Here is a 56,518-nt window from a genome sequence, read left to right as displayed (position 1 = left end):
TCCCGGTGGAATGCATCGCCCGCGGCTACCTGACGGGTTCGGGCCTGGCCGAGTACAAGGAACACGGCACCGTCTGCGAGATCCCGCTGCCTGAGGGCCTGGTTGATGGCTCCCGCCTGGAGAAGGCACTGTTCACGCCGTCTGCGAAGGCCGAGGTTGGCGAGCACGACGTCAATATCACCTACGACGACGTCGTGGCGATGGTGGGCGATGACATTGCTGCCCGCCTGAGCGAGCTCACGCTGAAGATCTACACCCGCGCCGAGGAGATCGCCCGTGAACGCGGCATCATCCTGGCCGACACCAAAGTGGAATTCGGTATCGACGCCGCCACGGGTGTGATCACCCTTGGTGATGAGGTCCTTACGCCGGATTCCTCGCGGTTCTGGGATGCGTCCACGTACGCGCCCGGCAAGTCGCAGCCCTCGTATGACAAGCAGTACGTCCGTGACTGGCTGACCTCCGCGGAATCCGGCTGGGACAAGTCCTCGGACACCCCGCCGCCGGCACTTCCCGCCGACGTCGTGGAGCGCACCCGTGCCCGTTACGTGGAGGCTTACGAGAAGCTCACGGGCCGCACGTTCGCGTAAAGCATCCAACTGAGTCGCAGTTTATGCCGTTTTGAGCTCATAACGGCATGAACTGCGACTCACTTGTCTAATCAGGCTTGGGAGTGTTCCTTCGCGGCCCGGCGCTCGGCCAAACGGATCTCCAGGACGGCGTCCATGGCTTGCTGGACCCTGTCCGAGGCTCCCGCGGCGCTGAAATCGTGCTGGGCTTCCTCCAGGAACTTCAGAGCTTCCGACGCTTCTCCTGCAGCCTTCAACGACTTACCCAACAGCAGTGAAACTTCGCCGGCCGTGTGGCGGGCCAAGACCTTGCGGTCGGTATGGATTTCGCGGAGCTTTTCGACGGCGGCCGGAATGTCGCCGGTGAGATAGAGCCACCGGGCGCGGATGAAAGCGACCTCCAACTGGTCCGTCTTGTTGCCTCCCACGATCGACAGCGCGAGTTCTGCGCGTTCAATGGCGGACAGGGTTTCCGGTTCCACGATGCCGGAGGACAGGCGTACCGCTGCCGAGGCCTTGTTGAAGCGGGCCCACAGCTCGATGTCATTGGCGGGGGAGAGCAGTTTGGCGGCGCGTTCGTGGTGTTTGATGCCCTCCACGTAGTCGTGGCGCATGAAAGCCACGTTGCCCACCACCCACGCGACCTCACCGGCCAACTGGGACATGGAATGTTCGTCCATGTGCTCGATCATCGCCAGGCAATACTCCCAGGCCTCATCCAGCTTGCCGCTCTCAGCCAATGCACCGATCAGCGCGCGATGCGCGCCAATGATGAGGGTGGAGCCCTTGGGCAGTTGCTCGCTGAGCTTCACTGCCTGCTTGGCATGCTCGACGGCGGTGGCCAGCTGCCCTTGTCCGTGGCACACGGCGGCAAGCATCTGCCAGGCGCGTACTCCGAGGCCGGCGGACTCGGTGGCCATGGGGTGCTCCAGCAGGTGCTCAACGATCTGCTGGCATTCCTTGAGCTGGCCTTGCTTCATCACGCACTCGGCCTGCATATAGGTCATGTTCCACCAAGCGCTGTTGTTCTTGGCCTCGAGGGCTATTTGCGCTGCGGTGGCGGCGTGGCTCGCGGCGAGTTGGTAGTCCCGCAGGTCCCACGCCTGGCGGGCGTACAGGCCGGCCAGGACGTACTCGGCATCGCTGACGGAGACGGGTTGGCTCCACGCTTCCAACGCTTTGGGAGCCAGTTCCAGCCGGCGGGCCAGCTCTTCGATGACCTCTGCCGTAGGTTCGCGCCTGCCGGTTTCCAGCAGTGAAATGTAGCTGGGCGAGTACAGGTTCTTGCCGAGCTCTGCCTGCGTTAACCCGCGTTCGAGCCGTTCGGCACGTAGTTTCTCGCCGAATCCGTTTCCCACGGGTCCCTCCTACAGGTGTCTTTTGACCAAAACCTTGACAGTCTCTGTGGAAAACATTTTACAATGTATGTCAACAGGGACCGCGCAATTTCCGTAACGAATCCGACTCGCATTGGGGTACATCATGTTCAAGAAAATCTTCGCGTCAGTGGCCTTGGCAAGCGCACTGACCGCCACGGTTGCAGTTCCCGCAGTCGTCTCTGCCGCTTCGGCAGCAGACTCCTCCACCGTAAGCGCCATCGGCAACTGGCCTGATCCCATGCGCATTGCTGCGCCGACCAAGTCAGCGGACACCACCTATACGCCGATGTCCATCGGTAACTGGCCGGATCCAATGTAAATCAATTGTAGTTAGTAAAACCCCGGGGCGTGACGAGCGATGCCCCGGGGTTTTACTTTTGCCCATTTTGGCGTGCAATGGCGCCGGGGATATTCATTCGCTCAACGATTCACGTTTGGCAGCACCCGAAGCCACAAAGGCCGCAACGACGATGAACAGCACCACCCCGGCTGCGGTGATCGAAGCCAGGGTTGGCGGTTCCAGCGTGGGAAACAGAGGTATGGCCGCCGCACCTGCAGCAGAGCAGATGCCTCCCATGATCACGTAGGGACCTGCTGCCTTGTGGCCCGCACCCCACGCTTCCTCGGAAACCGTGGTGGCCGGCAAACGGATCCCGACCAGGGAGTTCATGGGGAGCTTGCCCTTGATGCAGATCGACCCCATGACGATGAGCAGGGCTCCCATGGCGCCCAGGATGACGATGAGCTGGATAAATTCTGTCTGCATTCTCTGGCCCTGCCCGTTCTGCGATTTCCTAGAACCCGATGTCGATGGCGCCAGGATGCTGCGCTGACCCTTGACAGCGTAGTGACAGCGTTCTCCCGTGCAAACAGAAAAAGCGCAGCCTGTGGATAACCGCGACGAAAGCGGCTGGACTTGGACAGAAATGGCAACAAAAAATGGCGCCGATTTCTCGACGCCATTTTCGTGTTTGGTCGGGATGACAGGATTTGAACCTGCGACCTCTTCGTCCCGAACGAAGCGCGCTACCAAGCTGCGCTACATCCCGATCCGCTGCGAAAGCAACTGTTCAAGAATAGCCGAAACGTCCCGTGATGCGAAATCGGGGAGAGGGTGTCCCTCGCCACACCCGCACCCGGCACCACGACTACACCAGTGAGTCCCGCCAAGCCCCGTGCAACTGCGCAAAGCGTCCGCCGCCGCTGATCAGCTCGGCGGGCGTCCCGTCCTCGACGATGCGCCCGTCGTGGACCACCAGCACCCGGTCGGCCGTCTCCACGGTTGAGAGGCGGTGGGCAATGATGATGGCCGTTCGGGCAGCGTTCCCGCCTGCGACTCCCTCCAGGAGATGAGCCAGTCCTTGCTGGACCATCCGCTCGGAAGGAATATCCAGGGAGGATGTAGCTTCGTCCAGAATCAACACGGCCGGCGCGGCAAGGAAGGCCCGGGCAAAACCGATGAGCTGCCGTTGGCCCGACGACACCCGGCCGCCCCGTTTGTTGACGTCCGTGTCGTAGCCCTCGGGCAGGCTCGTGATGAACTCGTGCGCACCAACTGCTGCGGCGGCGGCCTCGATTTCGGCGCGGGAAGCCTCGGGGCGACCCAAAGCAATGTTGTCGGCAACCGAACCGCTGAAGAGGAAGGCCTCTTGGGTCACCATCACCACGGCGCGGCGGAGGTCCGTCGTCGCCAGGTCCCGCAGGTCCACCCCATCCAAGGTGATGGCGCCGGACGTGACATCGTAGAAGCGGGCCACCAGCTTGGCCAGTGTGGACTTACCGGCACCTGTCTGTCCCACCAAGGCAACCGTCTGCCCGGCCGGAATGTGCAGGTCCAAGGTAGGAACAACCAACTGGCCGTCGCTGTAGCCGAACTCCACGCCCTTGAAGTCGATCTCCCCGCGTGAGCTTTTCAAAGGCACCGGGTTTTTCGGCGGACGGACGGTGGGTACTTCTTCCAAGAGTCCGGACACCTTTTCCAGCGCCGCCTGGGCACTCTGGAAGGAGTTGTAGAACATGGCCATCTGGTCCACCGGCTGGAAAAAGCGTTTTGTGGAGAGGATCAGGGCCAGCAGGACGCCTACTGCGAGGTCGCCGCTGAGCACCCGGAAGCCGCCAAACAGCAGGACCACAGCCACGCACACGTTACCGATCAGCACCAGTCCGGGTTGGAAAATGCCGTTCAGGTTGATGGAGCGGACAGTGTTCTTGCGGTAGTCCTCAGCCAGTTGGCCATAGCGGTCCGCATTCTCGCGCTCCTTGCGGAACGCCTTCACAGCGCGGATACCCGTCATGGTCTCCACAAAGTGCACGATCAACCGGGCGGAGACCACCCGGGATTCCCGGAACGCGATCTGCGAGTGTTTCTGGTACCAACGCGCCAGGAAGAACATGGGGACACCGGCCGCGAGCATGATCAGGCCACTCCGCCAATCCAAGGCAAACACCGTGAATGCCGTGAACAGCATGAACAGCATGCCGGAGGCGAGAGAACTAACCCCGGAATCCAACAGCTCTCGCAGCGCTTCCAGGTCCGAAGTTTGCCGGGCGATGATGCGTCCCGAGGTGTACTTCTCATGGAATTCCAGGCTCAGGCGCTGCGTGTGCCGGAAAACGCGGAGCCGCAGGTCCAGGAGCATCGCCTGGCTCAACCGGGCCGTGGAGGTCACGTAGAGCGCGGTCATTCCGGCCGTGGCGATCGCAGCGGCCAGATAGAGGGACCCAGCCAGCACCAAGGGCCCGTTGTCGCCTGCCTGAAGTGCCGGCAAGGCGTTGTCGATCCCAAAGGCGATCAGTGCCGGCCCCGCTACGCGGGTGAGCTGCGAAACAACCACCATCACGATCGTCAGCCAAAACCGCAACCGCACCGGGCGGATCAGCGAGGCAAGCAAGGCGAGCGACCGGCGTCGTACGGCTTTGCTGTCTGCTTTGCTGAGGTGGGTGTTGTCCTCGTTGGCGGTGCCAAAGGTTGTGGCGCTCACCGGCGGGCCTCCTCAGCTTCTTCGAGTTCGTCCAGTTCTGTATCAAGGTCCTTCGGACCGGCATCCAGGCTGGCGATGACGTAACGGTAGTGGTCGTTTTCGGCCAGCAGTTCCGTGTGGGTTCCGACGGCGGTGATGGTCCCGTTTTCGAGCAAGGCCACCCGGTCGGCCAACGCCACAGTGGAGGGACGGTGCGCCACGATCAGCGTGGTGGTCTCGCGGAGAACCTCACGCAAGCGGGCTTCCACGCGCTCCTCGGTGTTGACGTCCAAAGCGGACAGGGGATCGTCCAGCACCAGGACTTTCGGCTTGGCGGCGATGGCGCGGGCCAGGGCGATGCGCTGCCGCTGGCCACCGGACAGGCTCAGGCCTTCCTCTCCGATGAGGGTGTCCACGCCGTCCGGCAGGGAGTAGGCAAAGTGTGCCTGCGCCACATCCAATGCCTCGTCCAAGGCTGCGTCGCTGGGATCGGGTGCACCAAGCAGCACGTTGTCACGCACCGAACTGGAGAAGAGCGTGGTGTCCTCGAACGCCACTGCAACCACCTTGCGGAGCTCGTCGATGTCGAAGTCGCGGACATCCACGCCGTCGATGGTTACTGCACCGGCTGTGACGTCGTACAGGCGGGGGACCAGTTGAAGCAGCGCGCTCTTGCCGCTTCCCGTGATGCCCACCAGGGCCATGGTTTCGCCGGGGCGGATGTCCAGGGTGATGTCGTGCAGGAGGGTGCCGCCGTCGTCGAACCCGAAACCTGCGTGGTCAAAGCGCAAGGCACCCTTGACGGTTTCCGGCACCACGGCCGTCTCCGGGGAGGTGATGGTGTTCTCGGTGTCCATGACCTCGAAATGCCGGTCCAGCGCGGTCTTGGCCGTGAGCGCCATGGCCAAGAGCATGCCGGAGAATTCAACCGGGGTAGCCACCACGGCTGCGGTCGCGAAAAAGGCGACCAAGGCACCAATGCTGAGCTGACCGCTCGCGGCGAGCATGACGCCAACCACCAGCCCGACACCCAAGGCGAGTTCCGGCAGCAGTGTCACCACCAAGGTGAAACCGGCCTGCTGCTTGGCTTTCGCGATCTCCGTCTGGCGCAGTTCCTCAGCCTGGCCATTGAAGTTCTCCAGTGCCTCGCGGCTCCGTCCGAACGCCTTCAGGACACGGATTCCGTGGACGGATTCCTCAACGGTGGTGGCGAGGTCGCCGGCCTGGTCCTGGCTGAGCCGGGCCACCAGGCTGAAGCGCCGCCGGAACCGGAAAGAATTGATCATGATCGGCACCGCGGCGGCGAGGAAGATGAGCGCCAGCTGCCAGCTCATGGAGAACATCACGCCGACGCCGATGATCACCGTCAGTGTCGTGACCACCAGCATGATCGCGCCGAACGCCATCCAACGGCGCAGGAAGCTGAGGTCCGTCATGGCGCGGGAGAGCAGCTGCCCGGAACCCCAGCGGTCATGGAACGCCACGGTGAGCTCCTGCAGGTGCCCGTAAAGGGTCACGCGCATCCGGGTCTCCACGGTGGTGGCCGGGTTGATCACGAACTGGCGGCGCAAGGCCACCAGTCCTGCTTCGGCGATGCCCAGAGCAAGGATCACGACGGCGGCAATCCAGACGGCGTCCGTGGAACCGCCGGGCTGCAAGGAGTTGTTGACCAAGACCCGCAGGACTTGCGGGATGGTGAGCGCGACAATGCTGGCCAGCAAGGCGCAGATCAGGCCCATGAATAGGCGCGGGAGGATGGGCCGTACGTGAGGGTACAGGCGGCCGACGGAGGTGAAAAATGAGGTTTGCTTGGACATGCCCGCTTCTCAACAGCTGGATCTTCAGATGGTGCGGAGGTAGTTTCCCGTAGCAACTACCCTATGCCATGGCGTGATTCGTTTCACAGGACCACGCACCCCAGGTGAAATGTTTGACCCAGTTATTGGGATTCGTAATGCTGCGCGAGGTTCAGTTGCGTGGCGTGAGCGTCAGCAGCACAGCCTCCGGGCGGCAGGCTATACGGACGGGGGCGAACCGCGAGGTGCCGATGCCGCCCGAGACGTTCACCGGCGTCGTGAATCCATCGCTTTCCCAATCGTGGAGGCCTTTGGCCCGCCAGGTGGGGAGGTCGCAGTTGGAGACCAAGGCGCCGTAGCCGGGGATGCAGATCTGGCCGCCGTGAGTGTGACCGGCGATGATCAGGTCTGCTCCCGCCTCGGTGAAGTGGTCCAGCACGCGTTGGTAGGGAGCGTGGATCACGGCGACTTTGAGGTGCGGCCGGGCATCCTGGTTCACGGTGCCGCGGGGCCAGCCGGCGTAGCGTTCGCGCCCCAAATGGGGATCGTCGACGCCCGAAAAATCGAACCGCAGGCCGTTGAGGACCACAGACTGGGCACGGTTGGTGAGGTCGATCCAGCCACTCATGCCGAAGGCGGAGCGGAGCTTGGGCCAGTCGAGCTGGAGGGGCTCGGTTTTAGGTTTCGAAGGACCACGGAAGTAGCCCGCCGGGTTCTTGATCCGCGGCGCGTAGTAGTCGTTGGAACCTGGAACGAAGACCCCGGGGAACTCCATCAGGGGCCTCAAGGCCTGGATGAGGGGGTCAACGGCCTTGGTGTGGCTCAAGTTGTCGCCCGTGTTGACTACAAGATCGGGTTTGAGGTCCGCCAGGGAATGCAGCCATTGCGTCTTCTTGACTTGGCCGGGGACAAAGTGGATGTCGCTCAGGTGCAGGACACGAAGGGGTGCCGAGCCCTCAGGGAGAATTGGCAACGTTTCGTGGCGGACCTCGAACTGGTCCTTTTCCCACCACCCGTAGGCGGCAGCCGCTGTACCTGCGGCTGCCCCGACGGCTGCAGTGACGGCAAAACCGCGCCCGAAAAAACGGGCGCGGTTTGCCAGTGAATCAGCGAACGTCACTCGTTAGTCCTTGCCGGGGGCGTCGTTGTTTCCATTGCCGTTACCGTTGTTGCCGGTTCCGGTGGACGGCGCGGGGTTTGGCGCCTGCTTTGGCGCGGACGGAGTGTTGTTCGACGGTGCGTTGTTGTTGCGTTGCGGCGTCGGCGCACCAGTCAGGTTGGACGGTGGTTGCGGGAACGGGTTGGTGCCGTAGGCCGGGGCGACAGACAACATGTAGTTGGTGAACTGCGGGCCGGCGATCATATAGCCGTCGATGGACGGGTAGAACTTGCCGTTCACGGTGAGGTTGCGTCCGTAGCGAGACTGATTACCCAAAGGATCACCGAACCAGGAAGCAGTTGCAAGACCGCTGGTGTAGCCAACAACCCAAGTGGAGCCGTTTGAGTCGTTCGTGCCTGTTTTGGCAGCCACCGGGAAGTTGTTTTTTGTTGAAAGGGATGGCCTGATCAGCGAACCGGAACCTGAATTCAGCACTTCCTGCATCGCATAGGCCACACCACGAGCCACCTCGGGCTTCACGGCGTCCTTGCAGCTGGAGGACTGCGCGGGGAGGTCAGCTCCCGACTGGTCCTTCACTGAGGTGATGGCGATGGGTGCACAGTACTTACCATCGGCTGCGAACGTCGCGAAGGCGGTAGCCATGGTCAAAGGAGCTGTCTGGGTTGAACCGATCAGGTTGGCCAGAGTTGTCATGGGGACCTTGGGATTTGGGTCCGTGATTTTGCCTGTGTTGTCGCGGGCGGGGAGGCCGCCATGAATGCCTGTGGCGTCAACGATGCCTTGGATCCCGCACAGATCAACTTGGGCCGCTGAGGCAAACGTGGCTGTGTTAATCGAATTTTTGAGGCCGTACAGGACGGTCATGTTCCTGTAGTAGCCCTCGTCTGAGTTCTGTAGGTCGAAGGTCCCATTTGTTGAGTCGTACCAGCCGACGGTAGGCGCGGGGCATGTGTTCTTCCAAGGGAAGTTCTGCGGATACCTGCGAACGGCCGCATTGACATTGGTTTCCATCGACTTCCCCTCATTCAGCCACTGGGCGAACGTGAAGGGTTTCATCGTGGAACCGGGCTGGAACCCACCGATGCCGTTGAGGTCGTTGCCGTTGGCGTCGACCACATCAACGTTGAAGTTCTGGGTCTGATCGAACTTGCCCTCTTGAGGGAGCCACACGGTGTTCTGAGCCATGCTGACGATCTGTCCCGTGCCCGGCTGGACAGAGACGATTGAGGCGCCCCACTTGTCCGGGTTGGCACCCGCCGTGGCGTCAACCTGCTGCTGAGCCACGTTCTGGGCAGTCGGATCGAGGGTGGTCTGGATGGTCAGGCCGCCGCGCATAACGCGCTTTTCGCGTTCCTCCGTGGTGTCACCGTAAGCCGGGTTGTTCAGCAGGAGGTGCAGAACATAATCGCAGAAGTACGGAGCCATGGTGGCGTAGGCGCAACCCTGGCGGGCCGGGGTTACCTTGGTGGTCACGGGCGTGGCGACAGCTTCGTCGTACTGGGCCTGGGTGATCTTCTTCTGGGCCAGCATGGCGTTCAGGACAAGGTCGCGCCGCATCTTCGAGTTGTCCGGGTTGGTGATCGGATCGAAGGCAGACGGGCTGTTGACCAGGCCGGCAAGCAGCGCAGCTTGGGGAAGCGTCAGGTCTTTGGCGGTGGTGCTGAAGAAGAACTTGGACGCAGCTTCGATGCCGTAGGCATCGCGGTTGAAGAACACGATGTTGAGGTAGCCCTCAAGGATCTGCTCCTTGGAGAACTTCTTCTCCAGGGCGATCGCGAGCTTCATTTCGCGGAGCTTGTCGCCCACGCCCTTGTTAACACCGTTGAGGAGGACGTCGTCACCCTTGCCCGACGCCACCAGTGACTCGTTGATGACGTTGTTCACGTACTGCTGGGTGATGGTGGACGCACCCTGCTTGTTGCCGCGGGCGGTGCTCACCAGTGCTCGCATGATGCCGGTGGTGTCGATTCCGCCGTGCTCATAAAAACGGCTGTCCTCGATGGCGATGACAGCGTCCTTGATGAAAGGGCTCATGGAATCCAGCGGAACCTTGGTGCGGTTCTCTGCGTAGATCGAGGCGATCGGCGTACCGTCTTTCGCCAGGATCGTGGTGTTCTGGCTGGGCGGATCCACTTGCAGTTCCGCCGGCAGAGTGTCAAAGAACTGGATTGAACCACTTGCGGCACTGCCCGAGACGGCAGCGGCGGGGACCAAAAGTCCCGCCACCAGGACGCCACAGATCGCACTCACGCCAAGGAAACCTAAAATCTTTCCGAGGGTGGTGGCAGTATCGAATATGGGGTTCTTGCGAGTCACCATGTTTTCCAGTTTACCGGCAAGGGCTAGGCTTTCTGTCATGACCAAATGGGAGTACGCCACGATTCCGCTCATTATTCACGCCACCAAGCAGATCCTGGACCAGTGGGGCGAGGACGGCTGGGAGCTTGTCCAGGTTGTCGGCGGCCCCGATGGCAAGGGCCTTGTCGCATACCTTAAGAGGGAGAAGCAGTAACCATGACCACCCCCGCAGAAACCACCTCTCCCGCGGAATCCGGCGCCCCGACGTCGGCCGTTGAGCAGCGTCTCGCCGAGCTCGGACTGACCCTTCCCGAGGTCGCCGCCCCCGTAGCCGCCTACGTCCCTGCCGTCGTGTCCGGCAACTACGTTTACACGTCCGGACAGTTGCCCTTTATTAACGGCAAACTCGAAGCTACGGGCAAGGTGTCCTTGGGCGAGTTGGGTGCCTCGGACGAGGCAACTGTTGATCCCGAAGAAGCCAAGCGCTACGCCGCCGTCTGCGCCATTAACGCACTGGCTGCCGTCAAGAGCGTCATCGGCGACCTCGATCGCGTAACCCGCATCGTGAAGGTCGTCGGATTCGTATCCTCCGAACCCACCTTCACCGGCCAGCCCGGCGTCATCAACGGTGCGTCGGAACTTCTCGGACAGGTATTCGGCGACGCCGGCATCCACGCACGTTCCGCCGTCGGCGTTTCCGTGCTGCCCCTCGACTCTCCCGTAGAGGTCGAGCTCATCGCTGAATTCAGCTAAGGAACCGGTTCACCCAATTGCCGCAGCTTGCCCGCCGATTGTTTGTCCTCCCTCCCGAACTTGAGGGGGCAGCACAAAACTGGCTTGAACTCGGCGAGCGGACCCCCAGGGCCGCCCGCTACGCATCATCCGTTGTTCTTCTGCGCGACTCGCCCTCCGGCTTGGAGACCTGGCTTGGATACAGGCCAGGCTCCTCGCCGTTGGGCGTTGTGGCGTTCCCGGGCGGTTCCCTGGACCCGTCCGACGACGACCCCGTCGGTTGGGTAGGCCCCTCACCCCAGCATTGGGCTGAGCAGATGGGAACAGACGACGTCGGACTCGCCCGCCGTCATGTGGTGGGTGCCATCCGTGAACTGTTCGAAGAAACGGGCGTCCTGTTGGCCGGACCCGACGCTTCCTCCACAGTGGAGGCCAACTCCACTGTGGACTGGATGCGTGCCCGCGAAGCCGTGGCCTCCCAGGAGAAGTCCTTCACGGAGATGCTCACCAAGCGTGGGCTTTCCCTGCGGACGGATCTGCTGAAGCCGCTGGTTAACTGGCTCAGTCCGGACTTTGCGCACACCCGCTTCAACACCCGGTACTTTGCCGCAACCGTGCCGGTGAACCAGCAGCCCAGCATCCTTGGCAGCAAAGGTGTGTGGGGCCGATGGGTGTCTGCGGCAGAGGCCATTGCCCTCCGCGAGACGTCCGCCCTCGGCGACGAAATCGCCCAGCCAAACACTGTGGGCCTGGCCCTTGGGCAGCTTTTGGTGCCGGGCTCCGAAATCATGCTGGAAAAGATGGCCCACGCCAACGGGTGCATCGCGTACCTGAGCTACAAGCGCAAAGCTCACGTCTACCAGCCCAAACTGGTGGACGAGGGCGGCATCCTGATGCTCGAAGTCGAAGCCGCCAAGACCGTCGCGGGGGAGCCACAGCGCGAACGCTGACGCTTGCTCACGTTCCGCGTGTTTGAGCCTGACGCTTGCTCACGTTCCGCGTGCTTGAGCCTGATGCTCCCTCACGTTCCGCGTGCTTGAGCCTGACGCTTGCTCACGTTCCGCGTGCTTGAGCCTGACGCTTGCTCACGTTCCGCGTGCTTGAGCCTGATGCTCCCTCACTGGACAACAAAAAAGCCGCCCCGGTTCCAAACCGGGGCGGCTTTTCTTGCGCTTTAGCGTGAACGCTGGCGGAGGCGCTGCATGTCGAGAATGACGACGGCGCGGGCTTCCAACCGCAACCAGCCACGCTGGACGAATTCGGCCAGTGCCTTGTTGACGGTCTCGCGGGAAGCGCCCACAAGCTGGGCCAGTTCTTCCTGCGTGAGCTCGTGGGCAACCAGGACGCCGTCGGTGGCCGGGCGGCCGAAGCGGTCGGCCAAGTCCAGGAGTGCCTTGGCCACGCGGCCGGGTACATCGGAGAAGACGAGGTCGGAGAGGGAGTCGTTGGTGCGGCGCAGGCGGCGGGCCAGTGCCTGCAGCAACTGTGCGGAGACCTCGGGACGCGTGCGAAGCAGTGCGTTCAGGCTCTCGTTCTTGAGGCCGGCAAGGCGGGTCTCGGAGACAGCCGTGGCCGTTGCCGTACGGGGGCTGGGGTCGAACAACGCCATTTCGCCGAAGAGTTCGCCCGGGCCGAGGATGGCCAGCAGGGACTCGCGGCCGTCGGGTGAGGTGCGGCCGAGCTTCACCTTGCCGGAAACGATGAAGTAGAGCTGGTCACCCTGGTCGCCTTCGCGGAACACGGAAGCCCCGCGTGAAAGGTCCACCTCTGTGAGTTCGTCCGTCAGCAAGCGGAATGCGTCGTCGTCAAGGGTGGCGAAGAGGGGTGCGCGGCGCAATACCTCGATGTCCATGAAATCTCCTGAATATAAGTTTCGGTCGTGGCGCTCCAGCCATTGTTTCAGAATTTTTGAGCTTCTGTGACGTACTTGGCACGCGAAACGCTGAAATGGCGCGGGTTTGGGGCGTTCCAGGCCCCAAACGACGGCACGAAAGAGGCGTAAGACCGCCCTGCCGAGGTGATGTGACTAACGGTTGGCTGTCAGGGTGCACAACTACAATTGGCGCTACCCGGCTATGAGGAGCATTGGTGTTTGGCTTGACGATATTGGATTTGGCATTGATCTTGATGCTCCTGTCCTACCTGATCTATGGCCTGCGCAACGGCTTTATGGTCACTTTGGGCGGAATTGCAGGATTCATTGTTGGCGCCATCGCCGCGTTCATTGCCGTACCTCTCGTCAGCAACTGGGTGACCGACAGCGGTTGGAGGCTGACCGCCACGGTGGGTGCCGCCGTCGTACTTATCGCGTTGGGACATGGGCTGGGAACCATGATCGGGCGCAAAATCCGCCACGCGGTGCGGATCAAGCCGTTGCATGCCGTGGACCGGCTGATCGGTGGCGTCGTGAGTGTGGTGGTTGCCGCGCTGGTGATGTCCATGTTGGCCTTCAGTATCAGTTCCTTGGGCGTGCCGTTCGTGTCGCAGCAGCTGGCGGAATCCCGCGTCATCCGCTACATCGACAACATCACGCCCACACCGGTCAAAAGCACCATGGCGCAGTTGCGCTCCACGGTGATCGGCGACGGCATTCCGAAGCTCATTGAAGGCATCGGCCCCGTCACGCCCGTGCCCGTTCCCAATGCATCCACGGACACCCCTGCGTTGAACCAGGCCGCGGAATCCGTACTGAAGATTGCCGGTACGGCCTTCGAGTGCGGCCAGAACCAGACCGGGTCCGGATTCGTCGTATCGCCCGGGCGCGTCGTCACCAACGCGCACGTGGTGGCGGGCGTGTCGCAACCCGTTGTGGAAGTTCCCGACGGCGGTGCGTTGCCGGGTCGCGTGGTCTACTTCGACCCCCAGCGGGACATTGCGGTCCTGGCCGTGGACGGACTGCAGTCCAGCCCTCTGCCTCTGAGCCCGGACCTGCCTGATGGAAGCCCCGCCGCTTTCGCCGGCTACCCGCATGGCGGCCCGTTCCAGTCCAAGCCCGCCACGGTGCAGGGAATTTCGCCCATTTTGGTGCCGGACATTTATGGCAACAATCCTTCCCCGGAGCTCGTGTACAAGCTTGCCGGCGACGTTCAACCGGGCAACTCCGGCGGCCCATTGCTGACGATGCAGGGCCAAGTGGCGGGCCTGATCTTCGCCAAGACCACCACGGACGCCGCCCTGGGATTCGCCTTGACCATGACCGACCTGGAACCGGTAGCGGCCCAGGCTCCCGGACTCAGCGAATCGGTCTCCGCCGGGCAGTGCACCCGCAAGTAGCGGCTCTTCTCTCACATGGTGAGTGTTTTAGCTTGGTGCTCTCTCATACTTTGGTCGTGATTCCCGGACACCCGCGAGCAGCTATAGATTGGGAGCCATGACTGAAGCCACCCCCGCCACCGAAGCCGGTCGCGGCACCATCCTTGTGATCAATGGACCCAACCTCAACCTTCTGGGCACGCGCGAGCCCGAGAAGTACGGAACCTCCACGCTGGCCGACGTCGAGCAACTCGCCATGACGGCAGCCGCGGCCCACGGGTTCACCGTTGACTGCGTGCAGTCGAACCACGAAGGCGACCTCCTGGATGCGATCCATGCAGCCCGCGGAACCGCCGTCGGAATCGTCATCAATGCCGGGGCCTTCACGCACACGTCCGTGGCTCTCCGCGATGCCCTCGCGGCGGTGCAGCTGCCCGCCGTCGAGGTCCACATCACCAACGTCCACCAGCGCGAAGAGTTCCGCCACCACTCGTACCTTTCCGGCGTCTGCAACGCGGTCATCGCCGGTGCCGGGGTCCTGGGCTACAAGCTGGCCATCGAGTACCTGGCAGAAGCCGTCTAAACCCTGCCGGTGAGCGAGGGTTCCCGGGAAGCCTGTGGGTTGTGAGCGAGGGTTCCCGGGAAGCCCGTGGGTTGTGAGCAAGCGTCAGAGGGCGGTGAAACGCAGGAGGATTGCGTGCTCCGGGTTCAGGACGGGCATCGGCAGCCCCACTTCACCCAGGAACCGCCCGGTAGCCTCTGCCCAGGAAGCCAACCACGGTGCCGGCTTGGCCTCGATGAACGTGTGCCCGTAGTCGGCATCGACGGGGGTCGGGAACAGAAGCTCCACCCGGTAGGAACGTAGAGGATCCAACCCCGGGATCGCCACCCGCCCGATGCGCTCGGCGAAGCTCGTCGCCGTCTTGACCACAGCGAAAAGCGCCGCGGTGGCACCCGCTGGAGTGCCGCCGTCGTGCTCCGAAGCCACGACGCCGTGCACCATCAGTGACTCGTCCGGCCCGTCGGCCCGCACCATCCGCCCACTGTGGATCAACGCGCGGTGCTCCGTGTACAAGGCGATGAAGCGCTTGAGCTCCTCGCGATCAGCCCCCGTGACAGAGCGGACGTCCCACTCCATCCCGAAGTGACCGAACAAGGCCGTGATGGCGCGGAACGAAAGGTCGTGGGTGCGTCCGGTCGTATGGGACGTGGCCGGCCCAATGTGCCCGCCGACCAGTTCGGGCGGAACCACCAGGCCGGTCCAGCGCTGGATGGTTTGCCGTTCAAGGGCGTCGTTGCAGTCCGAAGCCCAGATCCGGTCCGTCCGCTCCAGGATCCCGAGGTCCACGCGGGCGCCTCCGGAGGAACAACTCTCGATTTCCACGGTGGGGTGCGCCGCCCGGAGGGCATCGAACAACCGGTAGGCGGCCAAGGTCTGCTCATGGACCGAGGCGCGGCCGCCATGACCGTGTTCCAGGAGATCCCGGTTCTGGTCCCATTTGAGGTAGCTGATGGTGTTTTCGCGCAGCAGGGTGTCGATCCGGTCGTAGACGTACTGCCAGGCTTCGGGATTGACGAGGTCGATGACGTGCTGCTGGCGCCATTCGAGCGGAAGCCGGCCGCCGTCCTTGTACGAAGCAGCGGAAGGGCCCACGATCCACTCGGGATGCTCACGGGCAATGTCCGAATCCAGGTTCACCATTTCCGGCTCCACCCAGAGCCCGAATTCCATACCACGGGACGTCACGGCGTCGATCAAAGGAGTGAGGCCGGCGGGCCACAAAGTCTCATCCACGTACCAGTCACCCAGTCCGGCGTTGTCGGACCGACGCCCCCGGAACCAGCCGTCGTCGAGGACGAACCGCTCAACACCGAGCTCGGCAGCAGAACCCGCCAGTTCGATCAACGTGTCCAGGCTGTGGTCGAAGTAGACCGCCTCCCAGGTGTTGAGGACCACTGGGCGCGGTGTGCCCACATGGTGCGGACGCGAGCGGAACCAGCTGTAAAACGCCTCGCTGATGCCGTCCAGCCCACGGTCGGAGTAGGCAGCAAACAGCGCAGGCGTCGTGTAGCTTTCGCCGGGCTGCAAGACGACTTCAGCGGATCCAAGCAGCTCGGATCCACCCACCATGGTCCGGCCATCGGCAACGCTGTCGGCAAACTGCTCGTGATTGCCGCTCCATGCCAGGTGAGTGGCCCACACTTTGCCGTGGCGGTTGCCAAAGCCCGCGGTCCCGGCGGCAAGAAGCAGCGACGAATCGTGGCCTGTGCGGCCGTGGCGTCCGGTGCGGACCCAGGTACCTTGCTGGATCGCCCGCCGCTGCGGGTGCCGTTCACGGCACCAGCGCCCGGTCAGGTCCAGGAGTTCGACGGCGTCCGGCGCCACCGGGAGCATGGTTGCCAGCTCGTCCACCTGGAAAGGTGACGAGCCGTCGTTGGTGGCAGTGTGCCGCATTTCGAGAAGCCCGCCCGGGTGCAAGGTGAGGTTGCTGGTCACCGAGATGCCGGCGTCGGGATCTGACTGAAGCACGACGGCGGTGATGCCGTCCGTCGTCGCACGCACCACGCGCAGGCGAACGGAGAAGTCAAAGCCGGGTACGCCGTCGGTGATGCGGTGGCCGCGGAGCCCTTGCCTGCCCTGCCACGATGACGATGCCTGGGGGAGGAGCCCGGCGGGGACATTGGCGTCGATGGACGACGGCGGGATGGGTTCGTTGAGGATGGCAAGGTCCGGCAGGGAATCGCCCAGATCTGCTCCCCAGTGGGTGATCTCAGCCTCTCCACGGTGGGTGCTGATCACCAGGCTGGTACCTGCGGAACGGAGATGGAGCGGTTGCATGTTGTGAGTCACTTTCAGCTGGGGTGGGCTCTGGGCCCTGGACGAAAAAGTTGTGGGGCCCGTTCTGCGCGCCTGAGGGGCGTCAGAGTGCGCAGAGCGGGCCCCACAACGGGAGGGTTGTTACTACTTCGCGAAGAGTGCGTTGACTTGCTCGTTGGCGGCTGTCAGCGAGCTGGCCGGGGCCTTGCCGGCGAGCACCGCGTCCACGGCAGGCTTCATGATTCCGGAAACCTTGGAGGCGTTGTCCGTGATCGGGAGCATGAAGGTGGTCTTGTCCTTCACATGCTGGGTGAAAGCGCTGACGTCCACATTCTTGGCCTTGAAGGCGTCTGCGGCCTTCTCGGAGGAGGTGGTGATGGCCGGGAAGACAACAGCCTTCGAAGCTACGACGTCCTGGCAGGCGGCGGAGCCGAGGTATTCCACCCACTTGACGGCGGCGTCCTTCTTCTTGGTGCCGGCCCACACGGAATCGGCCAGGCCGTTGAACATGGAAGCGCGCTTGCCATCGGGGCCTTGGGGCGTGGGGGCGATGCCGAGGTCGATGCCCTTGTAACTCGTGTACTGGCCGATCATCCAGGAGCCGTTGCTGTTGATGGCGGCCTTGCCTGCACCAAAGTTGTCGGCGGCGTTGGCGCCAACGGTGGTTTCAAGCTTGGGCATGTAGCCCTTCGCAGCGAGCGAGGCCCACCAGCCGATGGTGTCCTGGAGCTTCTTGTCGTCGTAGTTGAAGTGGGTGCCCCAAGGGTTCTTGTCTGTGGTGGTCCAGCCGGTGGTGGCGGACAGGTAGCTCCACTGGGTCTGGCCGGCGTTCTCGGCATCGGAACCCGGGAGGCCCAATCCGTAGACGGCAACGTTGTCCTTGTCGAAGCCGGCTTCGTCGCCGCGCTTGCCGTTCTTGTCGACCGTGAGGTGGGCGATGACCTTCTCGTACGTGCCGCCGTCCTGTGCGTTCCAGGTCAGGGAGCCCATTTGTTCCGGGGTGATGCCGGCGTCGGCGGCCATTTTCTGGTTGTAGAACAGTGCCACGGTGTCCCAGTCCTTGGGCAGGCCGTAGCGCTTGCCGTCCTGGCCTACCCAGAGATCAGCGAGGCCTTCGTTGTACTGGGAAAGGTCCACGTTGTCCTTCGAGACTGCGTCATCGAGGGCCACCAGCTGCTTGGTCTTGAGGAAGTCCGGGTACTTGGACAGGTGGTCCGTGAAGACGTCCGGTGCAGTACCGGAGGCCATGCCGTTGGTGAGCTTGGACCAGTAGTCGTCCCAACCGGTCTGGGTGATCTTGACGGTGATGTCCGGGTTGGCTTTGGTGAAGTCGGTTGCGCACTGCTGGTAGGCGGGGAGCTGGTTGGCGTCCCAGAGCCAGTAGTTGATCTCGCCCTTGGCAGAGTCTCCGCCGGAACTGCCTCCGGAGTTTCCGCCGGAGCAGGAGGACAGCGCGAGGACGGCGGCTGCCGCGACGGCGACGGCGCCGATTGCCTTCTTGTTCATCATGGTTGGTCCTTTCAGGACTGGATGGGTGCGTGCCGGCGCATGCCGGTTTCCGCGTGAGCAGGTGGAGAGAGCTATTTGGTGCCGTTGAAGCCGATGGAGTTGACGATCCGTTTGCCGAAGATGGCGAAGAGGATCAGCACGGGCGTGGCGGACACGAGCGTTGCGGCCATGAGCCCGGACCAGTCCGGAGCGCCTTGCGGGGACTGGGATTTGAAGACTCCCAGTCCCACGGTGAGCACCCTGGATTCCTCGGAGGTGCCTACGAGCAGGGGCCAGAAGTATTCGTTCCACTGACCCATGAAGGTCAGCAGCGCCAGGGTCGCGATCGGGGCAGCGGCGTTGGGCATGATGATCTGGAAGAAGATCCGCCAGTGCTTGGCGCCGTCGAGCATCGCAGCTTCTTCCACTTCCCTGGACATGTTCAGGAAGAACTGGCGCATGAAGAAGATCGCGAACGGCGTCATGAACAGGTACGGCAGCACGAGTCCGAGCATGGAATTGAGCAGGCCCAGGTTCTTCACGAGCAGGAAATTGGGCAGGGCGGTGAAGATCGGCGGGACGAGCATGGTGGCAAGGAACAAGGAAAAGACCGCGTCGCGCCCTTTCCACCGCAGCCGGGAGAATGCGTAGGCGGCCATGGAGCTGAAGAACACCGCGCAGGCTGTCGTGATGCCGGCGAAGAGCAGGGAGTTCCACAGGTACTGCCAGAAATTGATCGAGGCGCCGGAGCCGCCTTCTGCGATGGCCTCGGAGGCAGTCTGGAGGCCGAAGACCCGCTTGAACGCACCCAGGTTGAAGTCGGCCGGGAGCAGGTTGGCGGAGTTGGCGGCGAGGGAGCCGTTGGAGGACAGGGCCGTGCGCAGCACCCAGTAGAAGGGCAGGATGCTGACGGCGATCGCAAGGGTGAGGAGGGTCAGGGCGATGGCGCGGCGCCAGTTGAAGGGGCGGCTGAACGGGCGACGGCGGCCGGTGTTCGTGGGTGAGGTGAAAGTGGTCATGGCGTGTCCTTAGTCCAGGTCCGACTGGTTGCCGCGGAGGAATTTCATCTGGATAAAAGCGACGATGGCAAGGATGAGGAAGAGGATGACAGCCAGGGCGGATCCGTAGCCGAAGTCCTGCTCGTTGAAGGCGCGCTGGTAGATGTAGAACTGCAGCACGCGGGTGGCGTTGACGGGACCGCCGGCCGTGGTGACCGCGACGGTGTCGAAAACCTGGAAGGAACCGATCACGGTTACTACCAGGACCAGTACCAGAACCGGTCGCAGCAGCGGGAGGGTGATTCGCCAGAAAGTGTTCATGGCCTTGGAACCATCGATACTGGCGGCCTCGTAGACGCTGTTCGGGATGGCCTGGAGTCCGGCGAAGATCAGGAGGGCTGTGTAACCCATGTGCCGCCAGGTGTTGATGAGTGCCTGGGTGGGGATGGCCCATTGCTCGCTGCCGAAAAAGGCTACCCGGGGCAGTCCGGTCCATTCGATGATTTGGTTGATGATGCCGATCTGGTAGTCGAGCATCCAAAACCACAGGAGGGCCGCGATGACGTTTGCCATCAGGTACGGCATCAGGAGCGCACCGCGGATGATGGTCGACTTTGCGACGCGGTGCATCAGGATTGCCAGGCCCAGGGCCAGCGCCGTCTGAAGGACGATGTTGATCACTACGTATTCCGCCGTGACGTTCAAGGCGTTCCAGAACAGCGGATCCTTGGCAATGCGTTCGTAGTTCCGTGCGCCGATCCATTCCGGGTCGCCGAGGATGCTGTATTCGGTGAAGCTGAGGTAGATGCCCCGGATGGTGGGGACGAGGTAGAAGAGGATCAATCCGACCATCGCTGGAGCTATGAAGAAGAGTGCGACCTTCAGGTCTCCGATGCCGCGGAACCCGTCGGATGGTTTTCCCCGCTTCCGTGACTTCCGCGGCGCCTTGGCCGAGAGCCCCGGATCCGGTTGCTTGGTGAGCGTGGTCATCGTCGACCCTTTCGTGGGAGTGATGCTGGTAACAACTGGAGGCGAATCTACACGAGTAGATTTTGGCTTGGCAAGAGCTGACGCACGATTTTGATGAAAAATGTTCAGAAATGTTGTTTCTGTTGACTCGTGTAGATCCTGATGCGAAACTCGTCCGTACGTGTCATGCGACAGACAAACGGCTGCACCCGTAGCCACAGGAAAGGTAAACAATGACGTTTTCGATAGGTGTTGTGGGCGCCGGGCAGTTCGGCAGCCAGTTCGCCCACCTCTTCAAGCTCCACCCCGGTGTCAGCGAGGTCTACGCGGTGGACGAGCTGCCCGAACGCGCCGCCGCAGCGCAGGAGCGCTGGGGGCTGGACGGCACCATGGCCTCCTTCGAGGATCTGTTGGAGTCCGACGTCGATGCTGTCGCCATCTTCACGCAGCGGTGGACGCACGGGCCCTTGGTGGAGCAAGCCCTCCGGGCCGGAAAGCACGTCTACTCAGCGGTTCCCATGGCCATCTCCGAAGAAGAGATCGAGCGCATCATCGAGGCCGTCCGCGAGACGAAACTGGTCTACGCCATGGGCGAGACCAGCTACTACAACCCCGCCACTGTCTTCGCCCGGCAGCAGCACCAAGCCGGCAAATTCGGCCGGATCTTCTACACCGAGGGCGACTACGTCCACGACATGGACCTCGGCTTCTACGAGGCCTACCAGTACAGTGGCGGGGAACGGTGGAAGGAAACTGCCAGCTACCCGCCCATGCTCTATCCCACGCACGCCATCGGCGGGGTCCTGGGCGCCGTGCCCGGACATGCGGTCAGCGTGAGCTGCATCGGGGTCAAGGACCAGCGGGGCGACGGCGTCTTCGACAAGGACGTCAGCATGTTCGCCAATGACTTCTCCAACGCGACCGCACTGTTCGAAATGAACGACGGCGGTGCGATGCGGACCAACGAGATGCGCCGCGTGGGCTACCCCTCGCACATCCGGGAGTCCCGGTTCCGCTTCTTCGGCACCGAAGCCAGCTTCGAGCAACTGGCAACCACCACAGTGTGGCAGGACAAGTCCACCGTGGAGGACGTATCCGAGCAGGTGGAAACGAAGCCCACCATGTCCGCCGATGATCCCTCACTGGCTGACGTGGCTCCGGAGCTGCGGGACGCCTTCATCTCAGGACTGGCCCCGGTTCACGACCAGTCCCGCCTCCCGGAAGAGTTCCTCGGGGCGCCCAATGGACACGAGGGCAGCCACCAATTCCTGGTGGACGACTTTGTGACGGCTGTGAACAACCGCAGCCTTCCGCCGGTCAACGCTTGGGTGGCTGCCCGCTTCACCCTTCCCGGCATCGTGGCCCACGAGTCCGCACTTCGGGGCGGGGAGCGTCTTCCCATCCGCGACTTCGGTGATGCTCCCGTGGAGTAGCTAGCATTTACCCCATGACAACAACAGCTGTACAAACCCCGCGCGGCCCGGTTACACGCAAAGACGTGGCCCGGTACGCCGGGGTGAGTACCGCCGTCGTGAGTTATGTGGTGAACGGTGGGCCCAAGAACGTGGCCCCGGCAACGGAAGCCAAAGTCCGCGAAGCCATCCGCGTCCTCGGCTACCGGCCCAACGCCGCGGCGCGCGCGCTGAAGCTGGGTTCCAGCGAAACCATTGGTGTGGTGGTGCCGGACAACACCAACCCGTTCTTCACCCAGCTTGCCCACGCGGTGGAGGACGCCGCGGCCGAACTCGGCTTCGGCATGGTGCTGACGAACTCGGACGGAAGCCTGACCCGCGAACGCAAGAACATCCGGACCCTCGCCGCCCGGCAGGTGGATGGGGTGTTCCTGGCCAGCTGTGTGTTCGATCCCGATGTCACCGAACTGGAAGCCTCGGAAATCCCGGCTGTCCTCCTGAACAACGCAGGATCCCCGCCCGGCTTCAACAGCGTCGGAGTGGACCTGGAGGCCGGGGCACGGGCGGCGGTGGGTCACCTGATCGGCCATGGACACCGCAACATCGGCCTGGCGATCGGTACCAACACAGGCAACCAGTTGGATGGCCGTGAGGTCGGCTGGCTCGCCGCCCTGCGCGAGGCCGGGTTGCCGGACGGTCCGATGCTCCACGGACCCTTCAGCCGTCCCGGAGGCTACGAAGTGGGCAAGCGGTTCCTCTCCATGGCGAACCGTCCCACCGCCATCTTTGCCAGCAATGACATGCAGGCCATCGGCATTCTTCGCGCCCTCCACGAAGCCGGTGTCCGGGTTCCCGACGAGTTGGCCCTGGTCTCGTTCGATGGCTCCCTGGACGCCGAATACAGTTGGCCGGCCCTCACCACGGTTGCCCAGCCGGTCAAGGCGATGGCACAAGCGGCAGTCCGGGCCCTGGTGGGCAAGGGGCGCGGCGAGGAACTGCAGCACCAGATCCTGCCTACCGAGCTCATCATCCGGCAGTCGTGCGGCTGTCAATAGCTCCGCCGAGGTGGCATTTGATGACAATTTTTTATGGGCAAAGTCATAGGGTCGTTGCAACGCTCTGATTGATGGAGCGTTTTATGGTCAAGTTGTTCCCCAAGGCTGCGCGTACTGAGTTTCTTGATTTGGTGTGTGCGGGGATGCCTGTTCGTACTGCTGCCCGGCGTGTCGGGGCGGTGCACGCTACCGGGCACAATTGGTGGGTTCAGTCTGGCCTAATGATGACCGTGAACCGGGGTGCTACCGGAGGTCTTGCCGATCCTGCTCCTTCAGTCGGGGGCCCTGGCCGTGCGTTGGGTCTGGAAGAGCGAGGCATGATCCAGATGGGTGTGCGGATGGGCCTCAGTTACGCGAAGATCGGCGCATTGATCGGGCGGGATAAGTCCGTAGTTTGGCGGGAGGTCAAACGCCACACGAGCGCGGACGGGAAGTACTACGCCTCGGTCGCTCACGCCAAAGCGCATCAGGACAGGCGCCGTCCCAAACCCTTCAGGCTGGCCAAGGACGAGGGTTTGTGCCGGCTGATCGGCGTCTGGATGGATGACGGGTGGAGTCCGAAGCTGATCTCCTCGATGTTGGCGTATTACTTCGGTGACGATCAGACTATGCAGGTGAGCCACGAGACGATCTACCAGGCCCTTTACGTCCAAACCCGCGGGAACCTGCGGGCGGACCTGGCCGAAAAGCTCAGCCTGAAACGCAAACAACGCATCCCCCACGGCACTGACCGGCGCGCCAACAGCCCCTATAAAGAGGCCTTCAAGATCAGCCAACGTCCCGCCGAGGTCCAGGACCGGGCAGTGCCCGGGCATTGGGAAGGTGACCTCATCATCGGCGCCAACGGGACAGCGATCGGAACCTTGGTGGAACGCTCAACCCGGTTCACGATCCTGCTGCACCTGCCAGGGGACCACACCGCGGAAACCGTTGCCGCCGCGATGATCCGGGAGATGGCCTCCCTCCCGGATCACCTGCGCCGGTCGATCACCTGGGACCGCGGCACCGAACTGGCCGACTACGCAAAAATCCAGACCGCTCTCGATACGACGATGTACTTCTGCGACCCGCACTCGCCCTGGCAGCGCGGCACCAACGAAAACACCAACCGGCTCCTGCGGTTCTGGTTCGAGAAAGGCACTGACCTTTCAGTGCACACCCCCGAGGACATCCGCCTGGTCGCAGCGAAACTCAACCGCCGCCCCAGACCAACACTGAACCTCGAGACCCCAGCCAACCGGCTAAACCAGCTGCTACAAGCGGCCTAACCCCCAGCGTTGCTCCCACCAATTGACTTTGCCATGCAAACACTGTCATCAAATGCCACCTCGGCGCGGGCAGTGGGGGCTACGCGGGCAGCGGGGCCTACGAGTCCATGCTCGCGTAGCGCTCCGGGCGGGCCAGCACCTGGCCGATCTGCGCAGTGCCGGCCGCGACAGCCAGACGGACCAGCAGGAAGCCGGCCGCGAACACCCCGCCGATGGTCAGGAACACCACAGGCTGGGTCAACAGGACGGCACCTGTCAGCGGCAGGACCAGGAGCGCGGCAGCGGCTGCGGAAATGCCCGCCACCAGGAACAGGGGCGACATCACCGCCTTGACCCGTGCCGCCACCATCAGTTTCCGGGGCATTCCCAAGCGGTCCAGGGCTACCAGTGTCGAGGCCCGGTCAAGGACTGCCGCAGCTTGGTTCACCCCGGCTGAGCATGCCACCATCAGGAACGAACCCAGCAGCGTGATCATCACACCGGTATTGATGTCCCGGACCAGCAAGGCGGTTTCGTCCCCCGCACTGCCTCCCATGGTGTCGGCCACCGCCATGCCCACCCCGACGAAGACTCCCACAAAACTGGTCATCGCGACGCCCCCAACTTGCCGCCACGATTCCTTGGGACTCTCCAGTACGGTCCTTGCAGCCAACAACTGCTCCGGACCCTTGGCACGCTTCAATTGCGAGGATGCCCGCAGGCGCAGGATCCAGGGGCCCATGAGGTTCAGCGCCAGGAGGGCCAAACCGAAGCAGCCGCCCATCACGGCGATGATCACAATGAAGGCCCCGAAGCTGCTGAGCATCCCCATCGCCACCACTCCGGTCACCACAACAACAGCCGCAATGAGACCGCGAACCCAATGGGCGCCGTCGGCCGTCTGCCTGGTCCGGACGCCCAGCGGCGTCACCACCACCTTCCGCAGTCCCAACGCGGCGCTCGCCGCTGCGAGAACGCAGACCGCCAGGACGCAGCCCAGGATGGAAGGCACGGACAACCACGCGTGGCCGCCGATCGCCTGACCGCGGAACTGGATCAGGCCCAGGAACGGAGCCGCGCAGGCGTACAGTCCGGCACCGGCCACCGCGCCTACAGCTGCCAGGGCCGTGGACTCAATGACCGTCATCCAGACCACCGTCGCGCTGTTCGCGCCCAGCAGACGCAAGGAAGCCAAGCGGTCATCACGACGCCGGGCGGCCAGTCGCGCGGCTGAGGCGCCGAGGGTCAGCAACGGGATGATGAGCAGGACCATGGCGACGACGGCCAAGGCCTGGTAAGTGCCGGCGATGTCGTCAGTCCAGGACCAGAAGACCTGTGAGCCACCGGCCACGGTGAGCAGGAGGGCAGTGACGGTCCCGAAGGCAAGGATGGGCAGCCCGGCGTCGCGAAGGGCGGTTTCGCGGAGGCTGCTGCCACTGCTTCGCGCGAGATACGGGGTGAGGCGCAGGGCCAGGCTGAGGCTAGACATTGAAGGCACCCTTGAAGTTGGTGGTCGCGGGAGCCGCCTGGACCGGACTGGCAACGGTGCTGCCGCTGTCCGCCACGATCCTGCCATCGCGGAGTTCCACCACGCGTTGGCAGCGCGCCGCCACATTGGGATCGTGGGTGACAACCAGCAGGGTCCGCCCGTTGGCGGCCACAGAGTGCAGCAGCACATCAAGGACCTCGGCTGACGTTGCCGAGTCCAGGGCGCCGGTGGGCTCATCGGCAAAGACCACCCTGGCACCTGTCACCTGGGCGCGGGCGATGGCCACACGCTGGACCTGTCCGCCGGACAGTTCACCGAGCCGGCGCTGTTCCATACCCGCCAGGCCCAGGGCCGCGAGCCACTCCGCAGCGCGGGACTCGGACGTCGGGCGGTCGGTGCCGTTCAGCATCAACGCCAGGGCGACGTTCTCCACGGCAGTCAGTTCCGGCAGGAGCATTCCCTGTTGGAAGACGAAGCCGAACTCTTCACGTCGCAGGCGCGAGAGTGCCGCGTCCCCCAGGCTGTCCAACCGGAGCGGCGCCGAGGGAGTGCTCAAGGTGATGGAGCCGGCGTCGGGCCTCAAAATTCCGGCGAGGCAATGCAGAAGCGTCGTCTTGCCCGAACCTGACGGCCCGATGATCGCGATGGATTCCCCGGCGTTCGCAGTGAAGTCGACGTGGTCCAGGGCGATGCTGCCGGGGTAGTGCTTTGTGAGTTGCTGAGCGTGGAGGATGGCGTTCATAAGACCAGCATCGCCAATGAGCGCACGCCGCAGCGTCCGTCTACCGGGTGAACTCTGCGCGCCGGCCTCCACCCGGGGTATGAGGGCTTACGCCTCCGCGATCCTCAGTTTCGCGACGCTTTCAGCCAGTACGCGGCGCGCATCTTCCCCAAGAAGCGAGTCGGTAATGAGTTCATCCGTCTCTTCCAGCTGGGCAATCGAGGCAATGCCCACCACGCCCCATTTGCTGTGGTCGGCAAGGACAACGGTGCTGCGTGCCGAGGACATGAAGGCGCGGTCGGTCTCTGCCTCCAGCAGGTTGGGCGTCGTGAAACCGGCTTGCGCGTCCATGCCGTGGACACCCAGGAAAAGGAGGTCAAGGTGGAGCTGCTTCAGCGAAGCGGTGGCGATCGGGCCTATCAGGGCGTCCGACGGAGTGCGCTCGCCGCCGATCAGGATCACCGTGGATCCGAAGCGGCCAGGGCCCGAGGAAGCGCCGTGGTGGAAAAGATCCGCAATCCGCACGGAGTTGGTCACCACGGTGATCCGGGGCCCATTGACCAGTTCCTTGGCCAGGGCCCAGGTGGTGGTACCTGCACTCAGGCCAATCGCCATGCCCTCCTGGACCATGGAAGCAGCCTCGACGGCGATGGCATGCTTTTCGGCGGTAAGCTGCGTGGATTTCAGTTCGAATCCGGGTTCGTGGGTGCTGGCGTCGCCGGGCAGCTTGGCTCCGCCATGGATGCGCTCAACCCGGCCCGTTTCCTCGAGGGCTTCGATGTCCCGGCGAACGGTCATGGGGGAGACACCCAGCTGTTGGGCAAGATCAGAGACCCGCACCACGCGTTCGCGCTGGACGGCATCGATGATGGCGGAGTGGCGTGCTGCCTGAAGCATCAGGGCCTTTCTGGGATCCTCGTCAAACATGGGTCTGAGTCTGGCTCCAGTCTAGGGCGCGGCCCCCGTTTAAAGGCGTGACGACGCCATTAAACGCACGACGTCGCCGCTCGCCTCGGGAGGTGAGCGGCGACGTCGTTATGCCGGGTCCGGGACGCTACTTGCGCAGCGACTCGGCGATCTGGGTCATGATTCCGGGGTCGGCCAGGGTGGTGGCGTCGCCGGTGTCGCGGCCTTCTGCGATGTCCTTGAGGAGACGGCGCACGATCTTGCCGGAGCGGGTCTTGGGCAGTTCCGGGACGATCAGCAGCTGCTTGGGCTTGGCGATCGGGCCGATTTCCTTGCCCACGTGGTTGCGCAGTTCCAGCACGGTTTCGTCGCCGTTGTTCACGGCGTCACCGCGGAGGATGACGAACGCGACGACGGCCTGGCCGGTGGTCTCGTCAGCGGCACCGACCACTGCTGCTTCGGCGACGGACGGGTGGCTGACGAGGGCGGATTCGATTTCGGTGGTGGAGAGGCGGTGGCCGGAGACGTTCATGACGTCGTCCACGCGGCCCAGGAGCCAGACGTCGCCGTCTTCGTCCTTCTTGGCACCGTCGCCGGCGAAGTACATGGCCTCGAAGCGGGACCAGTAGGTGTCCTTGAACCGCTCGGGGTCGCCCCAGATGCCGCGGAGCATGGAGGGCCACGGTTCGCGGACCACCAGGTAGCCGCCTTCGCCGTTGGCTACCGATTGGCCGTTTTCGTCCACCACGTCCACGGCGATGCCGGGCAGCGGAACCTGCGCGGAGCCGGGCTTGGTGGCGGTCACACCGGGCAGCGGGGCGATCATTTGCGCGCCGGTTTCGGTCTGCCACCAGGTGTCCACGATCGGGGCCGGGTGTTCTTTCTTCTCGCCGTTCTTGCCGGCGTTGCCGCCGATGACGTCCCGGTACCACATCCACGCTTCGGGGTTGATGGATTCACCCACGGAGCCGAGGACGCGGATGGAGGAGAGGTCGTACTTGTCCGGGATGTCCCGGCCCCACTTCATGAACGTCCGGATCGCGGTGGGGGCGGTGTAGAGGATGGAGACCTTGTACTTCTCCACGATTTCCCACCAGCGGCCCTGGTGCGGGGAGTCGGGGGTGCCTTCGTACATGACCTGGGTGGCGCCGTTGATGAGCGGTGCGTAGGTGACGTAGGAGTGGCCGGTGACCCATCCGACGTCGGCGGTGCACCAGTACACGTCCGTTTCGGGGTGGAGGTCGAACACGGCTTTGTGCGTGTAGGCGCCCTGGGTGAGGTAGCCGCCGGTGGTGTGCAGGATGCCCTTGGGCTTGCCCGTGGTACCGGAGGTGTAGAGGATGAACAGCGGGTGCTCGGAGTCGTGGCCGACGGCGGTGTGTTCGGTGGCTGCGACGTCTACGGTGTCGGACCACCAGAGGTCGCGGCCTTCGACCCAGTTGACGTCCTCGCCGTTGCGCTTGACCACCACGACGTTCTGGACCGTATGACCGGGCTTGGAGAGGGCTTCGTCCACCGCTGGTTTCAGGGCGGAGGGCTTGCCGCGGCGGTAGGTGCCATCGGCGGTGACCACCAGCTTGGCTTCGGCGTCCTCGATCCGGGAACGCAACGCGTCAGCGGAGAAGCCGCCGAACACCACGGAGTGCACGGCACCGATCCTGGCGCAGGCAAGGAGCGTGATGACCGCTTCGGGGATCATGGGCAGGTACACGGCCACACGGTCACCCTTGGCCACGCCGAGGGACTCGAAGGCGTTCGCGGCCTTCTTGACCTCTTCGGTCAGCTCCGCGTACGTGTAGCTGCGGGTGTCTCCGGGTTCGCCTTCAAAGTAGATGGCGACGCGGTCGCCCAAGCCGTTCTCCACGTGCCGGTCCAGCGCGTTGTAGGCCGCGTTGATCTCGCCACCGACGAACCACTTCGCGAACGGCGGGTTGGACCAATCCAAGGCCTCGGTGAAGTCCTTATCCCAGGTCAGCAACTCGCGGGCCTGCTTGGCCCAAAAAGCCGGGCGGTCAGCCTCAGCTTCTTTATAGGCACCCGCTGACGTGATGGCGTTCGAAGCGAACTCCTCCGAAGGCGCGAACTTGCGGTTCTCGTGAAGGAGGTTTTCAAGGGCCTCTACGTGTGGGGCCTGCCCGTTCTGAGCCGAAGAAGCTGCAGCGGTGGCCGTGGATCCGGTGGTGTCCTGGGACATGGTGAACCTCATTATTCATCGATCTTTGCTGCGCGGAGCCCGCCGTGAGGTCCGCAGAGTATTGTCCGCCTTCCACACTATCGCCTCGAAAGGTCCTACGTGTGCGTGGTCACAAACGTGGCAGCGAGCGGCGCATTTTTAGCGCCGAATGGCACCTTGGGCGTCGAGGAAACGCTTACATGACGCCCGACGGCGGTGCCCGCCTGCCGCTGCGGACCCCGGAAGGCGTGCCGGATTCTGTAAGTAACCTTGGAGTTCCCTGTGGGCCGGGCAGTATGACCGTTTTCAGCTAGAAGGCTGTCAGCGGGGTGGCATAGGCTGAAGAAGTCTTGGGACGCATCTTCAGGCGTGTCCGGTGTTGCCGCGGAATCCCGCGTGGATCACCGGACCGGACTGCCCAAGGCGCCGCCGTACGAAGGAGAAATACATGAACCAGCTGAGCCCAGGACCGCACGACTCACAGCCGACGGGACCGGACACGACGGCTGGAACGGCCACAGCAGCAAGTAGCAACGCCGCTGCGGAGGACACCGCTGCCGTGCCGGGAAAAAGCGATGCCACAACAAACGGCGCCGCCAAGTTCGACGCCGTCGCCGGCCCCTTCACCATCCGGGACCTCACCGTCTTTGGCTCGACGCTGCTGATGTTCGTCGCGTCCCTCCTGCCGATGTTCGGCTCGCTCTACAACCTGTGGAACCTCGGAAACCTGTTCTTCCTCCTGCTGGGCATCATCCTGCCCCTGGTTGTCGTTGCCCTCTTCGTCGCCCGGCGCTTGCAGCCGGGGACGATCATCCGGGTTGGCTCGCTGTCCATCGATCAGTTCGCCTCCGTGACAGCGTCCTTTGCGTTCCCCCTGTTCTTCCTGACCCTTGCCATTGACTTCAATGGCAGCGTGCTTCTGGGCTTGATTGGTTCCGTGGGCTTGCTGGCCGCGACGGTCCTTGCCCCGCACCTGCCCTTGCTGTCCGCCGATTTCAAGGGCCGCGCTGAGACTCCGGCCCATGTTGTCGCCCGTGAGGCAGCGGTGCCCAGCCGCAAGCCGGTTGCACCCAAGGCACCGAAAGAGCCCAAGGCTCCCAAGCCCACCGCGACGACGTCAACGGTCACTCCGGGCGCTGCCAACGCGGGTGCGGGTTATCAAGGGTCCTCAGCGGCGTACCCGTCATCCGGTCCCGCTGCCACTGCCGCATCTGCAGCCGGCGCGGGCGCGGGTGCTCCCGGCGCCGGAAACTCCGCTACTGGCAGTGCCAATGCCGTCGCCAGCCCCTTTGCTCCGCCGGCAACCTACGGAAGCACGCCGTCGCCTGTAACGGAAGCTCCCGCCGTCGTGCACTCAGCCGACTCCAAGCCCTTTGGGGAGCCGGCTGCCGGCCCCGAAGCCGCTGCCGTATCTGAACACACCGGGTCAGCGTCGCCTGAGCGCGCAGACGCCGTGAAGGATCAGCAGACCGCGGACGAGTCCGCGGACTCCCGGCCCGTGGCTGCCGAACCGGCCACCACCCAGCACCCGCAGCAGCCGGCCGCACAGCAGCCCGCCGCGCCGCAGACAGGAGCCCAGCAGGCCGCCACCCAACAGCCGTGGGCTGCCACCATGGCCACCCCGATCGTTTCCGGAGATACCCGGAAGGTCAGCGACACCATCGGCGCAACCGTGGATCCCGCCAGCCGGCCGGAAGAGTCCGACGCGCCGCAGTACGAGGCGTTTTGGTTCGCCGTGGCCCAGCCCCGCACCGCATACGACGAACAATCGGGCGCTCCCGCCTTCGTCATCGAACCAGGCGGCTGGGTGCTCGCGCTCGAAGACCGTGGCCATGAGTTCCTGGTCCAGGACACCGACGGCAAGGTCGGGGTTCTCCGGGAGCTCAGCAACATCGAACGCGGCTAGGCAGGGACGCCGTGGCCATCGCCGAAGCCGGCTCCCTCCTTGCACTCAAGCGCAGGGCCCGCAAGATCAACAGGGTCCTCGCTGAGAAGTATCCCTACGCGCACGCGGAGCTGGACTTCAGGAATCCCTTCGAGCTGGTGGTGGCCACGGTCCTATCCGCCCAAACCACGGACGTCGCGGTCAACCAGGTCACCAAGATCCTGTTCGCCCGCTACCCCGATGCCCGGGCCATGGCCGAAGCCGAGCCCGCCGAGCTGGAGGCGATCCTCCAGCCGACGGGCTTCTTCCGGGCCAAAGCCCGGAACGTCCTGGCGCTGAGCACGCGCCTGGTGGATGAGTACGACGGCGAGGTCCCCGGCAGGCTTGAGGACCTGGTGACGCTTCCTGGTGTCGGGCGCAAGACCGCCAATGTGGTCCTGGGAAACGCCTTCGGGATTCCCGGAATCACCGTTGACACGCACTTCGGCCGCCTGGCCCGCAGATTCGGATGGACGGAGTCCGACGACCCCGTCAAGATCGAATTTGATGTCGCCGAATTGTTTGAACCCCGGGACTGGACCATGTTGTCGCACCGTGTGGTTTTCCACGGACGGCGGGTTTGCCACTCCCGGAAGCCGGCCTGCGGCGCGTGCCCGGTGGCCAGCCTGTGTCCCAGCTACGGGGAAGGCGAAACGGACCCCGTCAAAGCCGCCAAACTCCTGAAGTATGAGCTGGCCCCCGGCAACGAGGAATTGCTGGAAAAGCTGCTGGCCGAGACAGACCGCGCCGCGGAGATCCGCATGGAATCGCAAAGGAGGCCCGGGTGACCGCGCTGGAGGAACTGACCGCGCTGGTGTCCCGTTTTGAGGCGGGCCAGCAGAAGGATTCCGCCCTATGGGACCTGCTCCCGGTCACGGCCGAGACCAACCGCGCAGCTGCCGTCCTCATGCTTTTTGGCGTCCTGGATGATGTTCCCGCCGAGTCAGGACGGCAGATCGCACCCGCAGACCTTGACGTCCTGCTGCTGGAACGGGCGCACACCCTGGATGACCACCCGGGGCAAGTGGCATTCCCGGGCGGCAGCGTGGACCCAGAAGACGAGTCAGTGGTGGCAGCCGCCCTGCGCGAAGCAGTAGAAGAAACGGGGCTGGATGCCGGCGGTGTCCGCGTCCTTGGCGTGATCCCGGAGCTTGGACTCATCCGCAGCAACTTCCGGGTAACGCCGGTGTTGGCATGGTGGGATGCCCCGTCGCCTGTCCGTGTGGTGGACTACGCTGAATCGGCACAGGTGTTCAGGGTCCCGGTCCGGGACCTGCTGGACCCCGCCAACCGCGTCACCGCCACGATTTCCCGCTTGGGCCGAACCTACACAAGCCCGGGCTTCACCATCAACGGCGTGCTGGTGTGGGGCTTCACCGGTATGGTCCTCAGCGGCCTCTTCGACGAGCTGGGTTGGACCGTGCCTTGGGACAGAGCCAACCTTCACCATCTCGACCTCTGACGGCGCCGCCGGTGCAGCCGTTCAGGCGGCCTTGCGTGCCGGCGTCGAACGGTCCACGATCAAGCCGGTGGCCGCATTCTCCCGAACGGCCTTGATACCGGCCACAACGCCGTCAAGGTGCGGGAACGTCGGCGACTCCGCCACCACGGTTCCATCGGCTGCCGTGAGGCGGAACCGGTATGCCCGATCGTTTTCCTTGAGAATTTCAAACCTGCCTGCCATGCTTTTCCCCCTTGTGATGCTTTCCTGCATGCCCTGTGGGTCGCTGAAGCTGCCCACACTGTGAAAATATCGGCAAGCGGCGGCGAACCAAAGTCAACCGTCATTCGTGGGTCATCGCGCCTCATACGGCGAGATGTGACTGGAAAGTGTTCAACCTGGCGGCTACTGTGCGGCTATTTCGCCTTGTCATAGGATTCGACGACGGCGACGCTCACCGGGAACTCCACCGGGATCCGGCCGAACATGAGCTCTTTCGCAGCCGCAGCGGACTCTTCAATGGCAAGGATGCAGGCGTCCACGGCGACATCGGGGGCGTGGACCATCACCTCATCGTGCAGGAAAAACACGAGCTCCCCGGACGGCGACCCTTCCGAGCGCAAAGCCCGCAACCGGCGTCGTAATTCCGCGAGCCAGCAGGCAGCCCACTCAGCCGCAGAACCCTGGACGACAAAGTTGCGTGTGAAGCGGCCGCGTGAGCGGGCCAGATTGTCCGCCCGGCGTTGTTCCTCGGCGGTGGTCGATTGCTGGCTCCGCAGCCACCCAACAGAGGGCGGCGGGCTGCTCCGGCCAAGCCGGGTGGTCACAGTCCTGCCGGCCTCGCCCTCGCGGGCTGCCTGTTCCACGAACCCCACGGCGCGGGGATACGTTCGGGCCAATTGGGGCATGAGCCTGCCCGATTCGCCGGTGGTGGCTCCGTAAATCGCACCCAGCAGTGCAATCTTCGCCTTCGCCCGGTCGCCGCCAAAGCCTTGGGCTGCGATGCCGGCGTAGAGGTCTTTGTCGCGGGCAGCCTCAGCCATTTTTGTGTCCTGGGCCAAGGCCACCAGAACCCGGGGCTCCAACTGCGACGCGTCAGCCACGATCAGCTTGTGTCCCGGGTCAGCGTGGACCGCTGCACGGATATTGCGCGGGATCTGCAGGGCGCCTCCACCACGCGAGGCCCAGCGGCCTGACACCACGCCACCCACCACGTATTCCGGATGGAACCGTCCATCACGGACCCACGCATCCAACCATGCCCATCCATTGGCTGTGTGCAGCCGGGAGAGCTTTTTGTAGGCGAGCAACGGCTGGATGGCCGGGTGCTTGGACTCCTGGAGTTCCCACTGCCGTGTGCTCTTGACCTCGATGCCGTTGCGGTGGAGGGCGCGCATCAGATCCTGCGGGGAATCGGGGTTCAGACCGGGGGAGTTGAGGATGGTCCGCAACTCAGCGCAGCGAGCTTCCAAAGCAGGAGGCCTGTGTCCGGGTGCCGGTCGGGGGCCGAGCACGTCGGCCAGGATCTGCTGATGCAGCTCCTCACGCCAGGGAACCCCGGCATGCTGCATTTCGACGGCAATGATCGCGCACGCCGATTCCGCTGCGAGCAGCAACTGCAGCCGTTGCCTGCATTGGTTGTCAGTGGTCAGGTCGGCGACCGCTTGCTGTTGGGCCGCGAACTCCGCCTTCAGTTCGGCCAGCCCAGCCCCGGGAGCCGCCGGGGAAAGGTCCTCGAAGAGGGCGCCCTGGTCCGCCGGCGGTGGGGGCGGCTGGAGGATGCGGGGAGGGACGTCGTCGTCCTGGGTGAGCTTGACCGCATTCTTCGCATAGTCCGTGTGGGCGGTGAATTCCGAGTGCGCCACGATTGCCCCGCACAGCGCCAGGTCGTGGCACCGCTCCAGCTCGACGCCCTGGGCCAGCAGTTCGGGGTACCAGTCCTGCGCGCGTTGCCACACCCAGCGGGGCCGCTGGGCTTCGAATTCACGGACGACGCCGGCCAGCTCACCACGGGTGAGGACGCGGGCGTCGGCAGTTGCCTTCCCGGTGGGGGAGAGCCGCTGTATGGCTGCGCCATCCGGGTGGGCAGCGAGCAGCAAATACATGCGTTCCATTCTGCCCTGTTGCTTGCGCTGCCGGCGTACAGCCGGACTTTTGCCCATGACTTGTCCTCCACACCCCTTGTTGGATCATCGCGTGGGCGGGGTTTTGCACATACTGGAAGCCGCTCCTTACCGGGGTTACGGGATTCGGCCACTGTGGTTCCATGAGCAAGCGAAATCGTAGGCACCGGCAATCCATCAGCCCCGCAACGGAAGGAGAGCCGAACAGATCGTGGCTGCCCCGGGATGCCTCCGGGGTACTCCTCGTTTCTGCGGACCCGTACCTCCAGGAGGAGGCAAAACGGGTGGTGGCCGCGGCAGGTGGAACGCTTCGAACAGCCGTCGGCGTGACCGAAGCCGTCCACGTATGGGACAGCGCGGACGTTGTCTTGGTGGGCAGCGATGTTCGTGAACTGCCACCTCGACGGCGGCCGCCCTCAGTACTGCTGGGCAGGGCGGGTGAAGGAGACGGGCTTTGGAGGTTGGCTGCTGCGCTGGGGGCCGACCGGGTGGCAGTCCTTCCGGAAGCAGCCGCTTGGCTGGCCGAGTATCTGAGCATGTCCGGAGCGCCCGACCCCGGAGGAACAGTGACGGGGATCGTTGGTGGATGCGGCGGCGCCGGCGCGTCAACAGCGGCCATCTGGCTTGCCCAGGCCGCAGGCTCGGAAGGCGTCAGTACCCTCCTTATTGACGGAGATCCTTGGGGAGGCGGGCTGGAACTTGCCCTGACGGACGGGTCTGTCCCGGGTCTGCGATGGCCGGATTTCCAGGAAAGCCGGGGCAGTATTGATCCTGCCCAGTTCAGGGATTCCTTGCCTGCCGCCGGTGGATTCGCGTACTTGTCCTGGCCGGGGACGCGGGAAGCGGTGAAGAGTCCCGATGCTGGTGCCGTTGCCGCCATCATGGACGCTGCGCGCCGGGGGTTCGAACTCATCATCGTGGACCTCGGACGCAGCGGCGAAGGCGTGGGAAGACTCGCGTGGGACTGCGACAAACTGTTGTTGCTGACCACCGCCCACCTCAGGTCTGCAGTCGCATCCGCCCGGATCCTGAACGAACTTCCACCCGTGGAGACAGGGCTGATCGTGCGCGGGAGCAACGCATCGCCCGTCAGCCCCTCCTTCATCGCCGAATCGCTCGGGCTCCCATTGGTCGGCGTTGTTCCCGAGGTGCGTGGCGTCGCCGCAGGCACGGAACTGGGCCGCTTGCTTGAAATGGGCAGACGCAAGAGCGTCGGCCGCTTCACAGACGAGGTGCTGGAGCTGAACGGAGCCATCCAGTGAGCCGCTTCGTTGACGGTCCACGCCGCCGGCAGAACCCGAAACTGGACTCGGTACTGCTTGAAACGGTTCGCGGCTCGGTACTTGCCAACAACGGACCAGTCACTCCCTCCTCGGTGGCAGCAGCTGTGCAGGCCAGCGGCAGGTTGCTGGGCACTGCCGGAGCTTTGGAAGCCGCAGAATCGATCAATGCCGAACTGAACGGGCTCGGACCTTTACAGCAGCTCGCCCACGACCCGGCCGTCACTGACATTTTCGTCAATGCACCGGATTCGGTGTGGTTCGACCGCGGGCGAGGCCTGGAACGCAGCTCACTTTGTTTTGACGCCGAGCACCAGGTACGTTCTCTCGCATCCCGGCTGGTCGCCGCAGGGGGACGCCGGCTGGACGATGGTTCCCCGTGCGTGGACGTCCGGCTGAAGGGCGGCTACCGGGTGCACGCAGTGCTGTCTCCCATCTCCACCGCCGGAACCCTCTTGTCCATCCGCATTCGCCGCGAAGAAGTCTTCACACTGTCGGAGCTGAGGGAAAGCGGCATGTTCTGCGACAGGGTGGAGGCGGTTCTCCGGGCCATCATCGCGCAGAGGCTGAGCTTCCTGATCAGCGGCGCCACGGGATCAGGGAAGACCACCCTCCTGTCCACCCTGCTGGGCCTCATCGATCCGGGCGAACGCATGGTACTGATTGAGGACGCTGCAGAACTCAACCCGGTCCATCCCCACGTTGTCAGCCTTGAATCCCGCCACGGAAATCTTGAGGGCGGAGGCACGTTGGACCTGGGTGAACTGGTCCGCCAGGCGCTGCGCATGCGGCCGGACCGGCTGATCGTCGGGGAATGCCGGGGTGCTGAGGTCCGTGAACTGCTGACGGCCTTGAACACGGGCCATACCGGTGGCGGTGGCACCATTCACGCCAACACAGCTGAGGCGGTGCCCGCGCGCCTTGTTGCCCTCGGCGCATTAGCCGGGTTGAACGCCGAGGCCGTCCGGTTGCAGGTCTCCTCGGCCCTGGACGTCATCATCCATGTGGCCAGGAACCACTCCGGACGCAGGGTGGCTTCCATCGGAGTGATGACCCAAACCCCGAAAGGACCGGAAGTGGTCTCCGCCCTCAGCCTGGGTCCAACCGGGATATCGCACGGACCGGCGTGGCCGGAACTCTCCGGTCGCCTTTCCCTGAACCACCAACCATGACATTCGTCTTCGTCCTCGCCTTGGCTTTGGCTGCCTGGCTGCAGTTCCGGAGCAACCAGTCTGATCGCGGCCGCCTGGCGAACAGCCTGGGCATGGAAGGGGAGGCTCTCGCCCGTTCGCCACTCCTGTTCCCGTTCCTGCGGTTGCGGCGTCATCGACCTGCCGGGGCCCTGCCCCTTGTGGTCCTGGTCCAGCAATTGGCGGCACTCCTGCGGGGAGGCCGGGGGACGTCACGGCTATGGGAAGAACTGTGGCTTGTCCATGCCTCCCGATCCTCGGGGGAAGCTGCCGCGCCTGCCCAGGCCGGAAGCGGTGTTGCCTCGCTTTCCGCCACGTCGCTAAAAGTACTGGCTGCGGCGCGGGCCGCGTCCAGCGTGGGAAATTCCCCGGCTGAAGCGATCCGCGGAACTGCAGCGCAGAGTTACCCATCCCGGGGAAGCTCCGAGCGCAGGGTGTGGATGGAACTGGCTGCCTGCCTCGACGTTGCCGAAAGCAGTGGATGCCCCTTGGCAGAGCTCTTGGCCCGGTTCGCGGCACAACTGGAAGCCGAAGAGGATGCCGAGGCGGCACGCCAAACAGCGCTCGCGGGGCCGAAGGCCACCGTTCGGCTGCTGTCGTGGCTGCCGCTGCTCGGGCTGGCGCTCGGCATGGCGCTGGGTGTGGACCCCCTGGGTATCCTGCTGGACAACCCCTGGGGCATTGCCACTTTCGCGACCGGGCTTCTGCTCACAGCAGCGGGACGCATCTGGTCGTCGAAGTTGGTTGCAGCCGCGGTGGGAGGAAACTGATGCCCGGAGCGTGGGTCCTCTTGATGATGGGCGTCCTGGCGCTCGCAGCGTTCGTTTCATTCCCACTCCGGCACCGCGCAAGCCGGCTCCTTGCAGATCGGGCCGGGACATCAAGCGTGCCCGGGACATCAAGCATGCCCGGCACAGCGTCGGACGGCGAGGCTCGGGAGACCGTGAGCGCCGCAGCGGATGGCCTTCGCGACACCGCCATGATGCTGGAGCTGACGGCTTCCATGCTGGATGCCGGGGCGGGGATAGGGAGGGCATTGGAACTCCTCGCCAGAGCGGCGTCGCCCCCGATCAATCACTCGTTGAGACCCGTTGTAGCGGCGCTGGCCATTGGCGCCGACTGGGAAACCGCGTGGCAGACGCCTCAGCGACACGCCCCTGAGGCGCTGCGCCTGAGGGATGCCCTCGCCTTCGCCGCTCTGACCGGAGCTCCCTCCGCGTCGATCCTCTATGCGCAGGCAGCCAGGGAACGGCGCGAGCACTTCCGGGCGGCAGAGAAACGTGCCGCGGCATTGGGCGTGAAACTCGTGGTGCCGTTGGGGCTTTGCTCCCTTCCGGCCTTCATCTGTCTGGGCATCGTGCCCGTACTGATCGCCATGCTTCCGGCGGCCTGAAGCGGACGTTCCGCCGTCGCTCGGCCGCGCTCCGCGGCACTGCTCCTCCACATGCGGTCGATCCGGAGGGGTTTTCCACTTGCAGGAATCCGGTTCTTCCGAGGCCTGCCCGGGCCGCGGAAGAGTCAAAGCAGCCAGTGAATGCTGGCGTCCCTTGAAAGGAACACACCGTGAAAACAACAGTCAGCCCGCCCCTCGCCGCGCTCATCGGCCCAAGTGTCCCATCCCTCCCCGCCGGTACGGCAGAGTCAAGCCAAGCGGTTGTGGCGCTCCGGGAACCCGAACCGGGCGCAACATCCGTGCGTTTGCGAACCAGGCAAGGCCGCCGGTCGAACAGTCGCCCACTGACCGGCCCCCTGAAAGGGCTGATGGGTTCGGAAACGGGCATGGCCACCGCCGAATACGCGATCACCACCCTGGCCGCCGTTGGCCTGGCCGGATTGCTCGTGGTCATCCTGCGCAGCGAAGAAGTCCGGGGCTTCCTGCTCAACGTCATCCGCACGGCTTTGTCGCTGCCATGACAGAAGTGCTGCCTGCCCGCAGGAGAGTGGTCGCAGCAGCGCGGGAGCGGGGCGCCGTCACTGCCGAGTTCGCTGTCGCCTTGCCGGCTGTGGTGTTGCTACTGGCTTTCCTGTTGGCAGGCGGCGCTGCCGGCCTCACACAATTGCGGCTGGAAGAGGCTGTGAGGGCCGGAGCCAGGGCCGCAGCACGGGACGAGTCCATTGACTCGGTGAAAGATACCGTCGGACGGCTTGCGGGGAAGGACGTCACGTCGTCAGTGACCGACGACGGCAGCTGGCTCACGGTCACTGCCTCATCACCGGTTGGGGGCGCCTTGGGGTCGTTGATCCCATGGCGCCTGACAGCTTCGGCGGCCGCTCGCGCAGAGACGGGAACTCCATGAGGAACCGAACCATCAACGTCGATTCAGAGCGCGGGTCCGGGACGGTGCTTGCGCTGGCCTTGGGTGCTGTGGTGATCGCCCTCCTGCTTGGCCTGCTCCTGTTGGCACAAGCAGCAGTCATGGCCTCCCGGACGGCGTCTGCTGCCGACCTCGCGGCCCTTGCAGGAGCCGATGCTGCCCGGGGCCTGACATCGGGAGAGCCTTGCGCCGTGGCGGAAAGCGTGGTGGGGCAGCACCACGTAACCCTGGCATCCTGCGTGGTGACAGGTGGGGAGATCGTGGAGGTGGTTACCGAGTTGGCTTACCCCTTCAACGTAGGAGTCGCCTCGGGCCACGCCAGAGCGGGACCCCCACCGTAACTGCCGGAGCGCTTAGACGGCGTCCTTCAGCAGGACGCCGAGGAGGGTGATGGCGGCTGCCTTGTCCAGGGGATTGTTCTTGTTGCCGCATTTGGGCGACTGGACGCAGGACGGGCAGCCGGCCTCGCATTCACAGGCCTTGATGGCCTCCCGGGTCGCGGTCAACCAGGTTTTGGCTTTTTCGAAGCCCCGCTCCGCGAATCCGGCGCCTCCGGGATGTCCGTCGTAGACAAAGATCGTAGGTACCCCGGTGTCGGCGTGCAGGGCGGTGGAAACGCCGCCGATGTCCCAGCGGTCGCTTGACGCCACCAAGGGCAGAAGGCCGATGGCGGCGTGTTCTGCGGCATGGAGCGCGCCGGGGAACTCAGCTTCCACCAGTCCGGCGCCGTGCAGCGAGCGGTTGTCCACTACAAACCAGACGGCCTTGGTAAAGAGATCCCGGGCTCCGAGATCCAGCGGTTCCTCGCCGAGGATCTCATTTGAAATCAATGCCTTGCGTTGGAAGGAAACTACTTGGGTGGTTACTTTGACGTCGCCGAAGTGCACGGTGATGTCGCCCCATTGAACGGTGCGTGTGGTTTCCAGCACCTCGATCTGCGTCACGTCCCGTGCCGTGGTGTAGAAGTCGGGGTTCACGCGGCGGACCATGACGCAGTGGTCGGTCTCATTGAGATCCTCCACCAGATAGCTGTCGCCCTGATGGACGTAGATTGCCCCTGTGTGGGCCTGGTAATGCGTTTGTGGCGAGTCCATGGTTCCCAGGAGGGACCCGGTCTCGGCGTCCACGATGCTCACCGGTCCACCGCCGTCGGCCCGCAGGTTCACCATCCCGGCTGCGCTTTCCGGGTGCGTCCAGAACCATCCTGCCGGCCTCTTGCGCAGATAGCCCTGGGCCACCAAGCGATCAAGGAGGCCCTCTGCCGTGGGGCCGAAAAGGTCGAGTTCCGCCGGGCCGATGGGCAACTCCGCGGCCGCCGCGCACAAGTGCGGGCCAAGGACATAGGGGTTGCCCGGATCGAAGACAGTGGCTTCCACCGACACGTCAAAGATGGCCTCGGGGTGATTCACCAAGTAGGTGTCCAGGGGGTCGTCGCTGGCAACGAACGCAGCGATCGCGTCCTGTCCGGCACGCCCTGCGCGGCCAATCTGTTGGAACAGCGAAGCCCGCGTCCCCGGCCACCCCGCCACCAGCACAGCGTCCAGTCCCGAGATATCGATGCCCAGTTCAAGGGCAGACGTGCTGGAGACTCCGAGCAGTTGGCCGGATCTCAGTGCTTGTTCCAGGGCACGCCGTTCTTCGGGCAGATAACCGGATCTGTAGGCAGCCACCCGCCCCGGCAGGCTGGGATCCACCTCGTCCAGAAGCCTTTTGGTAATGGACGCAATCGACTCCGCCCCGCGCCGGGACTTGATGAACGCGATGGTGCGGACCCGCGAGGAAACCAGGTTGGCCAGGATGTCGGCCGTTTCGGCGACTGCCGTCCGCCGCTGTTTGGCCCCGTTTTCACCTTTGACGTCAGTCAGTGCAGGTTCCCAGAACGCCACTGTGGTGGATCCGTGCGGGGAGCAATCCTCGGACACTTCCCGCACCGGGGCACCGATAAGCCTGCCAAAGGAGACAGCGGGATCGGAGGCGGTGGCCGAGGCCGCGATGAACACCGGCTCGGGGAAGGAGGTCCCCGCGCCGTAATAGGCGCAGATCCGGCGCAGACGCCTCATGAGGTTCGCTACATGCGAGCCAAAGACTCCACGGTAGCTGTGTGCTTCGTCCACGATCACGTAGCGAAGCCTCCGGAAGAACCTGGCCCACCACGTGTGGTTGGGCAGGATCCCGAAGTGCAGCATGTCCGGATTCGCCAGGATGAAATTGGCATGGTCGCGGATCCACCGACGCGACGAGACGTCAGTGTCGCCGTCGTAGGTTTCGGCCCGGACGGTGGGCAACTTCAAGGCGCGGATCGCGGCGAGTTGGTCTGCAGCCAGGGCCTTGGTGGGTGAGAGGTAGAGCGTGACGGCGCCGTCGTCGTGGATTTTCCCCGGATCAGCCAGGACCCGCAATTCGGATCGATGGATGGCATCCAAGGCCGGCAGTTGGTACGCCAGGGACTTCCCCGAAGCGGTTCCGGTGGCGATGACCACGTGCTGGCCGCCATGGGCTATGTCCGCGGCCTGGATCTGGTGCCGGTACGGTTCCTGGATACCCAAGGTGTCGTAAGCAGCCACGACATCCGGATGCACCCAGGCCGGCCAAGGCTCATTGACGGCCTTTCGAGCAGGGATCGTGTGGACATGGCGAAGCTGCTCTGGGTCGGGGGTCCGGCCCAGCAAGGAGATCAGCGAATTCGGTGCAGCCACCGAATCATTCTGTCACTCTACGGAGACGCTGACGGCGGCCCACCGGGGGAGCCGCCGTCGAGCCCGGCCGCCAAGCGGCAAACGTCAGGCCCCGGAGAGGTCCGAGCCATCCGCTCCACTGGCCGACATCATGAGCACGTGGCACACGACGTCCCAGCCAAGGTGCGAGTAGAGCTTCTGGCCATCAAGGGAGGCCAGGAGGAGGCCGTTCTCGACGTCGTGGGAGAAAGCCTGGGCGGCGAGTGCCTTCATGATGAAGCTGCCCAGTCCGCGGCGCTGGAACCTGGGTTCGGTGACGATCTTGTCGAATACGGCGGTGCCGTCCACCACATACACCCTGCCGCTGGCAGCCACTTCTTCGCCGGAATGCACCACTGCGTAGTGGACCCCGTTGGATTCGGAGGTGGCAAGTTCAAGGTCGTCGTCGGGAAGCCAGGGGTCCTCGGCATCCTGGGTTTCCATGTCGACGATCATCATGGTTTGGGAAGCGGACGTCACTTTCAGGCCTTGTTGTTCGGCCAGGTACTTGTACCGTTGGACGTCGTTGGTGAGCACCGTCAGGATCCGGGTGGGGGCTTCTGCGGTTTTGCCCGCCAGGACAGCGAACTCTTCGTCGGAGGGATCGTGGGCGAAATATTCCCAGTCACCTGTCTTGTCGGCGCGAAGTGCGGCAGGGAAGCGTCCCTCTTGGCGTGACTCATAGCCCCGGCAGCCGGACCAGCCGGCCACCCAGACTTCCAAGAGGTGAGCAATGTCTTCAACCAAGGCGTCTGGACTCATGTAGAGAGAGTATGCCAGCGCTCCCTGAAGGAACAGAGCGAGGTCAGCGGAAGGATCGTTGCTTATTGAATTGTGACGTAGTCCCTCCGGCGCAACCGGATTTTACTGCACCAAGTACCCTTTAACAGTGGCTTTGAACCGAATTGTGCTCTTCTATGGCTTTACCCCGATCGCCGACCCGGACGCCGTGCGTCTGTGGCAGCGCGCCCTCTGCGAAAAGCTGGGCCTCACGGGCAGGATCCTCATTTCCAAGGACGGCATCAACGCCACCGTGGGCGGCGAACTGAACAACATGAAGCAGTACGTCAAAACCACCCGGGAGTACAAGGGTTTCCATGGGATCGACTTCAAATGGTCAGAGGGCAGCGCCGCGGATTTCCCACGGCTCAGCGTCAAGGTCCGCGACGAAATCGTTTCGTTTGGCGCGCCGGGCGAGTTGAAGGTGGATGAGAACGGTGTTGTGGGCGGCGGCAAGCACCTGCAGCCCGAGGAACTTCACGCCTTGGTGGATGCGAAAAAGGCCGGCGGCGACGACGTCGTGTTCTTTGACGGCCGCAATGCGTTCGAAGCCCAAATCGGCAAGTTCAAGGATGCGATCGTGCCGGATGTGGATACCACCCACGACTTCATCAAGGAACTCGATTCCGGCAAGTACGACGACCTCAAGGACAAGCCGGTGGTGACTTACTGCACCGGTGGAATCCGTTGCGAGGTGCTCTCCAGCCTGATGGTCAACCGGGGCTTCAAAGAGGTTTACCAGTTGGATGGCGGCATTGTCCGCTACGGAGAAACGTTCAAGGACCAAGGCCTCTGGGAAGGCTCCCTCTATGTGTTCGACAAGCGCATGCACGTCGAATTCAGCGAAGACGCCAAGACCATCGGCGAGTGCGTGAGGTGCGCATCGCCCACCAACAAGTTCGAGAATTGCTCCAACCCCAGTTGCCGCACGCTCACTCTGTACTGCGCCGAATGTGCGTCAAGCCCGGAAACGCTCCGCTGCCCCGGTGGCTGCGACGCGGCCTGAGCGAAAGCTCATAGCCTGCTTACCCGATACGCAAAGTTCGCATCCGCGCCTGCCCCGACGGTAATGGCAAGCACGGCGTCCTTTTCCAGCTGGACCACGCTGACCCGGGCGTTGGCACATCCCAGCGTCAGATCGACGAGTTCTGCCTCGCCCACTTTGACCGAAAACGAAACCCGCCGCGTGCCTCGGCAAGCCAACGTCACCGCGTACGTGCCGCCCGGCAGCTGGACTGTCTGCTCAGTCCTTGACTCGCCGGCGGCCAGGGAGCCGCTGCTTGAATAGAACGCCTGCCCTTGGGATTCGGGCAGAGCGGCCGTGGCCCACTCATCCAGGGCCTTGCCGGTGACCGTTGATTCCAGAGCTGGATCCGGCGGGAGAACCACGTTGGTGGACGTCGGGCCGGGACTGCTCGCGGCCCTGCTGCCGTCTTCGTACGTATATTCGCAGGCGCTGACGCTTCCGCAGAGCACAAGGAGTACGACGGCGGCCCTCGCCAGCCGCTGCGCCGTTACGGAGGGAGCTGCCTTGCTGCCCATGAGCTGACTTTACGCCCGTGCGGGCTCCGGCTGAAGGCCGCCCCCGGGGATCGTTGTGGCGGTGTTCTAGCTGCCTGAAGGGACCAGGTGGTAGGCAAAGATCAGAGGAGCGTCAACGCTGCTGGTTGAGATGCTGACAGGGCCGTTTCCAGGCACCTTGATCTTCACCACATCGAGGCTGGCGTTGCAGGCTGCCGCGGCGTCGGTGATCTTCTTCCCGCCCGAAGAAACCGCGAAGTAGGCCTTGCCGCCGCCATCGCATGCCATGGTGAGCGTGTAATTTCCGGCCGGAACGTCGGCGGACTCCTTAACAAGCGGATCCCGGTTGAGGATTTTGCCTGAATCCTCCAACACAGCGGTGCTGGTAGCGGGGAGGACTTTCTCCTTCCACGCAGGGACGTCGGCATCCTGGATGTTGACCGGAGCCTGGCAGGCTGAGACCCCCAGCAGTGCGGCAGCAGCGATGGAAACAAGGCCGGCAAGGCGCCTTGCAGTGGAGAAAGTGAGCATGGATCCAACGCTACCGGGTTCGGAAGGCGTGCTTTGTCCACATAGGGCGACAGACGAACCCATGGGCAGCTGTGCCGCACCTACACTGGCAAGGTGACTGACACAGCTTCCTTGTTTACCGCCGGCAATACTGACGATGCTCCCCGCAGCGACCAGCCGGACCTTCTTCTGGCCCTCTCCTCGGACCTTCGTGCCATCTCCTACACCGTGGACGGAGTGGCCGGGCTCCTGGGCGGGTCAGCCTCGGAAGCGCTGTCCCGGGACCAGCTCGTTCCAGCCCTGTTGGCCAGTGAACGTCAGCTGCTCTCCGAAGACCCGGCCGTCCGGGCGCTGGCCGTCATTGTCCGCCTGTGGCTTTTGGCGGTTCCGCAAAATGTCGCTGATGTCGATGCCGCACTGACCGGAACCGGGTCGAGCGGACTGGAAAGTCTGGGACTTGTAACTGTTGAGTCCGGGATGGTCCAGGCCAGGGTGGACCTTCGTCCCTATGGCTGGGATGCCAACGCGGACGGCACCGGTGGAGCGGAACTGTGGGTGGCCAGCGACCTCGCTGCCCATCAGCAGCCAGGGGTTTTGAGGCACGATCACGTCCTGGGGATTGGCCGGGCCTCCACAACGCTTGTCCAGACCACGTCCCGGCGCCACACCGTACGCGCGTTGGATCTGGGTACGGGCTGCGGGATCCAGACATTCCACCTCCTGCACCACTGTGAGCATGTCACGGCCACGGATATCTCCCCCCGGGCGCTCGCCTTCACCCGCTTCAATCTCCTGCTCAACGCCACTGAGCTGGACTTGGACCCCGACAACCTGGAAGCCCGCGTGAGCTTGAGGCTGGGCTCGCTGCTGGAGCCGGTGGCCGGGGAACTGTTCGGTCTGGTGGTGTCCAACCCGCCGTTCGTGATCACTCCCCGCACCGGCGGTGAGTCCTCTGCCGAGCAGTTCACCTACAGGGACGGCGGATTGGCAGGTGACGGGATCGTGGCATCACTCGTGCAGTCCCTCGCCTCCGTCCTCGAACCGGGCGGTACCGCGCAGATGCTGGGCAACTGGGAGATTGCCGCGGGGGCGGGCTGGAAAGACCGTCCGAAGGCCTGGCTGAAGGATTCAGGTTTGGATGTGTGGTTTATCCAACGCGAGCAGGTTGGCCCGGAGCAGTACGCTGAAACATGGCTGCAGGACGCCTCGCAGAACCGTGAAGGCGGCCATTACAAGGACGCCTACGCCGCCTACCTCAGCGACTTCGCTTCCCGGAATGTCGAGGGAATCGGTTTCGGCATGATCCTGCTGCGCCGCCCCGAGGCCGGGCACGGTGCCGTTATCAACCGCTTCGAGGAAATCACCTATCCCATAGAGCAGCCGATTGGGCCACATCTGGGTTCCGCGGTGGAGAGGGCGGACTGGGTGTCCGCGCACCCCATCCCGGAGGCGCATCTCATAGTGGCCGAGGACGTGACCGAGGAACGCCACCAACGGCCTGGAGCAGCCCATCCGGGTGTCATCCTCCTGCGTCAGGGGGCCGGTCTGCGGCGTACCAACCTGCTGAGCACGGAACTGGCCGGCTTTGTTTCAGCCTGCGATGGGCAGCTGTCTGTCAGGCAGATCGTTTCTGCCTTGGTGGCATTGCTGGGCGGAGACGATACCTTCGACGAAGGTGTTTTCCGTGAGGGATTGTTCAGCGAGGTCACCAACCTGGTCCTCGATGGTTTCCTGCTTCCCGACCCGGAGCGGTACGGCTCATGAATGGCCCAGGCGTGCCGCGCCCGTCGACGTCCGGTCGCCCCGATAGTGACCCTGACTACACTGATGAAGTGATTGCGAACAACGAGACATCCCAAACGTCGGGAGACGCCCCGCGGCGGAAGCGGGCAGAGAAGACGGTTGAGATTACCGATCCCAAGGCTATCCGCGCCTTGGCGCATGCTGCCCGCATTGAGGTCATCTCCGAGCTCTACGCTACCCAGGTAAGCCACACGGCCACCGAACTTGCCGCCAGGACGGGCCTGACCCCGAGCGCCATGAGCTACCACCTCCGGGCTCTCCAAAAGTGGGGAATTGTGGCACCGGCGGAGAACTCGGGAGATGCCCGTGAAAGGCGTTGGAAAGCGGCAGGGACGGACTTCACGATTTCCGGAGGCAGCGTCGCCAGCCCGGAGATCGCAGTGGTGGACTTGGAACTGGACGCCTTCCGACGCAGGGCATCGGCATTTGCCAAAGCCCGGGGTGAGCGGCGCCAGCGGGGGGAAACGGGGGAGGAGCCCGCAGCCGTGGTCCTCTCAAGCAACCTGCTGTACCTGACCAACCCGCAGAGGAAAGAGCTTGCGGACAGGATCCGGGAGGTTGTGCGGGAGTACGAACTCGAGGATCCCACCCGGATTCCCGAGGGTGCGCAGCGAATGGCAACCTTGTGGTCAATGATCCCTGACGACCGCGTGGCACCGGGCCAATAGCACCATCCCAGGTCCCCGAAGGACCGCCTGGTTTCCCTGGCCAAAACGCAGGATTCTGCAAACTATGGTGAACTAGGCCAATATGGGCAGCAGCCCAATTACACATTTTTTCTGTAGGAGCACCGTGCCCAGCAAGGCAAAAACCGGCAAGAAACTCGTGATCGTGGAGTCTCCGGCCAAGAGCAAGACCATCGCCAAGTACCTTGGCGAGGGCTTCATCGTCGAGGCTTCCATCGGCCATATCCGGGATCTTCCCCAGCCGTCAGACCTCCCTGCAGAACTGAAGAAGACTTCGCTGGGCAAGTTCGCGGTGGACATCGAAAACGACTTCAAGCCTTACTACGTGGTGTCTCCCGACAAGAAGAAAAAGGTTGCCGAGCTCAAAGCCCAGCTGAAAGATGCTGACGCTCTCTACCTCGCAACCGATGGGGACCGCGAAGGCGAAGCCATCGCGTGGCACCTCCTGGAGGTCCTGAAGCCCAAGGTTCCCGTATACCGGATGACCTTTGGTGAAATCACCAAGGAAGCCATCCACCGGGCCATGGACAACCTGCGCGACGTCGACACGGCGCTGGTCGATGCCCAGGAAACCCGCCGTATCCTCGACCGGCTCTACGGTTATGAAATTTCCCCCGTGCTGTGGCGCAAAGTAGCCCGCGGACTCTCGGCGGGCCGCGTGCAATCCGTGGTGACCCGCATGGTCGTGGACCGTGAACGCGAACGGATGGCCTTCCGGGCAGCCTCGTACTGGGACCTGACGGGTCAGTTCGGCGCAGGATCAGGATCCTTCAAGGCCAAGCTCGCCGCCGTGGATGGTGCCAAGGTGGCCAGCGGCCGCGATTTCAACGACAACGGCCAGCTCACGTCCAGCAACGTTGTCCATCTCAACGAGGAACTGGCCACGTCTCTGGCGTCAGGCCTGGAAAACGCTGATTTCCGTGTCCGTTCCGTAGACACCAAGCCGTACACGCGCCGGCCTGCAGCTCCGTTCACAACCTCGACGTTGCAGCAGGAAGCTGGCCGCAAGCTCCGGTTCTCCTCCAAGAGCACCATGCAGATCGCGCAGCGCCTGTATGAAAACGGCTACATCACCTATATGCGTACCGACTCCTCGGCGCTGAGCGATGAAGCGCTGACCGCTTCCCGCCGCCAGGCTGCTGAACTGTACGGACCCGAGTACGTACCCCAGAGCCCGCGCGTTTACGCAAACAAGGCGGCCAACGCCCAGGAAGCCCACGAAGCCATCCGCCCCGCTGGTGACTCCTTCCGCACTCCGGCCCAGGTTGCCAAGCAGCTTAGCGGCGACGAATTCCGGTTGTACGAACTCATCTGGAAGCGCACCGTCGCCTCGCAGATGGCCGATGCCAAGGGATCCACTGCCACGATCCGCCTGGGCGCAGTTGCCGCCGATGGACGTGACGCAGAGTTCTCCGCCTCCGGCACCGTCATTACGTTCCCCGGCTTCCTTGCCGCCTACGAAGAGGGCAAGGACGAAAGCCGCGGCGACGACGAATCCGATGAAGCCCGCCGCCTGCCGAACGTTGCCAAGGACGATTCCCTGACTGCTTCGGACATCGTTGCTGTTGGCCACGAAACGTCCCCGCCCCCGCGGTACACGGAAGCGTCCCTCACCGCAGAGCTGGAAAAGCGCGGCATCGGCCGCCCATCCACGTATGCGTCCACGATTTCCACCATCCAGGACCGCGGATACGTCCGGAAACAGGGCTCTGCCCTGGTTCCCAGCTGGATTGCCTTCTCGGTGATCCGGTTGCTGGAGCAGCACTTCACGGACTACGTGGACTACGAGTTCACGGCCGACATGGAAGGCGACCTGGACAAGATCGCCAACGGCCAGGCAGCGGGTACCGCCTGGCTCAAGCACTTCTACTACGGTGAAGACGCCGATCCCGGCCTGCTGAGCATCGTCAACAACCTGGGCGAAATTGATGCGCGGGAAATCAACTCGGTGCCGATCGCAGAAGGCATCACGCTGCGCGTTGGCAAGTTCGGACCCTACCTGGAGAGCTCCATCCCCACGGTGGATGAGAAGACGGGCGAGGTAGTTGAGTCTGCCCGCGCCAATGTCCCTGAGGAACTCGCTCCCGACGAGCTCACGGCCGAAAAAGCCAAAGAACTCATGGAGACAGCCGCTCCCGAGGAACGCGTTCTGGGAACCGACCCGCACACCGGTCACACGGTTGTGGCAAAGAATGGTCGCTACGGTGCCTACGTCACCGAGATCATCCCGGAAATGACCGAGGAACAGTTGGCCAACCAACCGGTCGAGTATTACAAGAACGGCAAGCCCAAGCCTCCGAAGAAGCCGGTCAAGGCAAAGCCGCGCACCGGTTCGCTCTTCAAGTCCATGACGGTGGACAGCGTGACCCTGGATGAAGCGCTGCAGCTCATGAGCCTTCCGAGGGTCCTGGGCGAGGACGCCGAAGGCAACCCGATTACAGTCCAGAACGGCCGTTTTGGTCCGTACTTGAAGAAGGGCACGGACTCGCGGTCCATCGGATCCGAAGAGGAAATCTTCACGATCACTCTGGACCAGGCGTTGGAGATCTACTCGCAGCCCAAACAACGTGGAGCGCGGGCAGCCGTCCCGCCCTTGGCCGAGTTCGGCCCTGACCCAGTGTCGGAGAAGAACATCGTCGTGAAGGAAGGCCGCTTCGGGCCCTACATCACGGACGGCGTCACGAACATTACTGTCCCGCGCTCAACCTCGCTTGAGGAACTGACCCGGGAACGCGCCGTCGAGCTCTTGGCTGAAAAGCGGGCCAAGGGACCGGTCAAGCGGACCACCACACGTAAGGCCCCGGCGAAGAAAGCCGCGGCGAGGAAGTAGCCGGGACGTCGGCCGGGAAGCATTCGCGAATTGCGTCCCGGCCGTCATCGTGGTCGAGTAGAACCATGACTGAACAGACGGATTCCCCGGACAACGGACCCTTGAACGACCTCGAGGCGAAGCTCGCCTTGGCCGACCAGCCGGACGCGAACCCCGTGGACGTCATCCTCGCTTTCCTGAACAACGAGGTCTACCTCGTCAGCTCGGAAGCGGTGGACGGACCTGACTCCTCGGTTGAGCCGTTGGTGCTCTCGAACGCCGACGGACAACCCGTTCTTGCAGTGTTCAGCCATCCCAGCCGCGTTGACGACCGCTTCCTCGAGGCCGCACCGCACGTCCTGGGCACCATGGGTTCAGCCATCCTTGGAAACATCGGTGATGAGCTCGGCATGGTCATCAACCCGGGAAGCGAATTCGGCTTCGAAATCGACCCTGAGGGCATCGCGAATATCCGCCGCGACTTCAAGCGGGCGGACGAGGCAGCAGATCAGGCGGAATAGAAGCGAGCCAGGCAGCTGGCTTCCTTCGCGTCGGCGAAACGTCACCGCCAAGTTGCTTACCGGGCTTCAAATCGGTGAATAATGGCAGAATGCGTCTTGGCGTTCTCGACATCGGGTCCAATACCGTCCACCTTCTGCTGGTGGACGCCCACCCCGGCGCGCGCCCGGTAGCCTTCGCCTCCCACAAGCGTCCGCTGTCACTGGTGCAATACCTCGACGGTGATGGCAACATCAACGACGCGGGCCAGCATGAGCTCATCGAGTTCGTCCTGGAGGCCTGGGAGTTCGCGGCCAGCCACAAAGCGGAGGACCTCCTGGCCTTCTGTACCTCGGCCATCCGGGAGGCAACCAACGGGCCCGAGGTCCTGGCCAGGGTCAAGCACGAAACCACTGTGACCCTCCAGGAACTAACAGGCAGCGAAGAAGCCTCCATGACGTTCTTCGCCGTGCGCCGTTGGTATGGCTGGGGCGCCGGGCCGATCCTGGACCTGGACATCGGAGGCGGCTCCTTCGAAATGGCTTACGGCACAGACGAGCTCCCGGAGTTCGCCACCTCGGTCCCTCTGGGTGCCAGCCGGTTGACGCGGGACTGGCTCCACGACGACCCTCCCAGCGCCAAGAGCGTCAAGGAACTCCGGCGCTACATCCGCTCAACCTTGAAGCCCGTTGTCCGCAACTTCCACGAACTCGGCCGCGCTAATCTTGTGGCCGGCACATCCAAGACCTTCCGTTCACTGGCCCGTATTGCCGGCGCCGCTCCCAGCGCCGCCGGACCCTATGTGAAGCGCGAGCTCCATGCGGCGGACCTGGGCTTGTGGGCGCAGCGGATTTCGGCCATGACGGTGGAAGACAGGCTGTACCTCCCAGGTGTCTCGGATGCCCGGGCGCGCCAGCTGTTGGCTGGTGCCCTGGTCGCTGAAGCGGCGCTGGAACTTTTCGAATTCCCCACGATGGAGATCTGTCCTTGGGCACTGCGGGAAGGCTTGATCCTGCGCCGGCTGGACCAATTGGTTTTTGAGGAAGCCCTCGACCCCGCACCCCACGTGGGGAAAAGGAAGAAGGACAAATCAAAAAAGAAAGCGGCCAAGGAAGACGGCCGAAGCGCCGAATATGAAGATTCCCACCCGGATGTGAAAGAGTTTCCGGTCCCGGTAAATACCCCTGCCCCTTCCCCCATTCCAGCCCCCGCGGCAGGCGGGCTGGCCTCCTGAGATGAGCAACGACGTCGAACCTGAAGTGAATGACCGCCAGATCCCAGTGGCGCTGTCCAGCGCCTCCGTCTATCCCCTGAGTGTCCATGACGCTTTCGCCGTCGCCCAGGACCTGGGCTACGAGGGCGTTGAAGTGATGGTCACCAACAACGCCGTGAGCCAGGACCCCGCTGCCCTGATCCAGCTCAGCCACCGCTACAACCAGGAGATCGTCTCCATCCACGCACCCACCCTGCTGTTGACCCAGCAGGTGTGGGGCACGGCGTGGAACAAGATCGAGAAATCCTGCCAGATGGCCGCTGAAGTGGGTTGCGATACCGTGGTGGTCCATCCGCCTTTCCGCTGGCAGTCCAACTACGCGGAGAACTTCGTTGAAGGCGTCCGTGAGATCGCGACGACCTACCAGGTCCGCATCGCCGTCGAGAACATGTATCCGTGGCGCGTGAGGGGTCGGGAAGCGGTGGCTTACCTGCCGCACTGGGATCCGCTGGGACAGGATTACGACGACGTCACGTGGGACTTCTCGCATGCCGCTACTGCGGGAGCCAACAGCCTGGAAGCCATCAAGGCCCTGGGAAGCAAACTCAGGCACGTCCACCTGACGGACGGCTCGGGCTCGGGCAAGGACGAACACTTGGTTCCTGGCACGGGAACCCAACAGTGCGCGGATGCCCTGCAGCACTTGGCAGCCACCGGCTTCGACGGCGTTGTGGTGGCAGAGATTTCCACCCGCAAGGCGAAGGTGGCGGGGGAGCGGGAGGAAATGCTCGCCGAAACCCTGCGTTTCGCCCGGCAGCACCTCACGATCCCGGCGAACGCGGAGCGTGGCTAGGCAATAATTTCCCGGGTTGTTCGCTTGGCCTGCCGTTCCACGGCGGGCCATGCGAACAGTTCAGGGCTGCCTGTCGGCGCCTGAACAGGCTCTTAAATGCGAAAGCACCGGCGGCCGAATCGGGAAATGGGGGAAAACCCGCCCGGCCACCGGTGCTGCTGGCGGACATCCCCATGCCCGCCTCATCACTCGCACCCTCAATGAGGTAACTACTAAGTTACGGACCAAGCATGGGTGCTGCCTGCAATAACCTTGGGAACAAGCTGTGAATCCGGAACCCATTCGACCCTGTCCAAGGTCTGCTGCAATGATGGAGCCATGAGCAACCGAATCGCTTTCCTTGGCTGTGGATCCATGAACGAGGCAATCATGGGGGGTCTGCTCGCAGCGGGCACGGATCCCTCCGACATCGTGGCAACGGTTCGCCGGCCGGAACGCGCCGATGAACTTGCCCAGCGGCACGGCGTCATGGCGATCGCCGGCGAAGAAGAACCGGACAACAATAAGCTGGCGACCAAAGGTTCCGGGATGGTCATCCTCGGAGTGAAGCCAGTGGGCATTGCGGATCTTGCCCGGGAAATCAGCCCGTCATTGTCGAAGGACACCATTGTGGTGAGCGTCGCTGCGGCCGTTTCCATCGCGCAGCTTGAGGCGGCGCTGCCGGAAGGCCAGCCGGTGATCCGCACCATGCCCAACACCCCTGCCAGGCTGGGCCGCGGCGTCGTGTCTGTTTCGCCTGGAACGCACTGCACGCCGGAACAGCTGGAGAAGGTCAAATCGGCGTTGGCCGGTGCCGGCAAGGTGGTTGAGGTTCCCGAAGAGCAGGTGGACGCGTTGTCGGCCATCAGTGGCTCGGGCCCGGCCTACGCGTTCTATTTGGCTGAAGCAATGGCTGCTGCGGGCGTGGAGCTTGGCCTGGACGAAGAACTCTCCCTGATGCTGGCACGCGAGACGGTGGCCGGTGCAGGTTTCATGCTGGCCGAACCGGGGGCGGACCCGCGTGCGCTCCGCATCGCCGTCACGAGCCCCAACGGCACGACTGAACGCGCCATCATGGCATTTGACGACGGCGGGATCCCCAGGATCATTGCCGACGGCGCCAGGGCTGCAGCGGCCCGCGCAGCGGAGATCACCAAGCAGCTCGGCTAGTTCCCTACGGCAAACGCCCTCCCGCGAGCGGCGGAAGGGCGTTTGCTGTACCAAAAATCAGTGGCTACGGGCGGGCGGCGAACCGCTCCAGCAGGTCTACGTGTCCGGACACGATCAACATGTCGTGGCCGGACACTTTGGTTTCCGGCCGGGCGTAGGTGAAGTCCTCGCCGGGGGTTTTCACGCCGACAATCGTCACACCGTATTTGGAACGGACCTTGGACTCTTCCAGCGTGAAGCCAACCGTTTCCTTGGGCGGGTACATCTTGACGATTGCGTAGTCGTCGTCGAACTCGATGAAGTCCAGCATCCTGCCCGATACCAGGTGGGCGGCGCGCACGCCGGCGTCGGCCTCCGGGTAGATCACGTGGTTGGCGCCGATGCGGGTGAGGATCTTGCCGTGCGAGGGGGTGATGGCCTTGACCCAGAGGTGCTGGATGCCGAGGTCCACGAGGTTCACGGTGATGAGCACGGACGATTCAATGGAGGTGCCCACGCCCACTACGGCGGAGCTGAACTCCTGGGCACCCAATTGGCGGAGGGCATCGATGTTGGTGGCATCGGCCTCCACAACGTGCGTCAGCACAGGGGCCCACTTTTGAACCAGCGTGCGGTCGCGCTCGATGGCCAAAACTTCGCGGCCCTGCTTCACCAATTGTTCGGCTGTGGCAGAGCCGAACCGGCCCAGGCCAATGACCAGCACTGGGGCATTGTGTGCGGGGCGGTTGGCAGCCCCCGTGGTGTTAGCCAATGATTGGCCTCTCTTCCGGGTAGTGGAACAGCTGGCTGCGCTGGCGCAGGGCCAGGCCGGCTGCAAGGGTTACTGTGCCGACGCGTCCGGCGAACATCAGCGCTGTCAGTACATAAACTCCCGACGGCGGCAGCTCGGCACTGAGGTTGGTGCTGAGTCCCACGGTGGCGAAGGCGGAGATGGATTCGAAAAGCACCCGGTCCAGCGACGCTCCGCTGATGGAGAGCAACAAGAATGCTGCCACGGATACCAAGGTGGCGCCAGCAACGATCACCGAAATGGCCACACGCATGGTGCCTTGGGGAATGGTACGACCGTAGACCTTCACATCGGCGTCACCACGGGCTTCGGCCATGATGGCAAGGAACATGACGGCAATGGTGGTCACTTTGATGCCACCTGCTGTGGAGGCGGACCCTCCGCCGGCAAACATGAGTGCGTCGGTGAGGAGCATGGTGGTGGATTCCATGTGGTTCTGGTCCACCAGGTTGAAGCCGCCCGAACGCGTCATTACGGACGCAAAGAGCGAATGCGTGATCTTGTCGCCGAGGTCCATGTTCGCGATGGTCCGCACGTTGTCCCACTCCATCATGGCCCAGAGCACTGTGCCGGCGACGAGCAGGATAAAGGAAACCTGGATGGTGAGCTTGGTGTGGAGGTTCCATTTCTTCCAGTTGAGCCCGTTCTGCTGCAGCACCATCACTACCGGGAAGCCCAGGCTGCCGAGGAAGACCCCGAGCATCAGGGGCACAAGTATCCAGAGGTCGGTTTCGTAGGGCACGATGCCGTCCGAGTGGGGCGTGAAACCGGCGTTGTTGAAAGAAGAGATCGAGTAGAAAACTCCGTGCCACACCGCTTGCCAGAAGTCTTCGCCGAGCACTATGAAGCGCGGAATGAGCGCCAGTGCGAGGGCCCCTTCGATGACCACCGAGGTCACGATCACGATTCGGAGCAGGGTACCCACCTCACCGAGGCGGCCTGCGTTGTTCATGGCTTCCTGTGCGATGAGCTTGCCGCGCACACCGAGCCGCTTGCTGACCATGAGGGCCAGGAGTGAGGCCAGCGTGAGGGTGCCCAAGCCTCCAACGAAGATGCCGACCAGGATGACGAGCTGGCCGAAAAACGTCCAATGGGTGGCTGTGGAAACCACAGTCAACCCGGTGACGCAGACACTCGATACGGCAGTGAACAGAGCCTGGTGCAGTGGCGTCACCACCCCTTCCGTCGAGGCCGCGGGAAGGGACAGCAATCCAGTGAAGAACAGGATGACGACGGCGAACACCGTCAGTGCCAAACGCGCCGGTGAGGTGTTGGCAATGTTGTCGATGAAGTCACGCACGCGCGTGAAGATCCAGAGACCTTCGCGTTCCTGCTGAATGGGTTGCCAGTTGCTCGGGCTCGTTGACCGCGACTGGCTGTGGGACATGGCGTTCTTCCTTGGTTGAAACAAGCTTTCCTGAGTAGTAAACCACTATTCGCGCGCGTAACCGGGCGTTGAGGCGTTCCAGCCTCAGGTAGCCTGTTCTGGATGAACTCCAGGCTTGGAACAGCTGCTTCCAGCATTACGCGGTCCGCA

Annotated in this window: 52 protein-coding genes and 1 tRNA gene (2 of these 53 cut by a window edge); 29 read left to right on the top strand and 24 right to left on the bottom strand. The window is 63.7% G+C overall.

Annotated elements, in window-relative coordinates:
* Positions 1-590, top strand: partial view of a phosphoribosylaminoimidazolesuccinocarboxamide synthase gene (locus tag ACNAOU_RS18145; protein WP_422757421.1) — the 3' portion only. Its footprint begins 349 nt before the window's first position; only the last 590 of its 939 coding nucleotides appear in the window; the start codon falls outside the window, past its left edge; the stop codon is at positions 588-590.
* A 71-nt stretch (positions 591-661) separates the two neighbouring features.
* On the opposite strand, the gene ACNAOU_RS18140 is transcribed toward ACNAOU_RS18145, so the two are convergent.
* The gene (locus ACNAOU_RS18140; protein ID WP_018777057.1) at positions 662-1,927 is read right to left on the bottom strand and encodes a helix-turn-helix domain-containing protein; all 1,266 of its coding nucleotides are present in this window, start codon (positions 1,925-1,927) and stop codon (positions 662-664) included.
* A gap of 124 nt (positions 1,928-2,051) precedes the next feature.
* Between ACNAOU_RS18140 and ACNAOU_RS18135 the strand changes: the two genes are divergently transcribed.
* Positions 2,052-2,267: a hypothetical protein gene (locus ACNAOU_RS18135; RefSeq protein WP_018777056.1), complete on the top strand. Its 216-nt coding sequence runs from the start codon at positions 2,052-2,054 to the stop codon at positions 2,265-2,267.
* A gap of 93 nt (positions 2,268-2,360) precedes the next feature.
* Here ACNAOU_RS18135 and ACNAOU_RS18130 read toward each other — a convergent pair whose 3' ends face one another.
* From ACNAOU_RS18130 to ACNAOU_RS18105, 6 genes are all read right to left on the bottom strand, one after another.
* The gene (locus ACNAOU_RS18130) at positions 2,361-2,714 is read right to left on the bottom strand and encodes an SdpI family protein (protein ID WP_413304947.1); all 354 of its coding nucleotides are present in this window, start codon (positions 2,712-2,714) and stop codon (positions 2,361-2,363) included.
* A 206-nt stretch (positions 2,715-2,920) separates the two neighbouring features.
* A tRNA-Pro gene (locus tag ACNAOU_RS18125) sits at positions 2,921-2,997 on the bottom strand.
* A gap of 99 nt (positions 2,998-3,096) precedes the next feature.
* Positions 3,097-4,929 (bottom strand): ABC transporter ATP-binding protein, encoded by a 1,833-nt coding sequence (locus tag ACNAOU_RS18120; protein ID WP_018777054.1) that lies wholly within the window; start codon positions 4,927-4,929, stop codon positions 3,097-3,099.
* Entirely contained in the window at positions 4,926-6,725 is a 1,800-nt protein-coding gene (locus ACNAOU_RS18115) for an ABC transporter ATP-binding protein (protein ID WP_110503674.1), read from the bottom strand. Before ACNAOU_RS18115 ends, ACNAOU_RS18120 begins: the two co-directional genes overlap by 4 nt.
* Before the next feature lie 151 nt (positions 6,726-6,876).
* Positions 6,877-7,824 (bottom strand): metallophosphoesterase, encoded by a 948-nt coding sequence (locus ACNAOU_RS18110; RefSeq protein ID WP_422757420.1) that lies wholly within the window; start codon positions 7,822-7,824, stop codon positions 6,877-6,879.
* Between the two features lie 3 nt (positions 7,825-7,827).
* The gene (locus ACNAOU_RS18105) at positions 7,828-10,143 is read right to left on the bottom strand and encodes a transglycosylase domain-containing protein (protein WP_413304956.1); all 2,316 of its coding nucleotides are present in this window, start codon (positions 10,141-10,143) and stop codon (positions 7,828-7,830) included.
* Between the two features lie 37 nt (positions 10,144-10,180).
* Between ACNAOU_RS18105 and ACNAOU_RS18100 the strand changes: the two genes are divergently transcribed.
* The 3 genes from ACNAOU_RS18100 to ACNAOU_RS18090 are packed head-to-tail and all read left to right on the top strand — an operon-like array spanning position 10,181 to position 11,804.
* On the top strand, positions 10,181-10,336 hold the full coding sequence (locus ACNAOU_RS18100) for a DUF4177 domain-containing protein (RefSeq protein WP_011775990.1): 156 nt from the start codon (positions 10,181-10,183) through the stop codon (positions 10,334-10,336).
* Between the two features lie 2 nt (positions 10,337-10,338).
* Positions 10,339-10,875 (top strand): RidA family protein, encoded by a 537-nt coding sequence (locus tag ACNAOU_RS18095; protein ID WP_018777050.1) that lies wholly within the window; start codon positions 10,339-10,341, stop codon positions 10,873-10,875.
* A 17-nt stretch (positions 10,876-10,892) separates the two neighbouring features.
* Positions 10,893-11,804, top strand: a complete 912-nt coding sequence (locus tag ACNAOU_RS18090; RefSeq protein ID WP_018777049.1) for an NUDIX hydrolase — start codon at positions 10,893-10,895, stop codon at positions 11,802-11,804.
* 224 nt (positions 11,805-12,028) lie between these two features.
* On the opposite strand, the gene ACNAOU_RS18085 is transcribed toward ACNAOU_RS18090, so the two are convergent.
* On the bottom strand, positions 12,029-12,706 hold the full coding sequence (locus ACNAOU_RS18085; protein ID WP_011775987.1) for a Crp/Fnr family transcriptional regulator: 678 nt from the start codon (positions 12,704-12,706) through the stop codon (positions 12,029-12,031).
* A gap of 236 nt (positions 12,707-12,942) precedes the next feature.
* Between ACNAOU_RS18085 and ACNAOU_RS18080 the strand changes: the two genes are divergently transcribed.
* Both ACNAOU_RS18080 and aroQ read left to right on the top strand, forming a co-directional pair.
* Positions 12,943-14,127 carry a MarP family serine protease gene (locus ACNAOU_RS18080; protein ID WP_110503676.1) on the top strand — a complete coding sequence of 395 codons (1,185 nt, stop codon included), beginning with the start codon at positions 12,943-12,945 and terminating at the stop codon, positions 14,125-14,127.
* Between the two features lie 97 nt (positions 14,128-14,224).
* Entirely contained in the window at positions 14,225-14,689 is a 465-nt protein-coding gene (aroQ, locus tag ACNAOU_RS18075; protein WP_018777047.1) for a type II 3-dehydroquinate dehydratase, read from the top strand.
* Between the two features lie 84 nt (positions 14,690-14,773).
* On the opposite strand, the gene ACNAOU_RS18070 is transcribed toward aroQ, so the two are convergent.
* The 4 genes from ACNAOU_RS18070 to ACNAOU_RS18055 form a co-directional block, all read right to left on the bottom strand.
* Positions 14,774-16,945 carry an alpha-galactosidase gene (locus tag ACNAOU_RS18070; protein ID WP_422757419.1) on the bottom strand — a complete coding sequence of 724 codons (2,172 nt, stop codon included), beginning with the start codon at positions 16,943-16,945 and terminating at the stop codon, positions 14,774-14,776.
* Between the two features lie 123 nt (positions 16,946-17,068).
* Positions 17,069-18,433 carry an ABC transporter substrate-binding protein gene (locus ACNAOU_RS18065; RefSeq protein WP_018777045.1) on the bottom strand — a complete coding sequence of 455 codons (1,365 nt, stop codon included), beginning with the start codon at positions 18,431-18,433 and terminating at the stop codon, positions 17,069-17,071.
* Positions 18,434-18,504: 71 nt separating this feature from the next.
* Entirely contained in the window at positions 18,505-19,431 is a 927-nt protein-coding gene (locus ACNAOU_RS18060; RefSeq protein WP_039242850.1) for a carbohydrate ABC transporter permease, read from the bottom strand.
* Between the two features lie 9 nt (positions 19,432-19,440).
* Positions 19,441-20,400 carry a carbohydrate ABC transporter permease gene (locus ACNAOU_RS18055; RefSeq protein ID WP_422757418.1) on the bottom strand — a complete coding sequence of 320 codons (960 nt, stop codon included), beginning with the start codon at positions 20,398-20,400 and terminating at the stop codon, positions 19,441-19,443.
* Between the two features lie 212 nt (positions 20,401-20,612).
* On the opposite strand from ACNAOU_RS18055, the gene ACNAOU_RS18050 reads away from it, so the two are divergent.
* The 3 genes from ACNAOU_RS18050 to ACNAOU_RS18040 all read left to right on the top strand — a co-directional run bounded on the left by ACNAOU_RS18050 (position 20,613) and on the right by ACNAOU_RS18040 (position 24,114).
* Positions 20,613-21,812 carry a Gfo/Idh/MocA family protein gene (locus tag ACNAOU_RS18050; RefSeq protein ID WP_064721405.1) on the top strand — a complete coding sequence of 400 codons (1,200 nt, stop codon included), beginning with the start codon at positions 20,613-20,615 and terminating at the stop codon, positions 21,810-21,812.
* 14 nt (positions 21,813-21,826) lie between these two features.
* The gene (locus tag ACNAOU_RS18045; RefSeq protein WP_039242847.1) at positions 21,827-22,846 is read left to right on the top strand and encodes a LacI family DNA-binding transcriptional regulator; all 1,020 of its coding nucleotides are present in this window, start codon (positions 21,827-21,829) and stop codon (positions 22,844-22,846) included.
* A gap of 83 nt (positions 22,847-22,929) precedes the next feature.
* On the top strand, positions 22,930-24,114 hold the full coding sequence (locus tag ACNAOU_RS18040; protein WP_039243563.1) for an IS30 family transposase: 1,185 nt from the start codon (positions 22,930-22,932) through the stop codon (positions 24,112-24,114).
* Positions 24,115-24,211: 97 nt separating this feature from the next.
* On the opposite strand, the gene ACNAOU_RS18035 is transcribed toward ACNAOU_RS18040, so the two are convergent.
* From ACNAOU_RS18035 to acs, 4 genes are all read right to left on the bottom strand, one after another.
* Complete coding sequence (locus ACNAOU_RS18035; protein WP_422757417.1) at positions 24,212-25,582, bottom strand: FtsX-like permease family protein; 1,371 nt, start codon at positions 25,580-25,582, stop codon at positions 24,212-24,214.
* Complete coding sequence (locus ACNAOU_RS18030; RefSeq protein WP_018777039.1) at positions 25,575-26,324, bottom strand: ABC transporter ATP-binding protein; 750 nt, start codon at positions 26,322-26,324, stop codon at positions 25,575-25,577. Before ACNAOU_RS18030 ends, ACNAOU_RS18035 begins: the two co-directional genes overlap by 8 nt.
* 87 nt (positions 26,325-26,411) lie before the next feature.
* Positions 26,412-27,200, bottom strand: coding sequence for a DeoR/GlpR family DNA-binding transcription regulator (locus ACNAOU_RS18025; RefSeq protein WP_422758694.1), 789 nt, complete (start codon positions 27,198-27,200; stop codon positions 26,412-26,414).
* 157 nt (positions 27,201-27,357) lie between these two features.
* Positions 27,358-29,403, bottom strand: coding sequence for an acetate--CoA ligase (gene acs / locus ACNAOU_RS18020; protein WP_422757415.1), 2,046 nt, complete (start codon positions 29,401-29,403; stop codon positions 27,358-27,360).
* A gap of 427 nt (positions 29,404-29,830) precedes the next feature.
* On the opposite strand from acs, the gene ACNAOU_RS18015 reads away from it, so the two are divergent.
* From ACNAOU_RS18015 to ACNAOU_RS18005, 3 genes are read left to right on the top strand one after another with little or no spacing between them, the layout of a single operon-like run.
* Positions 29,831-31,288: a hypothetical protein gene (locus ACNAOU_RS18015; protein WP_422757414.1), complete on the top strand. Its 1,458-nt coding sequence runs from the start codon at positions 29,831-29,833 to the stop codon at positions 31,286-31,288.
* An 11-nt stretch (positions 31,289-31,299) separates the two neighbouring features.
* A complete protein-coding gene (gene nth, locus ACNAOU_RS18010; RefSeq protein ID WP_079580970.1) occupies positions 31,300-32,094 on the top strand; it encodes an endonuclease III in 795 nt (264 codons plus the stop codon).
* Positions 32,091-32,768, top strand: coding sequence for an NUDIX hydrolase (locus tag ACNAOU_RS18005; RefSeq protein ID WP_018777034.1), 678 nt, complete (start codon positions 32,091-32,093; stop codon positions 32,766-32,768). Before nth ends, ACNAOU_RS18005 begins: the two co-directional genes overlap by 4 nt.
* Before the next feature lie 21 nt (positions 32,769-32,789).
* Here the strand turns inward: ACNAOU_RS18005 and ACNAOU_RS18000 are convergent, their stop codons facing one another.
* A complete protein-coding gene (locus tag ACNAOU_RS18000) occupies positions 32,790-32,990 on the bottom strand; it encodes a YegP family protein (protein ID WP_179128305.1) in 201 nt (66 codons plus the stop codon).
* A gap of 173 nt (positions 32,991-33,163) precedes the next feature.
* Entirely contained in the window at positions 33,164-34,852 is a 1,689-nt protein-coding gene (locus tag ACNAOU_RS17995) for a bifunctional 3'-5' exonuclease/DNA polymerase (protein ID WP_422758693.1), read from the bottom strand.
* Positions 34,853-35,013: 161 nt separating this feature from the next.
* On the opposite strand from ACNAOU_RS17995, the gene ssd reads away from it, so the two are divergent.
* The 7 genes from ssd (at position 35,014) to ACNAOU_RS17960 (ending at position 39,996) form a co-directional block, all read left to right on the top strand.
* Entirely contained in the window at positions 35,014-36,132 is a 1,119-nt protein-coding gene (gene ssd, locus ACNAOU_RS17990; protein ID WP_422757413.1) for a septum site-determining protein Ssd, read from the top strand.
* Positions 36,129-37,322, top strand: coding sequence for a TadA family conjugal transfer-associated ATPase (locus tag ACNAOU_RS17985; RefSeq protein ID WP_422757412.1), 1,194 nt, complete (start codon positions 36,129-36,131; stop codon positions 37,320-37,322). The genes ssd and ACNAOU_RS17985 overlap by 4 nt, the downstream gene beginning before the upstream one ends.
* Positions 37,319-38,110: a hypothetical protein gene (locus ACNAOU_RS17980; RefSeq protein WP_422757411.1), complete on the top strand. Its 792-nt coding sequence runs from the start codon at positions 37,319-37,321 to the stop codon at positions 38,108-38,110. The genes ACNAOU_RS17985 and ACNAOU_RS17980 overlap by 4 nt, the downstream gene beginning before the upstream one ends.
* Entirely contained in the window at positions 38,110-38,733 is a 624-nt protein-coding gene (locus ACNAOU_RS17975) for a type II secretion system F family protein (protein ID WP_422757410.1), read from the top strand. The genes ACNAOU_RS17980 and ACNAOU_RS17975 overlap by 1 nt, the downstream gene beginning before the upstream one ends.
* Positions 38,734-38,903: 170 nt before the next feature.
* Positions 38,904-39,254 (top strand): DUF4244 domain-containing protein, encoded by a 351-nt coding sequence (locus ACNAOU_RS17970; protein ID WP_422757408.1) that lies wholly within the window; start codon positions 38,904-38,906, stop codon positions 39,252-39,254.
* Complete coding sequence (locus tag ACNAOU_RS17965; RefSeq protein WP_064721414.1) at positions 39,251-39,637, top strand: TadE family type IV pilus minor pilin; 387 nt, start codon at positions 39,251-39,253, stop codon at positions 39,635-39,637. The genes ACNAOU_RS17970 and ACNAOU_RS17965 overlap by 4 nt, the downstream gene beginning before the upstream one ends.
* A complete protein-coding gene (locus tag ACNAOU_RS17960) occupies positions 39,634-39,996 on the top strand; it encodes an Rv3654c family TadE-like protein (RefSeq protein WP_018777025.1) in 363 nt (120 codons plus the stop codon). The genes ACNAOU_RS17965 and ACNAOU_RS17960 overlap by 4 nt, the downstream gene beginning before the upstream one ends.
* A 12-nt stretch (positions 39,997-40,008) precedes the next feature.
* Here the strand turns inward: ACNAOU_RS17960 and ACNAOU_RS17955 are convergent, their stop codons facing one another.
* Positions 40,009-42,351 carry a DEAD/DEAH box helicase gene (locus ACNAOU_RS17955; RefSeq protein WP_064721415.1) on the bottom strand — a complete coding sequence of 781 codons (2,343 nt, stop codon included), beginning with the start codon at positions 42,349-42,351 and terminating at the stop codon, positions 40,009-40,011.
* An 84-nt stretch (positions 42,352-42,435) separates the two neighbouring features.
* Positions 42,436-43,131, bottom strand: coding sequence for a GNAT family N-acetyltransferase (locus tag ACNAOU_RS17950; protein WP_079580963.1), 696 nt, complete (start codon positions 43,129-43,131; stop codon positions 42,436-42,438).
* Positions 43,132-43,258: 127 nt separating this feature from the next.
* Here ACNAOU_RS17950 and ACNAOU_RS17945 point away from each other — a divergent pair, with 127 nt between their 5' ends.
* On the top strand, positions 43,259-44,155 hold the full coding sequence (locus tag ACNAOU_RS17945) for a rhodanese-related sulfurtransferase (protein WP_055971129.1): 897 nt from the start codon (positions 43,259-43,261) through the stop codon (positions 44,153-44,155).
* Between the two features lie 8 nt (positions 44,156-44,163).
* On the opposite strand, the gene ACNAOU_RS17940 is transcribed toward ACNAOU_RS17945, so the two are convergent.
* Both ACNAOU_RS17940 and ACNAOU_RS17935 read right to left on the bottom strand, forming a co-directional pair.
* On the bottom strand, positions 44,164-44,691 hold the full coding sequence (locus ACNAOU_RS17940; RefSeq protein ID WP_110503683.1) for a hypothetical protein: 528 nt from the start codon (positions 44,689-44,691) through the stop codon (positions 44,164-44,166).
* 66 nt (positions 44,692-44,757) lie between these two features.
* Positions 44,758-45,201 carry a hypothetical protein gene (locus ACNAOU_RS17935; RefSeq protein ID WP_052247271.1) on the bottom strand — a complete coding sequence of 148 codons (444 nt, stop codon included), beginning with the start codon at positions 45,199-45,201 and terminating at the stop codon, positions 44,758-44,760.
* A gap of 93 nt (positions 45,202-45,294) precedes the next feature.
* On the opposite strand from ACNAOU_RS17935, the gene ACNAOU_RS17930 reads away from it, so the two are divergent.
* From ACNAOU_RS17930 to proC, 7 genes are all read left to right on the top strand, one after another.
* On the top strand, positions 45,295-46,944 hold the full coding sequence (locus tag ACNAOU_RS17930; protein WP_422757407.1) for a DUF7059 domain-containing protein: 1,650 nt from the start codon (positions 45,295-45,297) through the stop codon (positions 46,942-46,944).
* Positions 46,941-47,651 (top strand): ArsR/SmtB family transcription factor, encoded by a 711-nt coding sequence (locus ACNAOU_RS17925; protein ID WP_026267060.1) that lies wholly within the window; start codon positions 46,941-46,943, stop codon positions 47,649-47,651. Before ACNAOU_RS17930 ends, ACNAOU_RS17925 begins: the two co-directional genes overlap by 4 nt.
* Positions 47,652-47,775: 124 nt before the next feature.
* Complete coding sequence (gene topA, locus ACNAOU_RS17920; protein WP_018777017.1) at positions 47,776-50,499, top strand: type I DNA topoisomerase; 2,724 nt, start codon at positions 47,776-47,778, stop codon at positions 50,497-50,499.
* 65 nt (positions 50,500-50,564) lie between these two features.
* Positions 50,565-50,999 (top strand): SseB family protein, encoded by a 435-nt coding sequence (locus ACNAOU_RS17915; protein WP_018777016.1) that lies wholly within the window; start codon positions 50,565-50,567, stop codon positions 50,997-50,999.
* A gap of 89 nt (positions 51,000-51,088) precedes the next feature.
* The gene (locus tag ACNAOU_RS17910) at positions 51,089-52,210 is read left to right on the top strand and encodes a Ppx/GppA phosphatase family protein (protein ID WP_018777015.1); all 1,122 of its coding nucleotides are present in this window, start codon (positions 51,089-51,091) and stop codon (positions 52,208-52,210) included.
* Between the two features lies 1 nt (position 52,211).
* Positions 52,212-53,042 (top strand): sugar phosphate isomerase/epimerase family protein, encoded by an 831-nt coding sequence (locus ACNAOU_RS17905; RefSeq protein WP_018777014.1) that lies wholly within the window; start codon positions 52,212-52,214, stop codon positions 53,040-53,042.
* 318 nt (positions 53,043-53,360) lie between these two features.
* Positions 53,361-54,191 (top strand): pyrroline-5-carboxylate reductase, encoded by an 831-nt coding sequence (proC, locus tag ACNAOU_RS17900; protein WP_422757406.1) that lies wholly within the window; start codon positions 53,361-53,363, stop codon positions 54,189-54,191.
* A gap of 64 nt (positions 54,192-54,255) precedes the next feature.
* Here proC and ACNAOU_RS17895 read toward each other — a convergent pair whose 3' ends face one another.
* On the bottom strand, positions 54,256-54,894 hold the full coding sequence (locus ACNAOU_RS17895; RefSeq protein ID WP_011775951.1) for a potassium channel family protein: 639 nt from the start codon (positions 54,892-54,894) through the stop codon (positions 54,256-54,258).
* A 40-nt stretch (positions 54,895-54,934) separates the two neighbouring features.
* Positions 54,935-56,368: a TrkH family potassium uptake protein gene (locus ACNAOU_RS17890; protein WP_018777012.1), complete on the bottom strand. Its 1,434-nt coding sequence runs from the start codon at positions 56,366-56,368 to the stop codon at positions 54,935-54,937.
* Positions 56,369-56,470: 102 nt separating this feature from the next.
* On the opposite strand from ACNAOU_RS17890, the gene ACNAOU_RS17885 reads away from it, so the two are divergent.
* On the top strand, positions 56,471-56,518 hold the beginning of the coding sequence (locus ACNAOU_RS17885; RefSeq protein WP_189075403.1) for an acetoin utilization protein AcuC. The gene runs 1,179 nt beyond the window's last position; 48 of the gene's 1,227 nt are visible here — the first part of the coding sequence; the start codon lies at positions 56,471-56,473; its stop codon lies off the right edge, out of view.

Source organism: Paenarthrobacter sp. C1, from assembly GCF_049315185.1.
Taxonomy (GTDB): domain Bacteria; phylum Actinomycetota; class Actinomycetes; order Actinomycetales; family Micrococcaceae; genus Arthrobacter; species Arthrobacter nicotinovorans.
This window is presented reverse-complemented; position numbering and strand designations above follow the sequence as displayed.

Coding starts and splice junctions, on each gene's coding strand:
- ACNAOU_RS18030 (WP_018777039.1), bottom strand. CDS start 26,324: ATGAACGCCATCCTCCACGCTCAGCAACTCACAAAGCACTACCCCGGC.
- acs (WP_422757415.1), bottom strand. CDS start 29,403: ATGTCCCAGGACACCACCGGATCCACGGCCACCGCTGCAGCTTCTTCG.
- ACNAOU_RS17975 (WP_422757410.1), top strand. CDS start 38,110: ATGCCCGGAGCGTGGGTCCTCTTGATGATGGGCGTCCTGGCGCTCGCA.
- ACNAOU_RS18065 (WP_018777045.1), bottom strand. CDS start 18,433: ATGATGAACAAGAAGGCAATCGGCGCCGTCGCCGTCGCGGCAGCCGCC.
- ACNAOU_RS18070 (WP_422757419.1), bottom strand. CDS start 16,945: ATGCAACCGCTCCATCTCCGTTCCGCAGGTACCAGCCTGGTGATCAGC.
- ACNAOU_RS17890 (WP_018777012.1), bottom strand. CDS start 56,368: ATGTCCCACAGCCAGTCGCGGTCAACGAGCCCGAGCAACTGGCAACCC.
- ACNAOU_RS18040 (WP_039243563.1), top strand. CDS start 22,930: ATGGTCAAGTTGTTCCCCAAGGCTGCGCGTACTGAGTTTCTTGATTTG.
- ACNAOU_RS18115 (WP_110503674.1), bottom strand. CDS start 6,725: ATGTCCAAGCAAACCTCATTTTTCACCTCCGTCGGCCGCCTGTACCCT.
- ACNAOU_RS17965 (WP_064721414.1), top strand. CDS start 39,251: ATGACAGAAGTGCTGCCTGCCCGCAGGAGAGTGGTCGCAGCAGCGCGG.
- ACNAOU_RS18060 (WP_039242850.1), bottom strand. CDS start 19,431: ATGACCACTTTCACCTCACCCACGAACACCGGCCGCCGTCGCCCGTTC.
- ACNAOU_RS18095 (WP_018777050.1), top strand. CDS start 10,339: ATGACCACCCCCGCAGAAACCACCTCTCCCGCGGAATCCGGCGCCCCG.
- ACNAOU_RS18035 (WP_422757417.1), bottom strand. CDS start 25,582: ATGTCTAGCCTCAGCCTGGCCCTGCGCCTCACCCCGTATCTCGCGCGA.
- ACNAOU_RS17980 (WP_422757411.1), top strand. CDS start 37,319: ATGACATTCGTCTTCGTCCTCGCCTTGGCTTTGGCTGCCTGGCTGCAG.
- ACNAOU_RS18055 (WP_422757418.1), bottom strand. CDS start 20,400: ATGACCACGCTCACCAAGCAACCGGATCCGGGGCTCTCGGCCAAGGCG.
- ACNAOU_RS18100 (WP_011775990.1), top strand. CDS start 10,181: ATGACCAAATGGGAGTACGCCACGATTCCGCTCATTATTCACGCCACC.
- ACNAOU_RS17960 (WP_018777025.1), top strand. CDS start 39,634: ATGAGGAACCGAACCATCAACGTCGATTCAGAGCGCGGGTCCGGGACG.
- ACNAOU_RS18000 (WP_179128305.1), bottom strand. CDS start 32,990: ATGGCAGGCAGGTTTGAAATTCTCAAGGAAAACGATCGGGCATACCGG.
- ssd (WP_422757413.1), top strand. CDS start 35,014: ATGAGCAAGCGAAATCGTAGGCACCGGCAATCCATCAGCCCCGCAACG.
- ACNAOU_RS17905 (WP_018777014.1), top strand. CDS start 52,212: ATGAGCAACGACGTCGAACCTGAAGTGAATGACCGCCAGATCCCAGTG.
- ACNAOU_RS17950 (WP_079580963.1), bottom strand. CDS start 43,131: ATGAGTCCAGACGCCTTGGTTGAAGACATTGCTCACCTCTTGGAAGTC.
- proC (WP_422757406.1), top strand. CDS start 53,361: ATGAGCAACCGAATCGCTTTCCTTGGCTGTGGATCCATGAACGAGGCA.
- ACNAOU_RS18025 (WP_422758694.1), bottom strand. CDS start 27,200: ATGCTTCAGGCAGCACGCCACTCCGCCATCATCGATGCCGTCCAGCGC.
- ACNAOU_RS18105 (WP_413304956.1), bottom strand. CDS start 10,143: ATGGTGACTCGCAAGAACCCCATATTCGATACTGCCACCACCCTCGGA.
- ACNAOU_RS17910 (WP_018777015.1), top strand. CDS start 51,089: ATGCGTCTTGGCGTTCTCGACATCGGGTCCAATACCGTCCACCTTCTG.
- ACNAOU_RS17935 (WP_052247271.1), bottom strand. CDS start 45,201: ATGCTCACTTTCTCCACTGCAAGGCGCCTTGCCGGCCTTGTTTCCATC.
- ACNAOU_RS18135 (WP_018777056.1), top strand. CDS start 2,052: ATGTTCAAGAAAATCTTCGCGTCAGTGGCCTTGGCAAGCGCACTGACC.
- ACNAOU_RS17940 (WP_110503683.1), bottom strand. CDS start 44,691: ATGGGCAGCAAGGCAGCTCCCTCCGTAACGGCGCAGCGGCTGGCGAGG.
- ACNAOU_RS18015 (WP_422757414.1), top strand. CDS start 29,831: ATGAACCAGCTGAGCCCAGGACCGCACGACTCACAGCCGACGGGACCG.
- ACNAOU_RS18085 (WP_011775987.1), bottom strand. CDS start 12,706: ATGGACATCGAGGTATTGCGCCGCGCACCCCTCTTCGCCACCCTTGAC.
- ACNAOU_RS18130 (WP_413304947.1), bottom strand. CDS start 2,714: ATGCAGACAGAATTTATCCAGCTCATCGTCATCCTGGGCGCCATGGGA.
- ACNAOU_RS17925 (WP_026267060.1), top strand. CDS start 46,941: ATGAATGGCCCAGGCGTGCCGCGCCCGTCGACGTCCGGTCGCCCCGAT.
- aroQ (WP_018777047.1), top strand. CDS start 14,225: ATGACTGAAGCCACCCCCGCCACCGAAGCCGGTCGCGGCACCATCCTT.
- ACNAOU_RS17915 (WP_018777016.1), top strand. CDS start 50,565: ATGACTGAACAGACGGATTCCCCGGACAACGGACCCTTGAACGACCTC.
- ACNAOU_RS18050 (WP_064721405.1), top strand. CDS start 20,613: ATGACGTTTTCGATAGGTGTTGTGGGCGCCGGGCAGTTCGGCAGCCAG.
- ACNAOU_RS17995 (WP_422758693.1), bottom strand. CDS start 34,852: ATGTATTTGCTGCTCGCTGCCCACCCGGATGGCGCAGCCATACAGCGG.
- ACNAOU_RS18045 (WP_039242847.1), top strand. CDS start 21,827: ATGACAACAACAGCTGTACAAACCCCGCGCGGCCCGGTTACACGCAAA.